The following is a 54928-nucleotide window of genomic DNA, read 5'->3' as shown; positions in this document are numbered from 1 at the left end:
GCTGAAATCGGCCCGCTGGCTGGCCCAGGGCACGATCTACCCGGATGTCATCGAATCGGCCGCGTCCAAGACCGGCAAGGCCGTGGCCATCAAGTCCCACCACAACGTGGGCGGACTGCCCGAGACCCTGAACCTGAAGCTGCTGGAACCCCTGCGCGAACTGTTCAAGGACGAAGTCCGCCACCTGGGCCTAGCCCTGGGTCTGCCGCCCGAGATGGTCTTCCGCCATCCTTTCCCCGGCCCCGGCCTGGGCGTGCGCATCCTGGGCGAAGTCAAGCAGGAATACGCCGATCTGCTGCGCCGCGCCGACGACATCTTCATCACCGAACTGCGCAACACCATCGACCCGGAGTCCGGCAAGTCCTGGTACGACCTGACCTCCCAGGCCTTCACCGTCTTCCTGCCGGTGAAATCCGTGGGTGTCATGGGCGACGGCCGCACCTACGACTACGTCGTGGCCCTGCGCGCCGTGCAGACCACCGATTTCATGACGGCGGACTGGGCGGAACTGCCGTATGCGTTGTTGAAGAAGGTGTCGTCGCGGATCATCAACGAGGTGCGCGGGATCAATCGCGTCACGTATGACGTGTCGAGCAAGCCGCCGGCTACGATCGAGTGGGAATGATCCTGCTGTTGGATTGATGATGTAGAAAACTTAAAAGCCCGCGTATGCGGGCTTTTAAGTTAATGATATGGAAGAGGGTCTCGCCTATGCTATTTCATCACCACTCAACAACAAGCTTCCCGAAGTGTTCGCCGCGTTCCTGCTGTCGAAAAGCGTCCGCCAATTGTTCTAGAGGCAAGCTGCCGTGGATAACGGGGCGAATGCTGGTTTGATCGAGCGCTGCGACATACTCTTGTTGCTGGCGACGATTGCCAACAATCAGCCCTTGTAGACGAACCTGCTTGCTCATCAGCTCCGTTGTTGGGATATCGCCATTAAATCCGGTCAGCACCCCGATCAAGGCAATATGACCACCGACTTTTACGGCCCTGATCGACTGTGCAAGCGTGCCAGCTCCCCCAACTTCCACGACGTGATCCACGCCGCGCCCAGCGGTCAGCGCCAACACGTGATCGCCCCAGTCTGGAGTGTTCCGGTAGTTGATGATGTGATCAGCCCCAAGTTCACGTAGCCGCTCGAACTTGTCATCCGAGCCGGTTGTGGCAATAACACTCGCACCCATGGATTTGGCGATCTGCAGCGCTGCAATGGAAACGCCTCCGGTACCCAGAACCAGTACGCTGTCACCGGCTTTGATCTGCCCATTGACCACTAGTGCGCGCCAGGCGGTTAAACCCGCCGTGGTAATAGTCGCCGCTTCTGCGTGGCTCCAGCCTCGCGGAGCGTGAGTGAATGCTGTCGTCGCACGCACGGCGTACTCGGCTGCGTAACCATCGATACCATCGCCCGGAGTGTCATGGAAGTTGGCAACTGCATCGAAAGGCAAACCGTCGGACCACTGGGGGAAGAAGCACGAAACTACATGGTCGCCGACCTTGAACTCGGTCACCCCCTCCCCAATGGCTTCGATCACCCCAGCGCCGTCGCTCATTAGGACACGACCGTCCTCTGTGGGCATCGCACCATTGGCGACCAGAAAGTCATGGTAGTTAAGGGAGGTAGCGTGTAACGCGACACGGATCTGGCCAGCTTTGGGTTGGCCGGGATCAGGTAGTTCTTTCATTGCGAGATTGTCTAACCCTGCGGGGGTACGTACAACGATAGCTTTCATAAATAATTACTCCTGTGTTCTGAAGTCAGCATGGCTTTATCTGACTTTTTGATTAGACCGGTCGTATAGTAAATAGGTAAAAAAACTCAGTTAACGTCAGTGTGACTGTTGGAGGGGCAATCCCAAGAGTTCCTCTGTTGCTACCAGTGCTGACTCCAAGGGGGCTGCTGTATGGCTGATTTTTGCGCATATGCTGGCACCCAGCCACAACTGATACAGCGTGGTGGCCACAATCTGGGGATTCAGGTGCATCGGAAGAGACTTGTCATGGATGCCTTCTTGGATGATGTCTTTTAAGCGGCTGATGGCTTGGCTAGTCCCTTGCCCTAAAACTACACGCATTGCCTCTGAAAGATCACTGACCTCGGCAGCCAGCTTGACGACCAGACACTTACCTTTAGGGTCGCAATTCGTTTGGGTTTCGAGCCAGTAGGTGAAGTAGTGCATGAGTCGCTCGGCGGCAGAGAGCCCGGGCTTGCTGAATAAGGCATCCACCGTCGATAAGTAGTTGGTGAAATAGCTTTCTATCAACGCTTCGCCAAAGGCTTCTTTGGAGCTGAAATAATGATAAAAAGATCCCTTTGGCACGCCTGAGGCTTTGAGAATTTCATTTAGGCCGACCGCACTGAATCCTTTGCCGCTGATGATGGCTTGGCCGGTATCAAGAATGTGCTGGCGTGTGTCGTTAGTCATAAAGCGCATTCTAACCCATATTAGACCAGTCGTCTACATCGAATTTTCACATGCTGGCGGATCAGCAGGCATATCAATAGCAAGTCCTGACGACGCCAAGTGCAGCCCGGCAGATTTCGCTTGATCAATCCATAACCGTGTGGTTATTATATGGCCAAATGGTTATGGATTTGGATAGTGCACACACACGACGCCTTGTTTAGAACGCTGGCCGACCCGACGCGACGGGCGATCTTCGAGCGGCTGTGTCGCGAGGGCGAACAGACGGTCGGGGCGCTGACGGCTCAGGCAGGAATCTCGCAGCCGGCGGTGTCGAAGCATCTCGGCATCCTGAAGCAAACCGGGTTGGTGCGAGACCGGCATGAAGGGCGACAGACGCACTACAGCGCGCAACTCGACGAGCTTGCCCCGCTGACGGACTGGACAAATCAGATGACACGCTTCTGGCAAGACAGGCTCGACGACCTTGAAGACTTGCTCAATCGGATGGACCAATGAACGACATATCCACTGAAACACGCACCGTTGTTGTCGAGCGCGATATCGCTCATCCACCAGAAAAAATCTGGAGGGCGCTCACGCAGCCTCATCTGATCCAGGAATGGCTCATGAAGAATGACTTCAGGCCGGTGGTGGGCCACCGCTTCAATCTTCGCGGCGATTGGGGCGGTGTGCTGGATTGCGAAGTCCTGGTGGTCGATCCGCACACGACTTTGTCCTATACGTGGAACTTCACGCATGACGATCCCGCTTTCGACCTGAAAAGCGTTGTGACCTTCACGCTCGAACCCACCAGCTCAGGAACCCGCCTGCGTGTGGAGCAATCAGGTTTCCGGCCCGACCAGAAGCGGGCATTCGGCGGCGCGAAGGCCGGGTGGCGGGACTTTTTCGAGAAGTTGGAGCAGGTCTTGCTCCAGGCCGACTGAAGCGCCATCCACACGATTCCAACCGATACGTCTGTCGTTCAGGGCGCGATTTCACCCACGCATATAGCGAAGGAAACACTCATGAAGATCAAATTAACCAAGGTGTATGTCGACGACCAGGAGAAGGCTTTGCACTTCTACACGCAGGTTCTGGGCTTCACCAAGAAGGCCGACTTCAGCAACGGATCGTTTCGTTGGCTGACGGTGGTTGCGCCCGACGAGCCGGATGGGACTGAGCTGCAACTCGCGCTCAATGACGACCCGGCGGGCAATGCTTATCAGCAAGCCATCTTCCAGCAGGGTCAGCCCGCGATCAATTTCTACACCGATGACGTCAAGGGCGACTATGAACGCATCAAGGCGCGTGGCGGCAGCTTCACCATGGTGCCGACTGAAGTACCCGGCTCGACAATCGCCCAGTTGCATGACACCTGCGGCAACATCATCCAGATAACCCAGTTGGCGCGTTGGTAACTACGCGGAATGGCGTAGATCGTCTCGCGGCGGTCTGCGCGACCGAATGATCGCCGGAAAATTCAGCATCCATATTTCGATGGCAGCCGAAGTGAGAACACTTTGCAGCATGGACAAATAGCCGACGTGGTGTGCACGCCCATCCACCCATCAAATTAAAGGAAGAACGCATGCAGGACGTTTCTATTCGCCTGGACGACACGCCGGGCACGTTGGCGAAAATGGGGGAATGCCTGGGCCGGGCCGGCATCAGCGTCGAGGGCGGCGGCGCCTGGGTCGTGGGCGAAAGCGGGTTCGCCCATTTTTTGTTTCAGGACGGCGAGGCGGCGCGCGCAGCACTTGAAGCCGTCGGAATCGAAGTGCTTGAAGTCCGGGATGTTGTCGTTCAGCGCCTCAAACAAGCGGTGCCGGGGCAGCTCGGCCAGTTGACTCGCCGAATGGCCGATGCGGGGATCAACATTGAAGCACTCTACAGCGACCACGATCATCAGCTCGTGCTGGTCGTCGACAAGCCTGAAGAAGCGCGTATTGTGTCTGCCAAATGGGCGGTTGAAACATGATCCGGTGATAACAGCCCGGCTGCGCAGGCAGCGATTCGACTCGTCACAGGGTACCCGTTGGCCGTCCTGCGCCAAAAAGCGGCTCCAACGGCCCCAGTCGGCTCGAAGCCGATCAGGCCACGCTGAAGAGCGGCTGGCGAACGCCGCAGGCGTGGATGCTTAAGACAGAGAATGGCCCGCTTTCGCCAGCAGACCGCGCGCTTTCTCCAGGTCGCTCGATTTCACAAGCATGTGGTCTCCATCGAAGGTGGAAACCACAAAAATCCCGATGCCGTTGGTCGATAGCGGCTCGATCACGGACAGCACGATGCCCGTTTCATCAAAGGCGAATGGACCTTGAAACTTGAGGCAGGACCAACCGCCATCCAACTGCACGTCTTGCGGGATGCGATCTTGCGGGCAGACGATGGAAAGCTCGTCGTCGGTACGGCTGATGCTGACGAATCCGCCGCCATCGGCCCACGCTGGGACAGGATCGGAAGAGCGTAGCCGAGCCACCCCATATGCGCCGTTCAAAAGCTGCAATTTAACGTGAGACGTCATTTGAGTTCACTTCCCTGACAAAATTCACACTGTCGCATTTTGGGCGGCCCCCGCCAGCACCACGCAATTGCCGCCTTGTTCCTTGGCCGCATACAGAGCGTGGTCGACCCGCTGCAGCGCGGTATCGAAGTCGTCCGCGCTGTCGAGCATCGTGGCGCCGAACGAGGCGGTGACCTGGGGCACCGGCGCCACCGACAACTGCGCGATCGCCAGTTGCAGGCGCTCAGCCACCATATGCAGGCCAGCCGCGTCGATGCCCGGCACGAGCACCAGGAATTCCTCGCCACCCCAGCGCGAGATGCATTCGTCCGTGCGCAGCAATGCCTTGCAGCGTCCGGCAACCGCCTGCAGCACCAGGTCGCCGACCGGATGGCCATAGGTGTCGTTGACTGCCTTGAAGTGATCCAGGTCCAGCATGATCAAGCCGGCTGGGCGGGCGTCGTTGAGCAGGTCCCTGAGCACGCGCTCGCCCAGGCGGCGGTTGTGGATGCCGGTAACCGGGTCGCGGTGCAGCATGATTTCCATGCGCGCGCTCTCGGCTGCCATTCGTTTGATCGTATCGGTCAGCCCACGTTGCATCGGCAGCAGCACCACTACCAGGATGCTGACCGGCCCATACGCCATCAGCAGGTCCATGCCGCGCGGCGTCCACATCTCGTCGGGATGAACTGCCAGGTACGTCAGTATCGGCAGCGCGACCAGCAGCCAGCAAATCAGCGCCGCCATGAAGGCCCGGCGACCAGGGACGAAGAGCATCACCATCGTCAGCAGTATCACGAACAGCGACGCTACCGGCGGCAGCACGTCGATCAGCCGTACGCCGGGTGTCGAGGCCGCGTGCAAGGTGTAGAACCATGCCGGCGCGATCATCATCAACGCCCCGATGAGCAGCGATATGCGCACGACGGTCTGCAACCACCAAGGGCGCAGCGTCAGGGCGATGATCAAGCCGGCGAAAACCACGGCGCCGGAGGGCGGCACGATCAGGTCCATCAGTTGATGGACCGGACTAAGCCAGTGGATCAATGTGGCGCTGACACTCGCGAACAGCGTCAGCCACAGCATGATCAGGACGGCGACTCGGACGTAACTGTCTTCGGACTCTCGCATGGGTATCGTCAGGCGCCTGCGAAGCAGGGTGCCCAGTGTAGCATCCGGCCCCGGGGCCGCCATTTCTCTGCATGTCGGCGAAATTTTGCCGGGCGGCCGTCCTGCATCGGGGGCAACGGTCTTTCGTGGTGCATCCACTCCGGCAGCAACCTGCGACTTTACGGTTTCAGCCGGGGAGTCCACGCCTGCCCGGAGCAGGAGCTGGCTGGCAGCGGTTCGGGGATAGCCCGGCGCTGCCCGGATGCCGGGGCGAGCACTATCATCTTGGGCGTCTCGGCGTCCTTTGCGCGAAATGCAATGATAGACTGCGACTGGCCGCCGATGCGCCGCCGGGCCGCTTTCTGCGCTATTCGGGAACAGAAGGCGATCTCAAACGGGCTTGCGAGTCTCTTCCATGAATGCAACCGTCATCCTAGGCATGCTCTGCGTGCACCTGATCTGCTTTTGCGTGATGTTCCTGTTGATCAGCATCCGGCTGAACGACAGGAAAATGGGCACTGACGTCTTTGCCGCCGGCCACCTCCTGCTGGGGCTGGCTTATTTTCTGCAGCTTCTGGGCGGCGCCCCCGGGTGGGGAGCGATGAGCGTCGTCAACCACACGCTGACGTTCTGCGCTCCGGTCGTGTACTTGCTGGGGGCGGTCCGGTTCTTTGATCGCCCCATCCCGGTGTGGGGGCCATTGCTTACTGTGGCCGGCGTTTACACCTTGGCGCAGGTGCTGGTGCAAGCGGCGCTCGGGACCGAAGCCCGCCACGCCTTGCTGGCCGCCTCCTGTGCGGTGTTGTTCCTTGGCATGACGGTGGCCTTGCTCTATGGCATACGCACGTTTGCCAGGGATCTGCGCGTCGAGATGATCCTGTTCGCCGTCCTGATCGGCGGCATCTGCGTGTTGAATGCCGCAAAGTTCGTGATGATTCTCTCCGGGGGGTTGCAGGCCCTGGACATGAATAGCCGCTTCCAGATGGCGTTCTACATCTACATGTCGTTCCTGGGCACGGTGCTGCCGCCGGCCGCGGTCTGGCTGGTGCTGAACCGCCTCGTCGACCAGTTGCGGGTGCTGGCCGTCAAGGATCCGCTGACCGGTCTGTTGAACAGGCGCGGCCTGACGGAAGGGCTGGCCACGCATTTCCGCTCCCGGAAGGCGGGGCCCGCGCATCTGCTGATCGTGGACATCGATCACTTCAAGCACATCAACGATACCCATGGCCACCAAGTGGGCGATGTCGTCTTGTGCCGCGTGGCGGACGCTCTCAAACGCACGGCCCGGCAGGGGGATCTCGCCTGCAGGCTGGGCGGTGAGGAATTCGTCGTGGTTGCGCTGAATACCGACCATGGCGGCGCCGTGCGCCTGGCCGAACGCATGCGCGAGACGGTGGCCTCCAGTCAGGCGCCCGGTGGCAATCCGCACGAACAGGTTCAATGCACGGTCACCATTGGCGTGTCGGCGGGCTTCGCCAGCGCCGGGGCGCTGGACGAAGTCTTGCGGCAGGCGGATGCCGCGCTCTATCGCGGCAAGACCTCGGGGCGCAATCGCGTGGAATGGGCGTTGGCTGTGTGAGCGACTGGTGATCCGCGCCTGTGAAGCGCCTGACAGCCGGCCGGCTTGATTGATGGCTTGAGCCCGGCCGGTTAGGGCGGTTCATGCGGTGGCGCTGAATGCATCGCTGTATTGAACGGCGCCTGTTGGCGCTGTCCCCTGCAGGGCCAATGCCATGAAATATTCAGGTGGAACGCCCGGCAGTTGAAGGCCGGCGCAGGTCCGAAAGCCGAAGCGTTTGTAATACGCGGGATCGCCCAGCAGCACGCAGCCTGCGGCCTGCATGGCACGCAGTTCGCTCAAGGCCTGTTCCATCAGGCGAGAGCCGATGCCTTGCCCCTGTCTTTGCGGCAGGACGGAGATCGGCCCCAGGCCGTACCAGTCGCCGGCTGTTTCGCCATGGTCCCCTGTGATCGTGACAGGGGACAGCGCGACGTGGCCGATGACCTGCCCGTGCTCCTCGGCAATGATGGAGCGCGTCAATTCGTTGGCTGCGCGCAATGCGCGCACGATGAATTGCTCCGTGTGGCTGGTGTGAGGCGCCTGGGCGAACGCAGCTACCGTGACGGCTTCGATGGCGATAATGTCGTCCGGGGTTTCGTGTCGAAGCTGGATGGTCATGCGTGTCCTGGGTTCCTTGCTGAGATCACCGGCAGGCCGCAAGCCTTCGCCTATTGCCGTCCGAGCGCATGTCGCTTTGCCTGGCGTCATCGGTGAATCCAGCCCTGTGCGATCAGCGGTGCACAGAGTTTGCGGTAGATCCTGAGCGCAAGCAAATACACCGGAGTGAGATACCACGTTGCCGCATGGAGCGAGAGCCATGCGCTTGCAATCGCTACGATTGCGGCGCCCGCCATGTCGAGCGGGAAGTGCACGCCCAGGTAAATGCGCGCCCATGCGATGGGCAAGCCGGCCAGTGATAGCACTGCGCCCAGGCGAAAGTATTTTTGGGACCACAAGCTCAAGGCGACCGCCCACCACAGGGTCAGGTGATCGCTTGGGAACGATGAATCCGGCGCATGCGAAATGAGCGTGTGCCCGATAGGGACCATGAAGGGTCGGGGATGCCAGTAAACGAGGCCGATGCATTGGTTGAGCAGAAGTCCAAGCAGGCCTGCCGTTGCGGCCACGACCATCGCCTTGCGGGTATGGTTGCCGCCCCGCAGCCAGGCGGCGACCATCAGGAGCGGCACCGCCCAGATCAGGTCGCTGGCCAGAAAAGCGGCAAGCGATACGGTCCACGCGCCTGGGTGTGCGGGCGCGTTGAGCCAAATGAATAAGGCATCGTTGACGGAGTTCATACGGTCCTCTGTAGTAAGGCGGGCTTGCGAGGCGGCTATGTTGGGCTCGGAAGACGCGCAGCCGAAAGACTACGCGCGCCGACTTAGGAGACACTGAGGGCACCCACGGAGCTCGAGCGTGGCGCTGCTTTACTTCAGATACGTCCGGATGACGTCGATGAGTTCTGTGGCGCCGAGTTCCCGCTCTGCCTGGCTCGACAGATCGGAGCCTGCGATATGTCCGCGGATGTGGCTTTCCATGACTTCTCCCATGAGGCCTTGAACGGCGCCGCGCACGGCCGCGATCTGGTGCAGGATGCCGGCACACTCTTTTTCCGCGTCCAGAGAGCGTTCGATGGCGTCCACTTGGCCTCGAATGCGGCGTACGCGCGCCAGAAGCCTGGTTTTATCTTGGGTGGTGTGACTCATGAGCTGTATTTTAAAATAGGGTGGTAGGGTATAGTATAAGCATCATGAAAACCCTTGTCTCCCGGTCGCCAGCCGTGTGCGCGGCGCTGGCGGCGGCCGTGCTCTTTGGCTTGAGTACTCCGATCGCCAAGGCGCTCCTGCGCGGCAACTCCCCGGTGTTGCTCGCGGGGCTGTTGTATCTGGGCAGCGGCGTCGGTCTGGGACTGCTGAGACTCCTGCGGGACCGGGGCTGGAGGATGCCCGCCATGCCGGGCGCTCAGTGGCTGTGGCTGCTGCTTGCCGTCGGCTTTGGCGGTGTGCTGGGGCCCGTCGCCCTGATGCTGGGCCTTGCCCATACATCGGCCTCGGCAGCCTCCTTGCTGCTGAACCTGGAGGCCGTCCTGACGGCTGTGCTTGCCTGGGTCGTTTTCCACGAGAATGCGGATCGGCGAATTGTCGCCGGCATGTTGCTCATCGTCCTGGGTGCTGTCGTTCTCGCGTTACCTGGGGCGTCCGGCGATACGGCTTTCGGCACGGGCGGCGCCTTGGTGGCCGCCGCCTGCCTGTGCTGGGCGTTGGACAATAACTTCACGCGCAAGGTGTCGGCTGCCGATGCGCTTTTTGTGGCCGGGTTCAAGGGTCTGGCGGCAGGCATCGTGAACGCCGGAATCGCGTTGTGGCTGGGCGTCGGCTGGCCGCAAGCGTCATTCGTCGGGTTTGCGATGGTCGTGGGTTTCCTGGGTTATGGATTGAGCCTGGTGTTGTTCGTCCTTGCGCTGCGCGGCCTGGGTGCGGCCCGGACCGGCGCGTATTTTTCCACTGCGCCGTTTATCGGCGCCGCCGTGGCGGCGCTTGGATTTGGCGAGGCCGTGACCTGGGTGTTCTGGGTGGCCGCGCTGCTGATGGCGGCCGGCGTGTGGCTGCACCTGACTGAGCGCCATGAGCATCTGCACGCACACGAGCCCATGGTGCACACGCATCGTCATGTGCATGATGCGCATCATCAGCATGTTCACGATTTTCCGTGGGGCGGGGACGAGCCCCACACCCACGAGCACACGCACGCGCCGCTTGTGCACACCCATCCACATTATCCGGATATTCACCATCGGCACCGGCATACGTGACGCGCGTGTCGTTGAGCGCAGGCTGCGTCAGACGGCCTCCCTGCTTACAACTGCAGGCCCGTCGCGGCCCCCCAGAGTGTCACCACCCCGAGGATCGCGAAGACTGCGGCGGCGATCGTGTGGACCAGCTTCATCGGGATCCTGGAGCCCAGCCGATCACCGACGAACACCGCCGGCACGTCCGCCAGCAGCATGCCGACGGTGGTGCCGATCACGACCAGTAGCGGCGTTCCATAATGCGCCGCCAGGGCGACGGTGGCGATCTGTGTTTTGTCGCCCATTTCCGCCAGAAAGAAGGTCACCAATGTCGCGCCGAAGACGCCGAGCCGTTTGGCCGCGGCCGTTTCGCTATCGTCTATTTTGTCGGGGATGAGGGTCCAGACGGCCATTCCGATGAAGGAGAACCCCAGGATCCAGCTGAGCGCGGTTGGATTGACGAGCGCGGTGATCCAGGCCCCCAATGCGCCGGCCAGACCGTGATTGACGAGGGTCGCGGCGAGAATGCCGAGGATGATGGGTACCGGCTTTTTGAAGCGTGCAGCCAGGATGAAGGCAAGGAGCTGGGTCTTGTCGCCGATTTCGGCAAGGGCGACGACACCCGTCGAGATGAGGAAGGCTTCCATCAGAGTTTCCGGGCCGGATGACAGACGAATGACTACGACGCATCTCCGGCCAGGATGGATGCACAGTAGTCAAAGGTCTTGCCAAGTTCAGGAACCGCTTGCACCATGGCGTAAGCCAAGCATGTTGATGCAAGCCGCTTCGGAAAGAAGCGCGGCTACTCCCCCGTGACGGTAGGGCGAGATTGTACCGGTTTTCCGGAGCCGGTGTTGGTCGGGAGCCACCGCCGATCGAAAGCGCCTGTATTTTCAAGCAATAAGCGTGAATATTTGTACCGCTGACTGCGGGGATGTCGGGCTGGGTAATATCTTGATGTACATTGCCCGCCCACCCATCCGTGCTTGCATGACAATGGCGCTACCCAATTTGTTGGCAGACGATCGATGAGAAAAATAGTATCCGTGGCTGCGCTGACGCTGGGATTATTCGTGGGGACCCCGGCTGTACAGGCGGGTGGGGTGGACCTGAGTATCGGGATCAGCATTCCGGGTGTCGTGTTCGGAGGACCTCCCGTGTACTACGTGCCGCCACCGCCTCCTCCGCGTGTCGTCGTGGTGCCCGGTCCGACCTATTATGTGCCGGGGGCGCCGTATTATTACGACGAGCACGCCTACAAGCACGCTGAAAAGCGTTGGCGCAAGCATCAGGAGCGCGCGTGGAAAGAATACCATCGCGCCTACTATGGCGATGAGGGCGACGATGATGACGATTGACGGCGGATCGGATTGATCCCCTTTGCCGACTGAGTCATTGCATGAGCACGAGCGCGCGGCAGGCCGGCTCTGTTTTGGAGCCCCTGAAAGTCGTTTTCCCTTGAAAAGCGCAAGGACTGATTTGCGCCTGCGGCTCGCGGCTCAGAACTCTTCCAGAAAACGCATGCGGAATCGGCGTCCCTTGATATTGCTGTTGGAAAGCCGCGCAAACGCTTGCTTGGCGATCCGGCGATCCAGCGCCACGTAAGCGTTGAACTCGGTGATGTTGATCTTGCCGACCTGTTCGAAAGCCAGGCCGCCGTCACCGGTCAGGGCGCCCAGCAGGTCGCCGGGACGCAGCTTGTCCTTTTTGCCGCCTTGTACGCATAGGGTGATCATGGGGGCGGGCATGGGGTGCCCGGGCTTGGAACGCACCGATTTGAGATCGGCCCATTTCAACGCGGCGCCCTGGTATTGCTCGATCAGGTTCGCCCAGCGCATTTCCTCGGGCGAACACAAGCTCAGCGCCAGCCCCTTCTGGTCGCCGCGGCCGCTGCGACCGATGCGGTGCACGTGGACTTCGGTGTCTTTGGTCACGTCCACATTGATCACGGCGCTCAGGCTCTGGATGTCCAGGCCTCGGGCGGCCACGTCGGTCGCGACCAGAACGGTGCAGCTCTGGTTGGCGAACTGGATCAGGATTTCGTCGCGTTCGCGTTGTTCCAGATCGCCGTTGAGCGCCTGGGCCCTGATGCCTTCGGACCGCAGGCGTTCGACCAGGTCGTGGCTGCGGATCTTGGTGTTGCAGAATGCCAGCGTGGACGCGGGGCGGAAGCGGGTCAGCAGCGTGACCACGGCGTCCAGCCTTTCGCCTTCCTGGATTTCGTAGAAAATTTGTTCGATGCGATCGGCGTCGTGCCGGACTTCGACTTTGACCTCGGCCGGCTTGCGCAGGAAGCGGGCGCTGAGTGCGCGGATGTTGTCGGGATAGGTGGCCGAGAACAGCACTGTCTGGCGCTTGGCGGGGCAGTGCGAGACGATCGCGGCGATGTCGTCGTAGAAGCCCATGTCCACCATGCGGTCGGCCTCGTCGAGCACCAGTGTGTTCAGGCTGGACAGATCCAGGCTGCCGCGCTCCAGGTGGTCCTGGATGCGGCCGGGGGTGCCCACGACCAGATGGGCGCCGCGCGCGAGCGATTCGGTCTGGCGGCGCGCGGCGGCGCCGCCGCAAAGCGTGAGCACCTTGACGTTGGGGATCAGTCGGGCCAGCCGACGCAGCTCCTGGGCGACCTGGCCCGCCAGTTCGCGGGTGGGACAGAGCACCAGCGCCTGCGGAGTCAGGCGGTTGACGTCCAGGTTCTGCAGCACGCCCAGACCGAACGCCGCTGTCTTGCCGCTGCCGGTCTTGGCCTGTGCGATCAGGTCTCGGCCTTCCAGGATGAGAGGCAGGCTTTGCGCCTGGATAGGCGTCATCCGTTCGAAGCCCAGGCCTTTCATGTTGTCCAGCAAGGCGGGCAGGAGGGGCAGGGAGGAAAAGTCCGTTGTGATCACGATAGGGCGGTGCGAGAAACCGCGAAAGCTTGAATGACCGTCAGTGTATGCGTTTGCCACGGTCCGCGTGCTTCAAATGCTTGTTTGCCGGTATCGGCCCCCGGCCGATGGCACCCGTAGCGGGGCCTCGGCGGGCGCCTCTCGCCTCGGCGGGCGCCTCTCTTGTGGTTGCCTTAGAACGCTGGATGGATGCTCAGCGCCAGCATGGAAGACAACTGGCACAGCGGCCTGCCGGAGGCTTGTTGCAGGGCATTGAACGCATCCTGCACGGCCTGCAGGTCGCGTTGACTGGCCGGCGCCCGGGCGATGATGTCCGCTGACGCCAGGCGGGCGATCACATCGCTGGTCAACAGGAACGTATCCTTCCCGGCCAGGCGCAGGAAACCGGCCCCTGAACGTCCCCCCAGGCGGGCGCCGCGCCGGGCAAGCACACGCCAGAGTCCGATGATGTCGGTGGCCGGCCAGTCGGCGATGAAAGCACCGAAACCGCGGCCTTGTTCCCGGCGGATATCCAGGATGAAGCGGGCGTTTTGGGCAATGGTCTGCAGCTTGGCGAGGTGGCGGATGATGCGCTTGTTTCGCAGCGACTCCTCGAGGTCCGCCTCGCTGAGCAAGGCCATGGCCTCCGGCGCGAAGCCCGAAAAAGCCTCCTCGAAGGCCGGCCATTTGGCGTCCACCACTGAATGCTGCATGCCCGCCTGGAATATCCGCTGCGTCATCGCCGACAGGTACCGGTCGTCGCCCTTGCGCCTCAACTCATCGGGCGCAAGCGTTTGGGGCAGAAAGGCCTCCATGGCCGTGTCGGAGTCGAAACGCGCGCGCACCGTGTCGTGGAGCCACCGATAGGTCAGATTCACTGTGATCCTTCTGGATTGCGGAAGCCGGCGCCAAGACATGTGGCGCCGGATGCCTCGAAAGCCGGATCGTAGCAGGCAGGCGTTTCCGGCGTCGCGCCGGGGGAGATGGCAGGGCGGTATGCACGTATCCGATGCGCGCAATGGACACCCCGGACGCAGGCACCGACCCAGCGCCATCGCGCTCATTCCTTGCTTTCGCGCCGCAGCAGTTCCCGCTTGCGATCCACCCCCCAGCGGTAGCCCGAGAGATTGCCGTCGCGCCGCACGACGCGATGGCAGGGGATGGCGACGGCGATGTGGTTGGCGGCGCAGGCCTGGGCGACCGCGCGCACGGCCTTGGGGGCGCCGATCCGTTCGGCGATTTCTGTATAGCTGACCGTCTGGCCGGGCGGAATTTCGCGCAACGCCTGCCACACCCGTTGCTGGAACACGGTGCCGCGCACGTCCAACGGCAGGTTCAGGCCAATGCCGGGCGCCTCGATGAATCCCACGATCCTGGCCACCAATTGCTCGAAATCACCATCGCCGCCGATCAGCATGGCCTTGGGGAACTGATCCTGCAGGTCGCGCACCAACCGGTCGGGGTCGTCTCCCAGCAGGATGGCGCAGATGCCGCGCCGGCTTTGCGCGACCAGGATCGCGCCCAGCGAGGATTGACCCACGGCGAACCGGATTTCGGCTCCGACGCCCCCGGCCCGGTATTCTTTGGCGCGCATGCCCAGAACCTGTTCGGATGTTTCGTAGAAGCGGCTGCTGGAATTGAAACCCGCTTCATAGATCGCATCGGTGACGGTGCCGTCGGCTGCGTTCAATTCCTCGCGCAGTTTGCGGGCGCGGTAGGCCGTGGCATAGGCCTTGGGCGTCAGGCCGGTTTCGGCTTTGAAGACGCGGTGGAAATGGAAGGGGCTCATGCCGGCCTGCGCGGCCAGCTCGTCCAGGGTCGGCGCCGCCTCGGACGTTTCGATCAGGCGGCAGGCCTGCGCAACCAGGGCTGTGCGCCTGTCCGTGGCTGCGGTGTGTATGGTGACTGTGTTCATGACGTCATTCCATCCGTTCATCTTGGTGTCAAGCTTAGACTGGAATTCAATGGCAAGAACTCCGTTTCTTGCGCTGGGTGCGCAAAAGACCCTCTATACTCTTGCGCATGCCTACCGCTCATAACCTGCACCTCGGTCACGCCGACGAACCCTATCCCGACGCGTTCTATGTGCGCCGCGGGGACACCGAATTCCTGTCCACCTTGCATGCCCAGGGCGCCTGGCAGCCTGGTGAGCAGCATCTGGCGGCGGCCGCCGGGCTCGTGCTGGCCGAAGCAGAACGCCGCCTGCCCAGCGACAAGCTGGTGTCCCGCGTGTCGTTCGACGTGCTGGGGGTGATCCATTCCGGCCCATTCACCATCGATGTCAGGGTGGTGCGACCGGGCCGCTCGATCGAATTGATCGAAGCCACCATGCGTCACGGGGACCAGATCAGCATTCATGCGCGCATCTGGCGCCTGTTGGCCAGCGATACTGCGCGGGTGCAGGGCACAGAATGGGCGCCGCTGCCGCCGCCCGACGCCATGCCGCCCCTGACGTTTTCATCGGTCTGGGACGGCGGTTTCATCGCGTCCCTGGAAGCTCGCCGGGGGGCCGACGTGCGCCCGGGCCGGGGACAGAGCTGGATCCGCACTGCGTATCCTCTGGTGGACGGGGAAATCGATCCGCCCGTGGCCGGTTTCGTGAAACTGATCGATACCGCCAACGGCCTGGCGGTTCGTGAAAATCCGAACGCGGTGTTTTTCGCCAATGTGGACCTGACCATCCACTTCACGCGCCAGCCGCAGGCCGGGTGGGTCGGCTTCGACACGCGCGTCAGTTTCGGCCCGACCGGGCTGGGCGAAACGTTTTCGGTCCTGAGCGACATCCATGGGCCCGTGGGCACGGCGGCGCAAAGCCTGACTGTGCGGATCCGGGAATAGGGCGCCGGGCGACCTTGGCCGCGCCGTGGCTCGTCCGCGCTCGAAGCCGCCGCAGCGGCGTCAGCGCGGCTGTCGCGCCGACAGCGCCTTCACACCCGGATGGTGGCGGTCCTTGTCCGACAGGATGGGATCGGCGATCGGCCAGGGGATCGCCAGATCCGGGCAATCCCACGCAAGACCGCCCTCGTCGGCCGGATCGTAATACTCCGTGCATTTGTACTGAAAGATCGCCGAATCGCTGGTGACGCAGAAGCCGTGCGCATAGCCGGGTGGAATCCAGATCTGGCGATGATTGTCGGCCGAAAGTTCCACCGCGACATGCTGCCCGAACGTCGCGGAACGCGGGTCGATGTCCACCGCCACATCGAACACGGCGCCCTCGATCACCTGGATCAGCTTGCCCTGCGGGCGCCGGCGCTGGAAGTGCAGGCCGCGCAGGACCCCATGCGCGGAGCGCGACACATTGTCCTGCACGAAATCCAGATCGATGCCCGCTTCCTCGCGGTAACGGCGCGCGCTGAAGGATTCCAGGAAAAAGCCGCGCGCGTCGCCGAACACCCGGGGTTCGATCAGGCGCACGCCGGGCAGGGCCGTGTCGATCACTTTCATGTCTGGCGGCCTTCGCCGGCCAGCGCCAGCAGGTATTGACCGTAGTCCGTCTTGGCCAGGCGCTGGCCGCGTTCCAGGAGCCCGTCGCGATCCAGCCAGCCGTTGTTGAAGGCGATTTCCTCCAGGCAGGCGACTTTCTGGCCCTGGCGGCGTTCGATCGTCTGCACGTAGGTGCCGGCATCCAGCAGGCTTTCGTGCGTGCCGGTGTCCAGCCAGGCAAAGCCGCGCCCCAGCACCTGGACGTGCAGGTCGCCCCGCCGCAGATAGGCGTTGTTCACGTCGGTGATTTCGAGTTCCCCGCGCGCCGATGGGCGGACCTGGCGGGCAATGTCCACGACGTCGTTGTCGTAGAAATACAGGCCCGTGACCGCATAGGGCGATTTGGGGCGTTGCGGCTTTTCCTCGATCGAGACGGCGCGGCCGTCGGCGTCGAATGCCACCACGCCGAATCGTGCCGGATCGGCCACCCGGTAGCCGAACACCGTGGCTCCGGAGGGCCGCTGAGCCGCCTCGCGCAGCATCTGGCTGAAGCCGTAGCCGTAGAAAATGTTGTCCCCCAGCACCAGGCACACGCGTTCCTGGCCGATGAACCCGGCCCCGATCAGGAAGGCCTGGGCCAGACCGTCGGGCGAGGGCTGTTCCGCATAAGACAGCGTGATGCCGAAATCCGATCCGTCGCCCAGCAGCCGCTGGAAGCCGGGCAGGTCGTCGGGGGTGGAGATCACCAGCACGTCATGGATGCCCGCCAGCATCAGGACCGAGAGCGGGTAGTAGACCATGGGCTTGTCGTAGATCGGCAGCAGCTGCTTGGAGACGCCGCGTGTGATGGGATGCAGCCGGGTGCCGGAACCGCCGGCCAGGATGATGCCTTTCATGGAGTCTGCGCAAGGTGGAAGACGAGACCCGTAGTGTAATGGCTGTGGCCGGCGATTTTCTGGGAAAGTCGGCTGCCATGGCCCGCGCGGGTTCCGCCGGGCCATGGCATGTCGTCAGATGGCGGCGATGGCCTGGATCTCCACCAGAAGCCCGGGTTCGCTCAGGTGGCTGATCTCGACCATGGTGCTGGTCGGAAGGCAGCCCGCCTGGCTGAATTCTTCGCGCGCCGCCACGATCTGCTTGAATTCACGCATGTCCACGGTATAGACCGTTGTCCATACGACGTCGGCCATGGTGGCGCCGGCCGCCTTCAGGCTGAGCTCCAGGTTGTGCAGGCATTGCCGGGTCTGCTCCAGCATGCTGTTGCCGCCGACCTGGCGGCCGTCGCCATCGCGTGCGAGCTGGCCGGATACGAAGATCAGACTTTTGGGGCTGTCGACGCGCACATAATGGTTGTAGACGCTCGCGCGCACGTTCTTGAAGCCAGGCGGATTGCCTCGGGTGATCGACATATTGTTTCCTCGGGGAAGAAGATAGGCTGGACGGGGATGCCGTCAGGCGGGTTCGAAGCCGCCCCGACGCCGCTGTTGCTCGGCATCGGGGCCGGTGAGCAGCGCGATGAGGCTCGATGCGGTGGCGGGATTGCCGGCCCTCGTCGGGATGGCTGCGGCATAGACCGTCGCCAGTTCGAAGCGGGCGGGCAGCGGGCCGGCCAGGGATACGCCGGGGGTGTACAGAATCTCCGTGACCTGCGTGCAGCCGATGGCGCCTTGCGCGCCATGGGCGGCGAGTTCCCGCATGGCGGTGGCTCCGTTGGGAAAGGGGCGCAGGCGCTGCGCAAGAGATTCAGCGAGCCCCAGCTCAGACAGGACTTTGATGAAGTGGATGCCCGCCGTGGCCTTTTCCGGATCGGGAAAGTAGATTTCGGGAGCGGCCTGCAGAGCCTGGGCCAGGGTGTGCGGGTCGGTGACCCGTGGCGCCGGAGCGCCTGCCCGGTGGGCGATCCCGGTCCGGACGACGCCCAGGGGGCGGATGCTGTCGGCCTGAAGCAGACCGTCCGCAGCCAGTCCGTCGATGAGCTTCTGGCTCAGAATGATCAGGTCGCAGGCCGCGCCGCTCATGAAGTGCTCGCGCATCAGGCCGACCGCGCCGAATTCTCCCGAGATGGCATGCGCGTGCCGGCGTCCGAACGTGTCTTCCATTTGGCCGACCAGCCCTTTGGCGGCGCCGGCGCTCAGGATATGCAGGGTGGGCGTGGGCGCGGCGCTCATCTCGCGGCCTCCTGGGCGGAGACCGGATTGTGGAGTTCTCCCAGTCCGTTGGCTGCCACCCTGACGACATCGCCGTTCTGCAGGAAACGCGGCGGCGAGAAGCCGATGCCCACGCCCACGGGCGTTCCCGTGGCGATGATGTCTCCCGGAAGCAGGGTGAGTCCCTGCGAGAGCGTCGAGATCAACGTGGGCACATCGAAGATCAGGTCGGAAAACCTGGCCTCCTGGCGCAGTTCCCCATTGACCCAGGTGCGCAGCAGGCAGTCCTGCGGCTGGATTTCGTCGCGCGTCGCGATCCAGGGGCCGAGCGGGCAGAACGTGTCTAGCGATTTGCCCAGGTGCCACTGCACGTGCTGCTTTTGCAGGTCGCGCGCGGTGACGTCGTTGAGCAGCACGTAGCCGAAGACATGATCCATGGCCTCGTCGGGGGCGACCCGGCGGCAGGTCTTGCCGATGATCACGCCGATTTCGCCTTCATAGTCGACCGACCGGGTGAAGCCGTGGTCGAAACGGATCGGGTCGTTGGGGCCGGAGAGGGTGGTTGTGGCCTTGGAAAAGAACTGCGGATATTCCGGGATGGCGGCGGCGCCGGTAGTGGCGTTGAAGCCGCTGCGGTCGAATTCGGCGGCATGTTCCCGATAGTTTTTGCCGACGGCGAATACATTGCGCCGCAGTTCGGAGAACGGGGCCAGGAACCGGACGTCCCGCAGGGCCGCCGTGCCTGCCGGGGGCAGTTCCGTGGCGGAGCCCGCAAGAATCAGATCCAGCAAGGGGTTGGCCCCGTGAGTCAGGCTGGGCGCCAGGAATGTGGCGGTGTCATTCGCCTCGTCGATCGTGGCCAGCCGGATCTGGCCTTCCCATGAACAGCGTCCGATTTTCATCAATGGCTCCTCGTTTTATAGCGCGGTACAGTGTGGATAAGATGTAAAGTTATTATGACATGTTGACATCATGATGTCTAACGCCATAAGATAAGCCCAATCTCACCCGCGAGAGTGGGTGGCCAGTAAGTGCCAATAGCAAATAGGAGACTGCGAAATGGACAAGATCACATTGGTGAAACCGGACCAGGCCCAGGGGGAAGTTGCCGAGATTTTTGCGGACATCCAGCGGATCAAGGGGGATCGCTACCTGACGCCCACCTGGGGTTTTTTTGCATTGGACGTGGATCTCCTGCGTCACTGGTGGGGGCTGACCAAGCGCCTGCAGATGATGGATGGCGATTTGCCCCAGACCTTGCGCAATGCCATTTCCCTGATCTGCGCCAGCGAAGTCGATTGCCCGCGCTGCATCAATAATCATCAGACCCACCTGATCGAGCATTTCGGCATGGATGCGGATGACGTCGCGGAAATCCTGGATTTCGAGAACTCGGACAAAGTCGATGTCCGAACCAAGGCGGTGCTGCGCTTTGCGCGCAAGATGGCTTTCACCGAAGGCCTGGCCGACGAGGATTTCCAGGCGCTGCGTGACAACGGCGTGACGGATCGCGGGGTTGCCGAGATCGTTTCGATGGCCATGATGGAATCCGGCATGGCGCGCCACGCAGTGGGTGTGGCGCAGTTCGAGGACGGGGATGCCTGGCCGCGCACCAATCTGCCGTCCGCCTTCTACGGCGATAACGTCAACCGCTAGGCGCGCCATCATGGACAGCGTGATCAAAGGGCAGGTCGCGATATTGGGCGACTTCGTGTCCGCCGATGTCATCCTGCCGGCGCGCCACTCTTTCCTGCCGCCCGAGGAGATGGCTGCCAATGTGCTGGGCGAACTCGGCCCGGACGTCAATGAACGGGTTCGTTCGCATCCGATCCTGGTGGTCGGCAAGGCCTTCGGTTATGGGACGGGGCGGGAATCCCCGGCGCGTGCGCTCAGGGCTGCCGGGGTGCGGGCGATCATCGGGGGGCCCTTCGCGCGCATGTTTTTCCGCAACTGCCTGAACAACGGCATCCTGACCATCGAATGTCCGGAGCTCGTCGCCCAAGGCGTGCAGGAGGCCGATTCGGTGACGGTTTCGCTGGATGACTCCACGATCCGGCATCGCGACGCGGTATTTTCCTTTCCGCCCATCGCGCCGGCCGTATTGGCGATCATCGCGGCCGGCGGCCTGATTCCGTATGGCAGGACGCTGCTGGGAGTGTCGACATGATGCAAGAGACCATGACGTTCGTCGAGAAAGTGCTTTCGCGCTGCGGCGGCGCGGCGGCCAGGGCGGGGCAGATTGTCGAGGTCCGCCCCGACTTTTCCTATTCGCACGACTATGCGAGCTTCTCCATCGATGCCTTCCATGAGATGGGCGCGCGAGCCGTCGTCAATCCGGAGCGGGTGTGCATCTGCCTGGATCATGGTGTGCCGGCGAATAGCGCGAAGGATGCCAATCATCACAAGAAGGTGCGGAATTTCGCGGTCGATATGGGGTTGGCGCGGTTTTACGAGGCCGGCACGGGCATTGCGCACCAGGTCATGCTCGAACAGGGCTGGATACTGCCCGGCGCCTTGTGCGTGGCCAATGATTCGCACACCTGTTCGGGGGGCGGCGTCGGTGCTCTGGCGTTGGCGACCGGCGAAACGGAGATGGGGTTTCTGTGGGCGACCGGCCGCATCTGGTTCAAGGTGCCCACGACGATCCGGGTCGAGCTCTCGGGCGAATTTGGCGCGGGGGTCTATGCCAAGGATCTGATGCTGTACCTGATCCGCGAGCTGGGCGTGCTGGGGGCCTTGTACGAGTTCATGGAGTTCCATGGACCCGCTGCCGCGCGCCTGTCGGTTTCCGAGCGGTTCACTTTGTGCAATATGTCGGCGGAGGTGGGCGCCAAGGGCGCGGTGTTCCCGGCCGATGAGATCACGCGGGCCTATGTCGGCAACCGTGGCCGTTATGGTTGGGAAGCCGTGCAGCCCGGGCCGCGGGCGGAATATTCCCGGGTCCTGGCGGTTGACCTGGGGGCCGTGCCTCCGATGGTGACGCTGCCGGGCATGGAAGACCGCGGCGCGCCCGTCGACACCGTGGCCGGACAGCCGATCGATCAGGTCTTCATCGGATCCTGCACCAATGCGCGAGCCGATGATCTGGCGATCGTCGCGCGGATACTCCAGGGACGGCGGATCGATCCGAAGATCCGCTTGCTGGTGGTCCCCGCATCGCGCGACGTGCTGCTGCAGGCCACCCAGGCCGGCGACATGAGCGCCATCATCGCGGCGGGCGCGACCTTGATGCCCAGCGGCTGCGCCGTATGCGCCGGCGGTCACCAGGGCGTGCTGGCCGATGGCGAGCGATGCCTGTCCACCTCGAACCGCAATATGCCGGGGCGGATGGGCAACAAGAATGCCGAGATCCTGCTGTGCAGTCCCGCCACTGCTGCGGCGAGCGCGCTGGAGGGCTGCATCGCCGATCCGAGGAAGTACTTGTGATGCCGGCGCGCCAGCGGATCCGCGCGGGGTTCTCCTACAGCGACCGGATCGCGCCGCTGCTCGATGGGTCGGTATCCGACGCGGGCCTGGATCTGGAGATCCGGCTGGACGCGGCAGCGTCGATTTTCCGTCAGGCCCGGGAAGAGGGCGGCTTCGATGTCGCGGAAATGTCGCTGGCGACGCATTGCATGGCCGTGGCGCGGCGGGAACGGGATTTTGTCGGCCTGCCGATTTTTACTTCGCGCATGTTCCGGCACCATGCGATCTACGTCCATGGCGACAGGATCCGGTCGCCGCGGCAATTGGCCGGGAAACGGATCGGCCTGGTGAACTATGCCTCCACGACCGCAGTCTGGTTGCGCGGCATCCTGGCGGAACACCATGGTCTCGATCCCCGGGAGGTCACCTGGTGCGTGGGAGGCGCCGATGGGGGGCCCGCGGCCGGGCCGGCCAGTGCCGGGACGCGGGAGGCGGCGGTCGTGCCCGCCGATGTGAAGCATATTCCCGTTGCCTCGGAAGTCGGCCTGCTCGACCTGTTGCAACGCGGAGACGTCGATGCCGTGATCAGCCCCGGGCTTGCGCCGCAGGCCCATCGCGCCGTCCGGGAACTGCGATCCTTGTTCGACCCGGCGCAGGCGGCGGAGCGCGCCTATTTCAGGGCCACGGGCATCTTTCCGATCATGCATCTGTGCGTCTTGCGCTCGGCGGTCCATGCCCGCCTCCCGGATCTCGCGCCGCGCTTGTTCCGCCTGTTCGAGGACGCTCGGCGCGTGGCCCAGGCGCGGCTGGATCATACCGACCTGGCCCCCGTCATGCTGCCGTGGTGCCAGTACGCCCGCGACCCTGATTTCAACGCCTTGCCCGGCCACGGCTGGGCCCATGGCGTCGAGTCCAACCGGCAGTGCCTGAGCACGTTCCTGCGCTATCTCCGCGAGCAGGGATTGCTGAGCGCGCCGCTCGATCAAGAAGAAATATTCATTAAAGACATTCCAGGAGGATGGTCACAATGAGTTCATTGGGAGACAACCCCCACGCTGGCCGGCAAGGGGCGAATGGTTCGGCGGATCCACCGTGCGAGGGTCCGATCATCGCGCTCGATCGTGTCTTTTTTTCCAGCAAGGATCGGAAAGGGAAGACCATCGGGATCCTTCAGGACTTCAGCCTGCGCGTGGCTCCGGGGGAGTTTGTCGCGGTCGTCGGGCCCAGCGGATGCGGCAAGAGCACCGCCTTGAACTTCATGGCGGGCCTGGTCAAGGGGCATCAGTCGGGGACCGTGCGTGTGCGCGGCGTGGATGTGTCCGGCATTGCGCAGGGCATCGGCTACATGTTCCAGACCCACGGCTTGTTTCCGTGGCGCAACATCATCGACAACGTGTGCCTGAGCCTCGAAGTGCAAGGCGCCCCGCTGGAGCAGCGTCGCAGCAAGGCAAGCGGCCTGCTGGCGGAATTGGGACTGGCGGGGTTCGAGAACCACTACCCGGCGGAGATCTCCGGCGGCATGCGCCAGCGGGTCTCGTTGGCCCGGACGCTGGCGACGGATCCGGCCATCCTGCTGATGGACGAGCCTTTCGGAGCCCTGGATGCGCAGACCAAGCTGCTCGTTCAGGATGGGTTCGTGGCGTATTGGGAGAAGAACCAGAAGACGGTGGTGTTCGTCACCCATGACCTGAGCGAGGCCATCTTCCTGGCGGATCGCGTGGTCGTTATGTCCGCGCGCCCCGGCCGCGTCAAGGCGGAATATACCGTCCCGTTCCCGCGGCCGAGGAATTTGGCCGAGATCCGGGTCAGCGCGGAATACGGGGAATTATGGGAGCGCATCTGGCTCGATCTCAAGGACGAGGCGCGGCATTCCATGCAGGGAGGACTCCATGATCAGTAAATTCTTCACTGCCGTCACGTTCTGGCGTTTAGGCGTGCTGGCATTCCTGGTTGCGGGCTGGGAAATCGTCGCCGTGACGGGCGTCATCCGTACCTTCTGGATCAGCAGCCCTTCGCTCATCCTGGAACGCTTCGTGGACATGGCGATCGATGGCGAGATCTGGTTCCACCTGTACATCACCCTCGAGGAAGCGGTCGCCGGTCTGATCATCGGCAGTCTCGTCGGCGTGGCCCTGGGCCTGCTCACGGGAGTGAGCCGACGGCTGGGGCCGGTGATCGAGCCGTTCATCATCGCGCTCAACAGTCTGCCCCGGGTGGCGTTGGGCCCCTTGCTGGTGATGTACGTCGGCATCGGGTTCGCCTCGAAATTCTTCCTGGCCTTTTCGCTCGTCGTGGTGCCGGTCATGCTCAATACCTATGAAGGCATCCGTTCGGTCGATCAGACACTCATCAACGTGATGCGCGTCCTGCAATCGTCGCGCTGGCAGCTGTTCGTCAAGCTGCTGCTGCCCAATTCGCTGTCCTGGATCATATCGAGCATGCGCAGCGCGGTCTCGTTTTCCATCATCGGCGCGATCGTGGGCGAATTCATTTCCGCTCAGGCGGGAATCGGGTTCCTGATCGACCGGGCCAGCGGCGCATTCGATACGACCGGCATCATGGTGCCCCTGTTCGTGCTGATGATCCTGGCGTTCAGCCTGGATCGCCTGATCGTTTCGTGGGGCAATTATCTGTTGCGCTGGAGAAAACAAGAACTGGAATGAGTCGTTCCGGTGTGCCACGGCCCGGGCTGGGTCCCGGGCCACATCAAAACCGAGGAGACGTGTCATGAGAAATTTTCTGAAAAAAGCGTTGTACGCCGTCAGCTGCCTGTGCCTGGCGGCGGGGGCATCCGCGGCATCCGCCCAGACCCAGGTCAGGATCGGCAGTTCGGTGCATTCCATCTTCGCCTTGCCGATCTATTACGCCGATCAGAAGGGCCTGTTCAAGGAAGAGGGCCTGGATGTGAAGGTCAGTTTCTTTGCCGGCGGCCCGCCGGCGGTGGCGGCCTTGCTGGGCGGCTCGGTCGATTTCATCGCGGCCTCGCTCGAAAACCAGATGAAGGTCAACAAGCGCGGCGAGGACATCCGCAGCGTCATGACCGTCCAGGCGGATTTCAGCGGCGCCCTGGCCGTGCGCGAGGAGGTGGTCCGGAAGTTGGGCCGCAAGCCCACGATCGCCGACATGAAGGGTCTGCGCATCGGCACCTTGTCGCGAGGCGGCTATGCCGACATGGCGGCGCGCTATCTGTTGCAGACCGCCGGCGTGGAACCGGACAAAGACGCCACCTTGATTCCCATCCGTGGGTTCGACAAGGTCCTGGCGGCCGGAGAGGCGGGTTCCATCGATGCCGCGCTGCTCGTCGAGCCCTGGCCCACGCTGGCGGTCGAAGGCAGCAAGACGTGGGCCTATGTGGTCGACATGGCCAGCGGCGAAGGCCCCGACGTTTTCCAGGACATGGGGTACCTGACCTTCCAGACCACCGGGGCGACGCTTCAGGAACGTCCGGATGTGGTGAGCAAAGTGGTGCGGGCGATGGCCCGGGCAATGGCCGTGGCTCGAGATCCCGCGCGCCTGGATGAGCTGGTGGAGGTGGCCCTGGTCGAGTTCCCGAACTTCAAGGTCGAGGAGCTGCGTCGCAGCATTGAAAAGCAGCAGCACTCGTTCCGGCCCGCGCTCACGCCGCAGATGATCACGAAGAACATGGAGCTGCTGTTGGCCAACGATGCCATCACGCAACCCGCGCCCACCCAGGCCGAGGCCTTCGCCGAGGGGATGGCGCCGCTCTGAATGTCCCGATGCCGGCGGTAATTTTTTAAGGAATCACTATGATTTTCGACGTTGATGATATGGCCTTCGAGGCCCGTGTCCTGAAGAATCCCCTGCCGGTGCTGGTGGATTGCTGGGCGCCATCCTGCAAGCCTTGCCTGGGGATGCACCCGGTCCTTGAGGGTCTGGCCGCAGAGTACAATGGCCGCCTCGCGGTCGCCAAGATCAACATTGATGAGAATAATGCGACGATGCGGGCCTATGGTGTGCGTAGCCTGCCGACCTTGTTGCTGATCCATCAGGGGGCGGTCCTCGATAAGAAGCTGGGTGTCATGTCCGGTCCGCAGATCATGGATTGGATAGACAGCCGGCTCAGCGTATGACGCGGACGGTTCAGGACTCACTGGAGATGCCGACGTTGAACGGTCAGGATACGGAGATGCAAGAGGCTGGCGGCCTGCGTGCAGGTGAAGAGCAGCGCTTGGCGGGCGTCGAGAGAATCATTGAATCGGACCCGCTGAATCCCTCCAGCCCGGTGCCGTTGTATGCGCAACTGGCGACGCGCCTGTCGGCTTATATCACCAGCCTGGGAGAGCAGGGGGTCGGGCGCCTGTTCCCTTCCGAAAACGAGTGCATCCGGATGTTCGGAGTGAGCCGGCCGACCGTGCGCCAGGCGATCACCGAACTCATGGCCCAGGGCCTGGTGCGCAAAGAACGCGGTCGCGGGACGTTCATCTGCGAGCCCCGGATGGTCCACGACATCGCGCATATCTTCGAAGACGACATGCGCGCGGTTCACCGGACGGTGGAATTCAACCTGCTGGAGCACGGCGAGGTGCCGGTGCCGCCGGCCTTGCTGCCCATCTTCGGCAGCGGCACCGAGCGCTTGTACCGGTTCTTGCGTCTTCGGTCGGTGGCGGGCCGGGTGATGGGGCTCGAGGAACGCTTTCTGCTCACGCAGTTCAAGCATTCCCTCACGCCGAAGGTGCTCATGGAAAGCCATGTCTTTTCGATTCTCAAGCTGTGCACGCAGGCCGACGCGATTACGTCCATGAACGCGGTTCGCGCCGCCGCGCTCAATGCGCACGATGCGTCGCTGACGGGGGTGCAGGAGGGCTCCACGGCGCTGATTCGTGAAACCACGTATTTCATCGATAAGAAGGCGCCCGTGATGTACGGGGTCGTGACGTTCCTGGCCGATTTGTACCAACTTCGCTTCCAGTCAACCATCGAGTTGCGGACGAAACAGACGGAGGAAGGGCATCGTGAGTGATTTTGATGACGGCGGCCACGCGCGGCTGCTGATTCTGGGTTCGGGGCCGGCCGGCTACAGCGCCGCCGTTTATGCCGCGCGCGCCAACCTGCAGCCGGTGCTGCTGAGCGGAATGGCGCTCGGAGGACAGTTGATGACCACGACGGACGTGGACAACTGGCCGGGAGACGGCCAGGGCGTTCTCGGGCCGGATCTGATGACGCGCATGCGCGAACATGCCGAACGCTTCGGTACCCGGATCGTGCAGGACCACATCGAGTCGATCGATCTTGGGCAGCATCCCTACCGCCTTCAGGGCGAGCGAGGGGAGTACACGTGCGATGCCCTCATCGTCGCGACCGGGGCCACGGCGAAGTATCTGGACCTGCCCTCGGAACAGGCTTTTCTCGGGCGGGGGGTGTCGGCCTGCGCCACGTGCGACGGTTTCTTCTATCGGGATCAGGTCGTGGCGGTCATCGGCGGCGGAAACACGGCTGTCGAGGAAGCGCTGTATCTGTCCTCGATCGCCGCCAAGGTATGGGTCGTGCACCGGCGCGACCAATTCCGCGCCGAGCCCGTGCTGGTCGACCGATTGCAGGAGAAGGTCGCCGAAGGGCGCGTGGGCATCCTGTGGCACCACGAATTGGCCGAGGTTCTGGGCGATGACGACGGTGTGACGGGGGTGCGGCTGCGTGACAATCGCGATGGCGCGCTGGTCGAACTGGATCTGTCCGGCGTTTTCATCGCGATCGGACATGCGCCGAACACGAGTCTGTTCGAGGGAAAGCTCGAAATGCGCGGTGGCTATCTGGTGACGCGCGGCGGCCTCGATGGGCAGGCGACGGCCACCAGCGCATCCGGCATCTTCGCGGCCGGCGACGTCCAGGATCACGTGTATCGGCAGGCCATCACCAGCGCCGGCAGCGGCTGCATGGCCGCGCTGGATGCCCAACGCTGGCTGGAAGCGTCCCGGGCGGCGGCCAAAAAAACCTGACGCGGGGCCGTCGGTAGCGCGGGCCTGCCGACGGTTATCCCAGCGCCGCCACTGTCGTCACGGTGGCGCCGCAGGCCCGCACCAGTTCGGCGTCGTGGCTGGCGAAGAGCACGACGCGGTCCCGGGACCAGAGCCTGAATTGTTCGGCCAACGCGGCGCGGGCCTGCCTGTCCAGCCCGTTGCTGGGGCCGTCCGCGATGATGACGGCCGGCTCGCCCAATGCGGCGGCCGTCAGGAAGACCTTGCGACGCGTGCCTGTCGACATCTGTTCGAAGCGCTTGTCCAGATGCGGTTCCAGCCCCAATCGGCAGGCCAGGTCGAGCGCGGCGGCGTCCACGATGGCGTGTTTTTCCAGGGCGACGTGTTCCAGCAGCTCGCGCCCCGTCTGCGAAGGGAACGCCAGGCAATCGTCCGGCACGAAGGCCAGGCGCGCCCTGGCTTGCCGCGGCGCATGGGTCAGGGAATGCCCATCGACCCAGACGTCTCCCGTATCCGGTGCGATCAGGCCCGCGATGATGTTCAGCAGGCTGGATTTTCCCGTGCTGTCTTCCTCGCAGAGCGCTACGCACCCGGGCGCAAACGCATGAGTCAGCCCCTGGAATACGAGATGGTCGCCGTAGCGCTTGCCGAGATTGTCGATGCGTAGCATGCCGGCAGTGTACGCATGAACGTGGCGTGAGGCCAAGTTGATTCGGAGTATCTTGCCATGGACAGGCGGATTAACGATACTTTGAAAAGCAGCCTTTCCGTAGCACGGTGACATTCAAAGACAGGGGCGCCTGGCCGTGATCGGTCCGTGCGGCTTTCCCTGGTGAACGATGGGGAAATCCATGCCGCAAGTCCCTCGTGTGAAGCATGCGTGGCCTGTCCGGTTCGTCATTGCGGGCCTCGCGGTGGCGGCCATGGCGCTCGTCGCCGGGGCGCTGATCACGCTCAGCTGGTACGGCTCGCGGGCCATCCTGCTGGATATGGCGGCCATCACGGCGCGCGATACGGGCCAGATCGTGGCCGAGCGGGCGCGCAGCTTCGTCGAGCCTGCTTCGTTGTCGCTGCGCCTGTTGGCATTCGACCCTGTGGTCGATGCCCGGCGGCTCGATGAACGGTTGGAGCGGCGCAGTGTCCTCGCGACCGAGCTCACCGAAAATCCCCTGGTGTCGGCCATTTCCATCGGCTATGAAAACGGCGATTTTCTGTTGATGCGGGCACTGGACCGGCGCGACATCCGCGAGCGCTTCCAGGCGCCGCCCCAGGCCAATTATCTCGTGCAAGTGGTGGCGCGCGGCGATGACGGCAACAGGCACGGGCTGTTCCTGTTCTACGATGCCAAGAACGATCTGGTGATGCGCCGGCCCGAGCCCGACTATCAGTTCGACCCGCGCGCGCGGCCCTGGTATATCGGTGCGATGGATACGGTGTCCACCGTCACCTCCAGACCCTATGTCTTCTTTTCGACCCGTCAGGTGGGCATCACGCTCTCCCGCTTGTCGCACTCGGGACGGGCTATCGTGGCGGTGGATCTGGCGCTGGAAGACCTGGGCGAGGCCCTGGGCGGCTTGCGCATGACGCCCAGCGCCGAACTGGCGCTGGTGGACGAGGATGGCGCGGTGATCGGCTATCGCGACATGGGGGCGCTGCTGGTGCGCAAGGACGATTCGGATGACTTCCAGCTGCGTACTCTGGATGCCTTGGGCGTCGACGCGCTGGCGCGCCTGTGGCAGGTCGCCGACGGCGGCGGTCAGGTCGTCTCCTACGAATCCGGCGGACGTGAATGGTTCGGGGCGGCATTGCCGTTCGATGGTATCGATGGGGTGGACATGCGGCTGCTGACCGCTGCGCCCGTCGATGAGCTGCTGGGCGCGCTGACGCTCACCCGCACGCGCATGGTGCTGATGTCGGTCGTGTTGATCGTGCTGTTCCTGCCGCTCGGCTGGTGGGTCGGCAGTGCCGTAGGGCGCGCCCTGGAAGGGGTTTCGGCGCAGTCGCTGCGCATGTCCCGATTCGATTTCCGCCGCCGCAAGCATCGGTCCGTCTCCGCATTGCGCGAAGTCGAGGCCCTCAACGGCGTCATGGACAAGGTCGCGGGCTCGATGGAGGCGCTGCTTGAAATCAGCCGTGTGCTGGGCTCCGAGCCGCGGATCGAAACCATGCTTGCGCGGGTGCTGGAAAAATTCGTCCAGGCGACGCGCTGCGAAGGCGGCGCCGTCTATCTCTTTGATGGCGAGCGCCATCGCTTGACGCGCGTGGCCGCGTTCGGGGCGCAAGGCGCATTGCGGGATTCGATGAGCGCGGACGAAGGCGAAGCGATGCTGGCCGACGCCCGGGTGCGGGGCCGGGATCATCGCCGGATCGCCTTCGCATTGATCGGCCGCGACCAGCAGTCGCAGGGACTGCTGGTGCTGGTCCATGACGCGGACTGGGACCACGCTGCGCCAGAGTTCGTGGCTTTTGCCGATCGCCTGACCGGCATGTTGGCCGTGGCCATCGAGACGCGCCAGTTGATCGAGGCGCAGCGCAAGCTGTTCGAGTCCGTGACCCATATCCTGGCCGACGCCATCGATGCCAAGAGCCCGTACACGGGCGGACACTGCGAACGGGTGCCGAAGCTGGCCATCCTGCTGGCCGATCGCATGGAAACCGAGGCCAGCGGCCCCTATGCGGATTTTCACCTGAACGAAGACGAGCGCGAGGCCTTTCGCCTGGCGGCATGGCTGCACGATTGCGGCAAGGTGACGAGCCCAGAACACATCATGGACAAGGCCACCAAGCTGGAGGTCGTCTATAACCGTATCCATGAAATCCGCATGCGCTTTGAAGCGCTCTGGCGCGATGCCGAGATCGACTGCCTGCAGGCCCGGTTGCGTGGCGAGGACGCCGGCGCCGCCGAGGCCCGGCGCGACACTGTCCAGGCGCGGCTGCGCGAAGATTTCCGGTTTGTCGCGGAATGCAATATCGGCGGCGAAACCCTGTCCGACGGCGTCATCGAACGCTTGCACGCCATCGGCGCGCAGACCTGGCAGCGTTATTTTGACGATGCGCTGGGCCTGGATGCCCAGGAAAGCGCGCGGCTGACCGGCGGCCGCCTCGCGCCGCCGTCATTGCCCGCTACCGAGCCGCTGCTGGCCGACCAGCCGCGCCACATCGTCCCCTGGGACGATGCGCGGCGGCCCGCCGTGGAGCGCGACGATCCTCGCAATACGTGGGGTTTCGACATGGTCTTGCCTGAACACCGGCGCAACCTGGGCGAGCTGCACAACCTGGCCATCCGGCGCGGCACGTTGACCGATGAGGACCGCTTCACCATCAACGACCATATCGTGCAGACGCTCATCATGCTTCAGCGCCTGCCGTGGCCGCCACACCTGCGGCGGGTGCCCGACATCGCGGCCAATCACCACGAGCGCATGGACGGCGCCGGCTATCCGCGCCGCCTGCGCGGCGAACAACTTGGCACCACCGAGCGGATCATCGCGCTGGTGGACGTGTTCGAGGCCCTCACGGCGGCCGATCGTCCCTACAAGGCGCCCAAGACCCTGTCCGAGTCGCTGGGCATCATGGCGGCCATGTGCAAAGGCGGGCACCTGGACCCCGAGCTGTTCCAGTACTTCGTGCGCAGCCAAGTGTGGCTGGATTATGCGCGGGCCTTCATGCGCCCGGAGCAGATCGACGCGGTGGATGCCGAGGCGCTCGCGCGCGCCGCGAGACAGGAGGGATCTGCATGACGCCCTTCCTGCGCCGCGCGCCCAAAGCCCCGCAAGGGCGCCGTCAGCGCCGCTCGGATGGCCGGCGCCTGATGCTGCTGGGCGGACTGTATCTCGCGCTGCTCGTGGTCGTGACGGCCCTCGTCGCGGTTTTCGTCAGTCCCCGGCACGCCGTGGTTTCCGTGCAATCCGAGCCCCCCGGCAAGATCGTGCTGACGGTGGAGAGCCACGGCCGACAGACCCGGTTCGACATGCGCGCGCTAGAGGCGCTGCCGCAGCAAACCTACACAGTGACCACGCCCTGGTATCTGCGGCCCGTGTCGTTCCAGGGGCCGCTGCTGCGCGACGTGCTGGCCGCCGCCGGGGCCAGCGGCACCCGGATCGAAGCTGTCGCGGTGAACGACTATGTCGCAGCCATCCCTTTTGAAGACGCCAGAACGCTGGACGTGATCATCGCGCTGCGCATGGACGGCAAGCCCATGTCGTCGCGCGACAAGGGGCCGTTGTTCGTGGTGTACCCCTATGACCGCTTGTCGAAGGAGATGCGCGAGCGGTCTTTTGCGCGGTCGGTCTGGCAGCTGGATGGGCTCAGGGTGCGGTGAGCAACGCGTTGATGAAGCATACCCCGCCTGAACTGGCTGAGCTGGGGCTGTCCCAGTACCGACAAACGCTTTCAGGCATGAATCGCGTCATCTACGAAGTGCAAGGCGATGTACTTTACGTGCACATCGTCTGTGATACGCGCAAGGATTTGCGGTCGTTGCTGGCGACGCGATTGTTGAGCCGCTGAATCTGGCGGCATGTCACATCCGCTGGCCACTGCCAACCAATCTGGGACTATGCTGCTGGCGCGTAAGCGGGGGCATTGATGGGGCTTGCTGTTAGCACTATAGTGTTGTGAGTTAACTGGCAGAAATAGCCTATTGGACACGGTATGTTGGACTTAATTCTTAGCAAGCCAGGCGAGATCGTCAAGCGGCTCTGCGAGCGCCTACGAACGGAACGGTTGGCGCTGGAGATGACCCAGGCGGACTTGGCCGGACGGGCCGGCGTTGGCGTCAATACCGTGTCCAATCTGGAAGCTGGCCGCAATGTCGGGTTCGAGACCTTGGTTCGAGTGGCCATGGTGCTGGGCCGAACCAAAGAACTCGAAGACCTGTTCCTGCCGAAACTGGGCAGCATCGAGGACATCCGGCGTTACGAAAACAGCGCCAAGCGTCTCCGTATCAAGAGGAAGCTCAACGATGCTTGAGCAAGTGGACGTCTTCTACGAGGGCTGGGGTGAACGGTGGAGGTGGGGCGCCTTGGTCTCCACGACTGCCCTGACCGGTCGCCCGCTGATCGCGTTCGAATACAGCGATGAAGCCAAGCGCAGGGGGCTGGAGCTGTCCTCCTATACCTTGCCGCTGGAAGGCCCCCGCTTGCGTCGGGATTTTCCATTCCACCAATTGGGCTTGCCTGGGCCTGTCTATGACGCGCTGCCGGACGGGTGGGGCATGTTGTTGATGGATCGCCTGTTCAGGCGCCGTGGGCTTACGACGGCGCGCATTGGCCCGCTGGAGCGGCTGTCCTATATCGGCAGTAAGGCGATGGGCGCCCTGACGTTTGAGCCCGTGGCGCCGGAAGGGCAAGAACCGGAAGCCCACATCCCGCTGGCGCGGCTGGCCGCCGAAGTGGATGAAGTGCTTCATGGAGACGGCGGCGAATTTCTGCAGACCTTGTTGTTGGTGGGCGGTTCACCCCAGGGGGCGAGGCCCAAGGCCCTGGTGTATCGCGATCCCGAAACAGACAGCTTCACCACTGCCGCCACGCCAGGTTTTGAAGCCTGGCTGGTCAAGTTTCCAGCCAAAGACGAGCACGCCGAAGTGTGCGCGATCGAAATGGTCTACGCCCAGTGCCTGCGCTTGTGTGGCATCAAGACCCCGGATACCCAGTATTTCAGCCTGCCCAACGGGTCGGCGGCATTTGCCAGCAAGCGCTTTGATCGTCAGGGTGATTTGCGTGTGCCCATGCAAAGCCTCGCGGCCTTTACGGGCGCCGATTACCGGTCTCCCGGGGTATTGGACTACGTCAATTTCCTGCGAGCGACGCAGATTTGCACCAACGACGTGCGGGAAATGGCGGTGGCCTTCGAACGCGCCGTCTTCAATGTCGTGTTCAACAACAGAGACGATCATCCCAAGAACTTCGCCTACATCATGTCGCAAGACGGCCATTGGCGGTTGGCGCCGGCTTACGACGTGACCTTCTGCGAGGGCCCGGGCGGATATCACCAGATGGACGTGATGGGGGAAGCCCAGACGATTTCCCGCGCGAGCCTGCTTCGGCTTGCCCAGGAGGCAGAAGTGCCCCAGGATGCCGCCGGCCGGATGATTGACGTCATCTGTGGCGTGGCACGCCGGTTTACGGTCATGGCCGATGAGATGTATCCGCAGCTGATTGCTCGCGATACGCTGCGCGGGATTCAGAGCTGCATAGACCAGAACGTAGCTGGGTTAGGTTAGGGCTGGTAATCGCCAAAACGACTGGTGAGGCGGCGCCGTGACTTCAACGCCCGTTTTTCAGCTTTAGGTGTGAACAGGCGGTTGGATCAGGTTCTCCGCAGGAATGCCGAGCCCTTTGTGTAGCTTCCAGATCATCGGCAGCGTCAAGGACCGTTTGCGGTTAAGGATTTTGTATACGCGGTTTCTCTGACCGATCATGGGTTCCAGGTCTTTCGCGGTCAGCTCTGCCTATTCCATCCTGAATTTGATCGCTTCAACTGGATCCGGCAGGCCGATCGGGAAGGTCTTGGCTTCGTAGGCTTGAACGAGTGTGGTCAGGACGTCCAGGCGGTCGCCTTCGGGGGTGCCGATGTCCAGATCAATCTCTACGAGATGAGAGATTGTCTCAAGCGCGGATTCGTAGTCCGCTGCGGTGCGGATAGGGCGGATGTCCATTGTTCACTCCATTTCTACGGTTTCGGCGCTGGTCACTAGTGCGTCGCGGAGACGCAGATTCGGGGCTGTGCTCAATTTGTCCAGTTGCGCACCCGAGGCATCGGCGGAGGTGAGATTATGCTGGTTGATGATACGGCACGCCTAGATTAATTGGCCTGTAAACGCTTGATTTTCTGATCAAAAGAAAGCGTGTTTTGGTCGAATTATTTCAATCTTGAAAAACCTAACCTGTTAAGTTATGGTATGTAGGCTTTGATATGAGTAGAGTCGCTCGGTACAGGGGCATAGAGATCATTGTTCGAACAATGAGATGGGCATTGTGAGCCGCATGTGCATGCCTATCATCTTGAGCAAGGTTGGGAGTTGCGGGTTTTCTTCTCGTACGTTAGCGACCAAATCATTGAGGTTGAGCTACTGTACGGGCAGGTTCCCAAGCGAAGCGTAGTGCAAACGGTCATGAACAAAGTGATCGATCATCTGGACAAAGCTCAGGAACTCTTTTGGCAGGCCGTACAGACTGTGTGCTTAGATAATCGGCATATTATTGTAGTGAACGGCATGGCTTGGGCCGCTCAACAGAGAACGTCAGGGGCCTTGAAGGTAAAAACGGCTTATTACATGCCCGCTGTCAAATCTATTAAGGTTGATATCCACGGCGCAGTGGAAATGCTGATCGCACAGTGTCCCTAGAGGTTGATCATGAAAGTACAGCGTAAGCATACGGAGTTAAACCTTCAGGCGTATCAAGCTCTTGCGTGTTCGGAGCCTGATCTCTTACCTAACCCGTGGGCATTGGACCGGATCCGATACCTCGCCAGTGGCGGTATTCGGCGGCTTGAGCTTTCTTTCCCGGATCCTTCCGCGCCGTCACTTGTCATTCCAATTGGCAACATTCGGGAGCTGGCTTCTGCGGCGGTCAGTGACTTGCTCGATCTGCACCCTTAGCCCGGCCCGTGACACCATTGTCTCCGACACATTGGATGTCCACATCAGCGTTGAAGGGCTGATCCGGGATTTGCAACGATCCGTCGTGTTTAAGCGAATCGTTGCAACGCTATGGGGGGCTCAGGGCGGAAAAAGTGCGAGCGAGAAGAAACGAGCGGCCTCTGCTGAGAACGGTAAGAAAGGTGGGCGCCCTCGTAAAGATGTCATAGAGGATGTGCCCGCCCATCATAGGCTCCGACAGGAGGCCGCGCATATTTAGCGCCCCTTGTACTTCATGCTTTGCGGTTGAGTTGCAATGAATTTTGGAGTGCTACTAAGCGGGTTCTTATCAATGATGCGTGACTCCACGCAAATTCTTTGGGTTGTTGTCGCGGTGTGTGGCATGTGGTGAGCCCTACTGTCGCTGTGCGGTAAGTCATGGGCATGCATTTCTTGCAGGCTACGGAACCTAGGCTGGCTTAACGCGGATCGCGCCTTTTTCTTTCATCGTCGAGGCCAAAAAGCGGCATTGACCCGATGCGCTGGTCAGGGGTCATGCTTCGCTTTCTTCGCTCTTCAATACCGATTGCGAAAGATACGTAAAACAATGCGGAGCGTGCTATCTGCATGACTCGGATTGCTTTGGCTTCGAGCGCATCACTGCCAATCGCAGTGCCAAAGTCGTTATTATTAGTCTCTTTAATCATGAACGGCTTGGCCCAGCCTTCGCTGACACGTAGATATGTGTGTTCTAGCGCATTACGGATGTTATGCAGTTCTCGGGCGTCGGCTGCCGTGGTCTGTTTAAGCTGCTCGTCGAACAGCTCCTTCGATAGCCAGAAGAGACCGCGAAGTGGTAGATTGTCGCGTTTTTCAAGTTGTGGGAGTAGGCGAGCTTTGCTCTCAACCATCCAGACGTTCTTGAAGCTCACTCTGCCTGGAACTTTGCCTAGGTTCCAGTAGCGGTCAACAAGAAAGGCGACCTTATCCAGTAACGAATAAGCGACACGGAATGCCGTACGGACCCGCTCGCTCGCTAATGAGTAGAGCGGATAATCGAGAGTGTCCATAAGGGCAACGTCACGATCGGAGAAATGTACTTGTTCGCTACTCATTCCCTCGAACAGCGTGAATCGAGCGGATACATACTCCTGCTTCATCTGGTTGAAGAGACCGATAATGGGTGGGGGGAGATGTTCGTTAGGGCGATCACCAAATCTTTCGATGAGGGGCGGCAACATCAGGCTGTCCGTGGCTGCTGCAAGATGAGGGCCAAGATCGTTTAGGGGAGATAGGAAGAGGCGATGGGCAAGACACCAGCGACGATAAGCGCGCTCCGCTTTTGATTGACCCTCGTTGCCGCGATCAAGGTTCTGTAGTTTCCGAACCTCGTCGATATTGACCGCGTAAGTAAGCTCCGTTGCTCGGTTGGTAAAGTAAGAAAGAGCGGCTTGTGAGTCGACGGAATCGTAGAGTGCGTCTTTGGCTGTTGCTGCGTGAAGGCTGTCAAAAGCATGTAGGGCTAGGATCGCGCGGGCATGGTCGTCAGCAACCATGCCCGCGTAAGTTATGAGGCCATTGCCACGGTTACCACGTGCCATCGCAAAGTTTGGGATGATATGCAGGGCTGAGTCCCAGACGGCGACTGCATCGATTGAGCGGCCAACCAAGTTGAGGAGGTTCGCATGGTTGGTGAGTATTTGGCAGCGACGGATTTTGTTAAGGCTTGTGAAACCGGGGTGGTTTGACGCTCTGGATAGTGCCAGTAGTTCAGCCTGCCGTTCTGGAGCCTCCCAGGTCCAAGATTGCCGAGTATTCACAATATGGGACCGCGCTGCCCATGCGTTAGCACGGAAATATTCAACTAGCACACTATCTTTTTCGGCGAGCTTTCGTTTCGATAATTCGTCGAGTAAATAAAGTGCGCGTTTGGCACCTCGTTCGAAGGACGCATCGTGGGAGTTGTCGATCAATTCACTGATGTGTGCTAGCGCTTCGGCATCGCTCATTTTTGTGATGCTGCGCTCACAATATTTGTTCAAGTATTCGAAGTCGAGAGGTGTGGTCATGTGCACAGCTAATCTAAAGTTGGGGCTGACGGTGTGTGTGCGTTCAACACCGTGAATGTGGCATGAGCAGTGCCAGATTCTACAGTTTTCGCGCCGAGTGCGGTAGCATACGTACCTCTGACGGGGGTGTGACCTCCTTCCAAGGCATGGACAGCCCTAAGCTGGAGAATCCGACATGTTTCGGGTCGTGATGATATGCTCAGCAAACACGGCTGGCGCAGTGTCCGAAAAAACCGGGGGGGCCTGAAATAATTATAATTCTGCCTCCAGTTCTCGAGCTTCTGGCGCGCGTCGTCGAACGAAGTGAACCAGGTCACATTCAGGCATTCGTCGCGTAGGCTGCCATTGAATGACTCGATGACGGCATTATCCGTGAGCTTTCCTGGGCACGAAAAATCAAGCGTCACGGCGTTCTCATAGGCCCATTTATCGAGTACCAGAGAAACGAACTCAGGGCCGTTGTCCACTTGAATCCTCGTTGGAAAGGCCTGCCGTTGCGCGGCGACATACGCCAATACTCGAGCTACGTCGGCTCCCGTAAACGATTGCCCCACCTCGAGTGCGAGACATTCGCGCGTGAAGTTATCCACCAGCGTCAAGATCCGGAAGCAGCGTCCATCGAACAATGCGTCGGAAACGAAGTCTGTGCTCCGGCTCTGATTGGCTGCAGTCAACACGGGGTGTTCCAAGCGGTGTGCTGCCACCTTGCGCCGGCGAGGCCGCTTGGTGCGCAGATTCAGGCCTTCTTCCTTGTACAGGCGGTAGACGCGTTTGTGGTTGACCTGCCAGCCTTCACGGCGAGTCAACACGAAGATGCGCCAAAAGCCATAACGCACCCGGGTACTGGCGATCTCGTGCACACGCGCCTTCAGCGGTGCGTCAAGCACGCGAGGCTTAGGCTTCTGGTACCACCCCGACCGACACTACTGGCACACGGCACACGCCCGAACGATGCTCTGACCTTGTGACAGCTCTCCTCGACCGAGACACCCATCTGTACCCGATGCAACGCGAAGGCGATCTGCTCTGCGGTGAACTTCGTTTCCTCCCTCCTGAGGGCTTAGTGTCGCCGGATTTTGCTACTTCTGAGCAGTCCGCTTTTATGGGGGGAGGTCAGAGGCCAAAGCGGCTCGGAATCTTTCCCAGCGAATGCCTACTTGACAGGGAGGCTTACGTTCCTACTTCTGGCAATCGCTAAAAATGGGAGATTACCGAGCAGCTTCAGGTCTGTATCCGCCAGTAAATCTACTGCTACAATCGCGACCGCATCAGAACCAAACTAAAAGGCCTGAGTTCGGTGTAATACCGAACTCAGGCCTTGGCCGCCCAATCTTCAATCGGCCGACTTCTGAGGGCCAGTTTACGTTGAGGCCGTAATCTATGTTATATATTTTTAAGCAACTGAACTAGGCCTTTATCGACAGCACTTTCAACTTCCGGATGTACATCCCCTGCGTATACAAGTGTTAACCACCGCGCAGCGCGGCTGGAAGCAACATATAGCGCCGTCAGCTCCCGTATGCGGGAAAATGCGTTTTTTGCCTGCACCCCGTGCGAGGATACAACAATTACATGTGAAAACTGTGTACCACCGAGGAACTGCCACTCGCTCACAACGATTGAACGTCGAGAATATGAAAGCTTGTCAATATCGTCCAAACTGAGTACTTCTGAAATATTAGGTATTCCTGCATTTTTTAGGCCGCGAGCTAAATCGGGGGCTGCTCCATCCAAAGATATTATTGCAATCCGCGAATCACGATCAATTTTTGATAGATTATTTTGGATAATTAATTTAATTCTACTTGCAATGGAATCATGAGGCGACAGCTTTATCAAATTCGGTCGGTCTTTGTCATCCTCAACCTTCTCTATAACGAGCCCTTGAGCGTTAAGTGGAAACGCCAAATATAGGCGATACACAAAGGCAAGAATGGCTGGAGTAAATCGAACTGGGGAATTTAGCTCAATAGATTTGCGATTTACTCTTGTCGGAACATCTTTTTGCCAACTCGGTAAAATAGAGGAAAAAACGCCTTGACTCGGATCCTCCGCAGTTACAAATGCGGTGGATTCGAAGGACGACGCTAATAGAGCGACTGCAAACCTTTCTTGTGCATCAAATAGCTGAAGTTCGTCAATGAAAATAATATCAAAACCATCGCTTTCTCGTTTTACTCCCCATGCGAAGGTCTCAAGAACCTTTGTCGCATCACTCACTAATTGATCTGTGGTAATAAACTCTCGTTCGCGGAGTTGCAGAAGAAAATCCCTATAAGCAAGGAGGACTAAACCTCTGTCCCCGCGACTTGGAAAAGGAGGTAAATCATCGCTGCGTGTGCGAGAAAGGTATTCCTCCTCTTTCTTTCGATCACCGGGGATTAGTCCATCAGCGAGCAGAACGCCGTTAATTTCCTCGTATAGGTACTCCAAAAGCTCAGTCTTCGCCGTTTCGTCTCCATCCAATGCAGATCTGTGTAATGGAGAGAGATATTGAGCATCTAGCACTGCGCGATCTATTGGTGTTATTTTTTGTAGAGAATCCGAAAGGTATCCTAGCTGAAGCCTGCGTCCTGCAGTTGAATCATCTCCGAGCACCTTCAATCCTTTCAGCATAGACCCGCCGATTATATCGTTCAATATCTGCAGCAGGGGGTAGACAGTAATTCCGGTTACAGGGTTTCCAGAGTTTAAATAAGATAGCGTATCATCAATATGTTCTGCCATGGTCCAGCTGTGGGTAGCAAATAATACGCGGACAGAGCGCCCTGCATCAGCTGCCGAATGAATTTCGTGAATAGCTCTGAGGCAAAGGGCAAGCGTCTTTCCGCTTCCTGCTGGTCCTACAATACGAACGCTAGTCATTGGGGGTTGCTGAATAATCTCTTTCTGCCTGTCGTTCAAAAGAGGCAACCATTCCTCAAACGTCTTTCTGTTTCCAATAGCGGCCGAGCCAATCGCCTCAAAATCTACCCTATCAACCAATCTATTTTCTTTGTCTTTTTTTATGGCGTCTTTTCTATATTCCACGCACTCATCAACTGCGCTCCTCAGCAGAGGGACTGCTGGAGTTGAGAAATCTTCCAGGTTTTGTGTTTTCCCGGACGAGGTTAATTTGACAAAGTTAACTGCCTTCTCCGACTCTTGTAAATCGACGATCCAGCGAATCGCGTCGGGGGTATTTCTCGGGAGGGCAAAAAATGATATTAATGATTTGAAATGATATTCCGACCATGAAATTGGTAGGCGAATTGGAAATTTTCCAGTAGCCTTTAATACACGAAACACACGAGCAAAGATCTCTTGGGCGCTTGTGTCCGGCGGAAATTGCGTCAACTCGTTGACAAAGATGTTCGCATACCTGACTCCAGAAGTGTCCTTTTTGGACCAAATAACACCATAATTTCCGTATGACTTAAATACCAAGCCTTGAGGAAGGGGGGAAATAAAAGGAGGGGTTGCTATATTATTCGAGAAAGAGGCGAGAAGTTCTGCAGCCCCTTCGGTGATTGCTACATTAATTATGGTCATGCAGTTCTCTCTTCTAATTAAGAAATTTCACTTAAAAAGATATTTTTCTCTTTTTTTAACTCAGATTCATACGAATCTGGAAGTCCAATATCGGAAAATACTTGAGCTAACGTTTGTGTTAATCTATATCTCAAAACAGGGATTAATCGCCCGATTCTTCTTCCTTTTTTCTCATCTTCTTGGCTTGTTTTTAGTGAAACACTGGTGCCCTGTAGCTCACGAAGCAGTCTAAGAAAAGCAATGTTAATGTCTTTGCCAAGTCCGTTTATTCTGGGAAGCACGATACAATCTCCAGGCGGATTGTTTATAAAATTCGTTATTCTGTCTTTTGTCAGATTATTGGTTTTTGCGTTTATCGTTAGCAGTGCTTCGTCTAAAGTTTTAAATGGGTCTTTGGCAGCCACATGTCCTCGCGCTTTTCGTATTAATGAGTGCAAAGCTACGGCATCTGGTGAAGAAACTCCACTTGGCAATGAGTTAACCCCCAGCAAGGTTTCGAACGTATGCGAGGTTGGATCCGCAGCCTGCTGAGGAAGGAGGCTTTTTTGAATGGCATCTGCGAAAAGCGGAACTAGAGCGGATTCTAGTTTCTCAAGCTGCTTTGGAATATAAAATTTTTTGAAATAATCCGTCGCAGGAATGAGTGGAACCACAGTGACTCTTCCCCAGTTTTTCCCTTTTGCTAGATCGCAATCAGCGGTGACGACTATTGCTGCTTTCTTAAGGTAGTCACGATTCCCTTTCCATGCAATCACATCGCCTTGCGAAAATCGATTTTCATTGCTAGAGAAATCCAAGCAATCTATTGGGGTATTTTCAATTTTATCTTTCATGATTTATTATCTATTAACCTCAAAAATCCCATTGAATTAGCCATTTATTTCTATATATTTCGTATAACAGAATGGCTTAATAATAGAATCTATTATGCTAAAAATGCGGGAAAAAATGATTCGACTATGGAGGCTGAAATCCCTCTTATTGTATGATATTTTTAATTTAATCATTGCAAAATATGTGCCGCATGCATAGCACATCTTTCGTCGAATAGGCATTCGTCGTAACTTGCCAAGCATATCACCACAAACCGAAACGTGCCGGTTCCCCCGGATTAGCCTCGCCAATGTCTTGAGAGGGGAGGAAGCCTCCGAGTTTTTCAAACCTCACGGCGTCCGTTCGGGGATCCATCTTGCGTTACATGAAGGCTAGCTAGAGCGTTTGTGTCAGCATTAATTCATGTCCATGAACACGTATGTAGTTAACTCTCGTCAGCAGGCCGCGTCGCCGATGGCCTACCGATACCGCGCAGTTCAAGAGCGAGCTGATCACCCAGTGCCTGGAGCCGGCAGCCTCCTTGGCGGCAGTCGCCATCGGACACGACCTAACCCCCAATGCCTTACGTCACTAAATTACCCAGCATGAATGCCTTGGTCTGCGTGATGTAGACGCCCAAGCTGAAGGAGTACCCACCGTGACGGTCGCAGTGCCTCGGACTACTTCCCCTTGTCCAGTCTAGTCAATCACTGGACCAGCCTTCTGAAACACCGGACATAGTCGCCCATTTAAAATAGCAGGTAGGCATACAACTGTGTTTATGACCAGCGGCAAGCAGGAAGTGATGGAATTACTGGCTCAGTCGGAACGTCGGTGTCGCTGGTCGATGGTGCAGAAGCTGGTCATTGTGCGCGAGAGAAACGAGCATGGCCAGACGGTTTCGATGTTGACGCGCCACCATGGGGTGGATCCGAACCAGCTGTTTCACTGGCGCAAACTGTACCAGGGCGGTGGGTGCTGGCGAGCAGGTGGTCGCTGCCTCGGAGCTGGCCGACGCACTCAGGCAGATTCGGGATCTGCCGCGGATGCTGGGCAAGAAAATCATGGAGAACGAGATTTTGCGAGAAGCGGTGGAGTACGGCCGCTCAAAAAATGGATTGCGCGCTCGCCCTCGTTGCCGGGGGAGGACCAGTGAAGCGGTGTATTGACCCAATGAAACCCCGCTCATTTCAAACAGGCCATTACCTCACCCATAAGCCTCCAAATCCGTCTCGCTATCTACTTCTCCCCAAACCCCGCGGTAAGGTACTGCTTCGACAGGCACTCTTCTGGCCTGAACAATAGCCTGCAGCGTCCCCGTCATATGCATCTTGTCCCGTTTTGAAGCAGGCAGGCTCTCCCGGATCCGTGCAATCTCTGCCCACCCCGTCGGGCTAATCCGCAGCAACCCCATGTATTGTCCCTGGATAGCTTGCACAGAGTCAGGCGTCAGGCCGATTTCAGCTAGTGTCCCATCGGGATTCAATCGGAACGTTTCGGCGTCCGACAGGGGATCGGCAAATCGACGCTGCCAGATCTCCAACCAGTTCGGGTCGTAAGTGATAGCCAGATCTGCCCGCGAAGCCATCAACAGAGACACCGCTTCGAGCTCGTAGAAAATATCCGAATAGCTGATGATGCAAGGCTCGCATGACAGCCAGTCTTCGGCACAGGCAAGCGACGAAACCATATTGGTTTCCATCCAGCGCGGATTGTGAAATTCTCGAGAGGCGCGGTCGGCCAGCATCTCGCGGCGGTAACCGGTGACGATGCCGATGTCTTCGATGCCGGCGGCTCGCAGGGCGTCGATCTGACGGTCCAACAGTGCGCGACCCTGGAATTCGACCAGGCACTTGGGGCGATTGTCTGTCATGTGCAGCATGCGACTGCCACGCCCGGCGGCCAGGATGATGGCTTTCATAGGAACAGGTTCCGGATTCGTTGTTTGTCGATCGGGTCGAAGGGCGCGGATTCGCGTTCCGGGTGCCACATCCAGGCTTCCCAAGGCTTGTGGATGCCTCGTATGGCTTCGATCGCGCCGTCCGGCGCTTGCGCCAGCACGTCGAAGCCTTCGGGACAGGCTTGCGGCGCATAGGTGTGAAAGCTGTTCACGTCCTTGGCGATTGTTCCGGCGACGGGATGCCGGATACCGACGTGGCTTTGGATGGGAATAAGAGGGCAGCCTGCCCACAGAGCCATCAGCTGCATGCCGCGACACACGCCCAGTACGGGCAGCTCCATGTCGCTGGCCCATGCCAGCAGTTCCTGTTCGGTCTCGTCGCGTAGAGGTGTGGCGCCAATGTCATCTCCGCCCGTCAGGATCAGGCGGTTCACGCCCCAGGATTCACAGTACGCGCGGATGTGCCCCTGGCCCAGATTGGGTAACGGCATCCAGGCTGCTTCTGGCAGTGCGGACGCGAGAAACGCGGCCCAGTCCTGAGCGATGGCATCCCTGGGTTCCGCGTAGTTGGCCGCCGAGGTGACGCGCATGGTCAAGCCGATACGGATCGAATCAGGCTGCTTCAATGGGGCGGAGGATTTTTTCCACACAATTCAACTCCACGTGATGCGCATTGGAAATACGGCGGTAGATCTGTTCTCCGACGCCGATGGCGGCGGGCAAGCCCAGTTCCGCGCAGCGCACGGCCATGTGGGAGTTTGCGCCGCCATATTGTGTGATCAAAGCACCGGGTGATTTGGTGAAAATCCAGTCGAATCCTGGATCTGCATTTTCGATGCAGACGATCCTGTTTTGGATCTGGATCGTGGAGGGAGTGTTGGCGCTGAGGCGCACCACGGTGCCAGTGGCATGCCCCAGCCCGATGAAGTTTGGCACACTGCGATTCAGTGTGGCGACGTGAATGTCGCGGCCGCTGAACAGGATGTGGCTCAGGCGCAAGGCATGGGCGGCGTCGAGCGAGCGTCGGGCCCGGTCCGCCAAGTCGAGATAGTGGCGGTCCATGTCGTCCATGATGGCTTGATGGAGCGATGCGCGAATCGTATTCCAGTCCAGGAAGGAAAGGTCGTCCCGGGACAGGCCGTGGGAAGCGCCCCAGCGGATGATCGCGGAAAGGGCGTCGGACAGGCAGCGGGTGAAGATGAACTTGACCTGCTCACGGGCGGCGATCGCCTTGGCTGCATGCTCGAACAGCATCCGGGCATCGATCTTGGCAAATCCCGCCTCGGACAATAGGGCATCGATGTCCTGTGTTTCCTGTTCCGTGGGGGTGAATGCATCGGCTATCGGGGCGGGCGCGCCGGGTTCCATGTCCGTGAACAAGTCGTCGCGTTCGTCATAGCGCAGTGACGTGATTTCATACGTGCCTGGTCGCAGGTGGCCATAGCGACGGAAGAAATCGGTTCGTGCCAGGGTGTCCGCGCCGGCTGCCTGGTAATCGGTCAACAGATCGCGGGTCACTGTGTGGATGCCGCGTTTGAACTGAGCCAGCCGGTCCTGCGTCAGGGCTTTGCGCCAGACGGCGGATCGCAGCAGGGCTTCGGCAATGAACGCGTGGCGAGCCGCAATCGCGAAGGGCAGCGTGCCGGCGTCTTTGCAACGATCCAGCAGTTGCGCCGCCCAGTCCAGGTCTAGTCCTGGGGGGCGTGCTCGAGAGAGCTCTTCGTCCAGGCAGCCCGCGTCCTGCAGCGCCTGGTCCAGCGTGTTGTCCGGCCCGGGGCGCAGACTGTCGAGCGTCAAGCTGAGCAGGGATTGCCTGTATTTTCCCAGCTCGTCGGGTGCCAGCAGACCTGGGTAGCGGTCCGGAAATGTCGTATCGAAGCAGAAGTCCAAGCAGGTCGGGACGATCTCGAATTCGACCTTGTCATGAAATTCCGGATGATCTTCCAGACGTTGCAACCAAGCGTCCACCAACCGGCTGCCGATGCCGCCCTGCAGGGCGGCTGGCAGAAATGAATTGAAGCTGTTGCGGACATCAATGTATGGATGGTGGTTGATAGTGACCATCAGTTCAGCAGAGCCGGTGTCCCGGTAGCCCATCCGGGCGCGTGCCAGGTTCCAGACGCGTTCTGTGATCAGGTCCCGGTACAGCGATGCCGCCAGCGGACGTGGAGTGGTGCCGATGATCTCGGCTGGATTCCAGTCCGGCATGACGGCCAGGATGGTGCGTGCGCCCAGGATTCCTGGCCGGGGCTGGGATGTCTGTTCGATGAACCGTTCGGCCTGGCTGAGTTGTCGGTGGACGCGACGTTCCGTGACGGGGTGCCAGTTGCGGGCCAGAGCGATGCGGCGGACCTGGAACAGGTGCATTTTCCCTTGGCTGTCCAGGCCGAATTCGATGTCCAACGCGGCGCAATGGCAGATCTGCTCCAGTTCGCGCGCCAGTCGCAGGATGGCTGCGATGCGGTCCGAACGAATCAGGGATTCCGGGCATTCCCGATGGACGTAGAGGCTCTTGTGGATGCCGTTCCCGCTGGTCACGGCGTCGGTGCGCCCGGTTTCATCGTCGTAGTCGATGCAGAAATACGGCGCGCCGTGCACCATGTCGTAGGTCATGATCACGCCGCTGACGACGATGTCATGGGCCATGGCCTGGATCAGGACTTGATCCTTGGGGTTGCCCGTCATGGATTGCACGACTTGTCGGATGGCCGTGTCCAGGGCGTCCTGGTCGGAGGTAGTCACATCCAGGATGCTGAGAAACGCGCCGGCCATGGATGCGGTCGCTGCGTCCTCCGACAGGGCGCTTGATCGCACCGCGATGGGTCGGTTGCCGAACTTCACCTGGATGGCTGCCAGCACTTGTTCCGAACCGGCGTGCCACTGGTCGCAGGAGAAATGCGTGGATTCACCGATGGCACCCGACTGGACGCGGTCCGCCAAGTTGCGCAGGGTTTCGGCCTTGGTGCCGAATGTGAATCCGGAATTCATCGGTGTGTCGTCAGGCAGTTTCATGTTTCGGCAGGCCCAGGATGGCCAGGTGCTTCAGGACGGGGTGGATGACGAAATAGGTCGCGCCTTCGTCCTGTTTCTGGGGACTTGGCGGTGCGAATGATCCGGTGGTGGCATAGTCGCGCAACAACCGGATCAGCGTATCGGCCCGGATCGAGGCATCGTAGATTCGGTCAATGTCGATGTTCCTGTCGGGGGCGGGATAGCTTCGACGAGCCAGAATGCCGCCGGTGTCGATCCGGGCATCAAGAAAGATTGCGGTTACGGCGGGCGGTGCGCCGTTCAATAGGGCATAGTAGATCGTAGTACTGCCCCGGTAGTCGGGGATATGGCCCGCGTGCATGTGCAGAAACCGGGCGCCCAGGCCTAGCGCTTCGGAAGAGACGATCTGGCCGCCCGCACCGGAATAGATCAGCGTGTGAGGTTGCAACTGCCGGAGGGCCTCCAACGCGGGCGCATCGTTGACGCTGGATGCCGCGACTGTCAGGGTGCGGATGCCGGCCCGGTGGCAGGTGGCGATGACCGGTTCGTTCAGATCCACGAGTGGAATGCCTCGCCAGCGCTGCGGGGACGGAGGCGCCGCCGGAGCCCCAGGACCGTGATCGCCCAGCAGCAGGACGAATTCCGGATGCAGGCCGCTGGCCGCCAGTGCTTGGATGTAGGCTTGCGATCTGGCAGTAGGGGCGGCGACCAGGCCCATGCCGGGCAGTGTGGCCGGGGCTGGGCGCGTTTCCAGGGGAAGGAGAGAAGTGGCCTGCGCGTGCGGAGTCGGTGAATGGGCGGCAAGCCGATCCACCAGGTTCCGCTCCCGTTCCAGGATGGTCCGCAGGCGTGTGCCGTCAGACCGCGCTGTCATGGGCATCATGCTGTCCGACGTCAGCGTGTCCACACATTTCAGCAAGCCGTTGAGATAGCGTAGATCGGTGGTCGAAGCTGCCGCTTGCCCCAGAACCTCGGCCCACAGGAGATAGCGCTCCAGGCCGCGGTAACGAGCCGGATCCTTGGGTTTCCAGGCTGCCGTATAGTCGTCGTGCAGCCGCTTGGACACCTCGAAGCGCTGCAGGATGCGATCCAGCATGGCGCGGTCGGCGGCTGAAAGCGGGGAGGCTTCTATCGTCGCCTTCAGGCGCCGAAGGGTCTGGGCAACGGGTGCCGAGTCATTGATGGCTTCAGGGGCGTCATGGCTCGTGTCGCACGCAGCCAGAACAGCAGCCCTTTGATCATGCCAAGCACGCAGGAAATCCCGGCCGCCGAACGGGGTATAAAAGTAGGTATTCCTGTTTTCCAGCAGATCACCCGAGGCGTAGGGGTATGAAGAGGTGGTCATGACGCAGCATCCAGCCCAGCCTGCGCCAGCGCCCGTGCGGCCAGGGAGGGGATGTCTGGTGTGTCTCCGGAGGAGTCGACCACTAGGTCCGATTCTGAGGGCGGTTCGAACGGAATGTGTATGCCGACGACGTTGGGGACTTTACCGGCATCGGCGGCGGCATACAGGCCTTTGACGTCGCGTCGGCGCAGGGTCTCCATCGGAGCGTCCATGAAGATTTCGAAGTAACGGCTGAACCGGGTCCGGTTGTTTCGCTGCATGTCGGCGAAGATCGACAGGATACAGCAGACTACATGGATGCCTTGACGATCCAGCATTTCGCATAGTGCGGCGATGCGCTCGGCGTTGATGCGCCGACCTGCCACTGTATAGGGGGCAGTGCCCTGGTCGAAGGAAAAGACTTGTCGCAGGGTGTCGCCATCAAGCAATACTGTGTTGGGGTGCCGTGCCCGGAGTTGGCGGGCCATTTCAGTACCCAGTGTCGTTTTGCCGGAGCCGGACAGACCGATGAGCCAGATTATCATGATCAAGAGGCCGAGTTTGAGGAGATGGCTCGATGTTATTGCAGGATTATAGCTTTTGGGCGATTAGAACGTAAATATTGCAAAACTGATCGGGCATCGCTCGCATGAGCGTGTCTTGTAGTAGATGTCCGAGCCGGGATAGCTTATATCCTTCGGCTCGAGCCCTGTTTTCATCGAATTGCTTATGGGAAGCTGACCTGAAGGTGGGGAACTTATAAAGGAAGGGCATGTTCTCTACGGGGGAAATTGTGCTTATTTTGAATCCAGAATCAGAAAAAAGCTTTGAAAACTCTCTTTTTGTGAGATTCATTTTGTGAAATTTCCGAGGAAGCACTCGTTGTTCTTCGGTTTTCTGCTTTCTACTGGCCAGCCAATCGGTTATTCTGGTTTGTATGTTGTCTGCCCGGAACGATGCGCAAACGATTCCTCCCTTTTCCAGAACTCGATACGTCTCATCAATGGACTGCTTCAGGCTGCTTTCCAGATTATGGTAAAGGCCGAACGCAAGGACGTACTTGAACGATTGATCTCGATAGGTCAAATTGGTGATGTCGCCGGTTTCCACCTTCAGCGTGGGGTCGGCCGATTTCAGTTTTTTGATGGCTTCTTCTATGTAGTCCATTCCAACAATGTCATAGCCATGGTCGTGGTAATAGCGGAGTATGCGTCCGGCGCCGCAACCAGCTTCCAGTATTCTGCCGGACTTGTCCGTTACTGCCATCATCGCATATTTCAGCGGGTAGGCTTCGGGGTTGTTCATGGGCGCATCTGCGGGGATGCCTCCCCAGCGGGATTTCCAGTATTCCTTTGTGTCTTGCGAGCGGTATGTGATTCGCATATGAAATTTGACGATGGATATTTCTGGTTGATCGGGTTTTCGCCCCGAGGCAGAGTGGCAGGCATAACTGGTCGTTAGGGCTGGGGGGCAGCTCCTTGAAGTAATGTCAGGAAGTCCAGAATCTGTCTGTCTTTGCAGAGAGCGTATAACTTTCTCTTGGTCCCAAGCCTTTTTCTCAAGTCGAGAAAACTTTCCAACAGATAAGTGAATGAACAGATCAAGATCGGGGTGTCGTATGTCTGGAGTGCGTCGGGGTGCTGAACCGTCATCCCCTTCACAGTGGTTCCGATGAGCCTGGGGTCCGGGTCCGCAATTATTTTGACGGTGGATGTCGCCGCTGGGTGTTCAAGGAATTGACAAGCCAATTTTCGTGCGCCGTAGAGCGCCAATTCCCCATCATGCACGATTGGCCGAAATGTGTTCAGATCGATCAGCGTCGGATGTTCGAGAGGTTCGGACTTGTTTCCGGGGGGGATGCCTTTAACGACGGACAGCAGATTGGGAAGGAAATTTTCTTCCAGAAAATCTCCTGAGCTGATGGAAATGTTCGGATCGATGTTTTGGTTTTGGTATACATGATCCAGCAGGGATTTTCCAGTAAGAGCCCACCAGCGTTCGGCTGCGGCTCTCAGAGAAGGGGCTAGATCTTGCGTTGTTATCAGCTTGTAGAAATATTTCAGGCTCAGCTTGGAATAATAATCTAGAATTACGGTTTTCCTAGAATAACTATCGGCGAGAAATAGCAGGATTTCGTATTTTGATGGCTGTTTCGATGCTATGGCGTTGAGCGCCATGTTTGCCGGTTTTGCCGAAATAACCTGCAGTGCAGTGTAGGACAGTGGGTCGAGTGGTCGATTTTCCGAGTCCAGGTTGTAGTAGACCCATTCTTCCTGTGGCTTGTGCTCGAGGATGTAGTCGATATTTTTGATGAAATAGTCGATGGAGCTTCCTGGGTTATGGAAGCCGAGCCTTGCGCAGTTCTCGATGCGCTGGGAGGGTGTGATGATCTCCTTCTTGCCGATATAGGATTTTATCTTGCCCACCAGCTCGCTTTCTGGGCAAGTCTCCACCGAGGGATCCTGCGATGCTGTGGGGTTTCCGTCCGGGTGGCAGAGAAAGATAGGGCGGCCCGTCGCTAGACTGAATAAGTGCGCTTTATAGGCGCGATGGCACACCATGACCACTGATGTGGAGTAATCCTGTACGTAAGATTCTGCCGTGCTCAGATAGAAGTTCTCGAATTTTTTACCGAGATCCACACAGCGCTCGATGACTTCGTGTTGATAGTCGTATTTGTAGGGCCTGAAAATGATCTTGTGGTCCGGAAAATTTTCCAGTAATTTCTTGAGCGTGGGTTCTATGATATGAATTGATTTCTCTTCCTCCACGGACAGTAGCGCCACGTGATAGGCGATGGAATTGAGCCCGGACGGAGGGACTCGGGTCACTGCGTTGATGAACTGGTCCAGCTTTGGAAAGCCAAATGGGATTTGGCATACATGGCTGCTGGCATGGTTGCGGAAATTCCTGTGGTGCAGGCCTTCGAATGCAGTAGTTTCGATTTTCGATGATTCCCTTGTGGGGCTCAAAATATAATCAAAGGCCATCCCGCCGCCATAATCCATAACGGTTTTCAGAAAGGGGATGTCAACGCCGTGCGGTAGACCGATTTTGATCAACCCCTTGGGGTACTCGCTGTATGTGTCGCAATTCGATTCCGGCAGAAAAACCATATCAAAATTTTCCAGCAAGTCGATTTCACGGTCTTCGTATGTAACCAGCGTTTCTCCGATGGATTCCTTCAGATACCATGATGCGTCGTTATCGAATTCTCTGCGCTTCGCGAGGGCAAATCCGCTGATGCTTTCAAAATGATTTAATTTTTCCAAAAGTATCAGCAAATGGTGACTGATCGGGCTGCGTTCGATTCGGATGCCGATTTTTATCTCTCTGCGTGCCGCCTTTTTGTTTTTTTTCCATCTTTCCGCTAGCTCCGTCAGAGTCATTGTTTTCATCGGGGGGATATCCTTTTGGGGCGATGCCTCGAATTTCCTGAGGAAGGTGTCGAAAGTCCTTGTTTCCTCAGGTTTGGTGCGGGTTTTCTTCAGTAAAATCTAAAGCTGACCGGCTCCTTGGGTCCTGGTTTCCTTGGGGAGAGGCCTACTTGTGTATAAAAATTTCGTGTCCTTTGTTGATAGGATCTTACCGTGAAAGCAGTCATCCTGGCCGGGGGGCTGGGCACCCGGATTTCCGAGGAAACGCATCTCAGGCCCAAGCCGATGGTCGAGATCGGCGGCAAGCCCATTTTGTGGCATATCCTGAAGATGTACTCGCATCATGGCATCCGGGACTTCGTGATCTGCTGCGGCTACAAGGGCTATGTGATCAAGGAGTACTTTGCCAACTATTTCCTGCACATGTCGGATGTGACCTTTGACATGACCACCAACGGCATGGAGGTGCACCAGCGGCATGCCGAGCCCTGGCGGGTGACGCTGGTCGACACGGGCGAGAGCACGTTGACGGCGGGGCGCCTGAGGCGGGTGCGCGACTATGTGAAGGATGAAGACGCCTTTTGTTTTACCTATGGCGATGGGGTCAGCGATGTGGACATTGGCGCGTCGATTCGTTTTCACCGGGGGCATGGCCGTCTGGCGACGGTGACGGCGGTGCAGCCGCCGGGGCGCTATGGGGCGCTCAAGCGCGAGGGTGAGCGGGTGGCGGGCTTTACCGAGAAGCCTCGGGGTGACGGCGGGTTGATCAATGGGGGGTTTTTCGTGCTCTCGCCCGCGTGTCTGGAGCGGATCGAGGGGGATCAGAGCAGTTGGGAAGGCGAGCCGCTGATGTCGCTGGCGCGCGATGGCCAGTTGATGGCGTTTGAGCATAAGGGCTTTTGGCAGCCGATGGATACGTTGCGCGAAAAGAACCTGCTTGAGGACTTGTGGGTGTCGGGCCAGGCGCCGTGGAAGACCTGGGCGTGACGCAGGAGCGGAACACGGCTTTTATCAAGCCCGATCCCGCTTTCTGGCGAGGCCGGCGGGTGGTGTTGACGGGTCACACCGGCTTTAAGGGAAGCTGGCTGGCCCTTTGGCTGCATCGGCTGGGCGCCCGGGTGACGGGCGTTGCGCTGCCGCCGACCAGCGAACCAAATCTATACACGCAGGCGCGAGTTGGCGAACTGTGCGACAGCCATTTCATCGATATCCGCGACGCGCAGGCTTTGGCGGACCGGGTCCGCCGGGCCGAGCCCGAGGTGGTCTTTCATCTGGCCGCGCAGGCGCTGGTGCGCGCCGGCTATGAGGATCCGCTGGCGACCTATGCCACCAACGTCATGGGCACGGCGCACGTGCTCGAGGCCTTGCGGGGTGTGGAAGGCTTGCGGGTCGCTGTGATGGTGACCACCGACAAGGTCTACCGCAATCTTGAGCAGGCCTATCCCTATCGCGAGGACGATGCACTGGGCGGGCATGACCCCTACAGCGCCAGCAAGGCGGCCAGCGAACTGGTGATCGCCAGTTACCGCGATGCCTTTTTGTCTGCCCGGGGCGTGGCGCTGGCTTCGGCGCGGGCGGGCAATGTGATCGGCGGGGGCGATTGGGCGGCTGACCGTCTGGTTCCCGATGCGGTGCGTTGCTGGCAGGCCGGGCAGGCCTTGCCCGTTCGTCGCCCGCAGGCGATCCGGCCCTGGCAGCATGTGCTGGAGCCTGTCTGCGCCTATCTTCGGCTGGCCGAAAGCCTGTATGCCACGCCGACTTTGGCAGGCGCCTACAACTTCGGCCCGCACACGCACGAGGCAGCCACGGTGCGCCAGGTGGTCGGGCAGGCGCGCCAGGCCTACGGCGGGGGCGGCGTGCAGTGGGGGGATGGCGGCGAAGGGCCGCATGAGGCGGGCTGGCTGGCTCTGGAGGTCGCTCGCGCTCGCGCGGTGCTGGGTATTGAGCCGCGCTGGGCCTTGTCGGAGTCCATCGCCCGGACGATGGCGTGGTACCGCCACCGGCATGAAGGCGAGGACGCTCGAGCCTTGTGCGAGGCGGATATCCGGGCTTTCGAGGCGGCGGGGACATGACTCGCTTTGCCGTCAGCGAGACCGGGATCGAGGGGCTGCGTGTCGTCCAACGCCAGCGCCTGGGCGATGGGCGCGGCTTCCTGTCGCGGCTATTTTGCGCCGAGGAACTGGCGTCGGCCGGCTGGTGCAAGCCCGTGGTGCAGATCAACCATACCTGGACCCAGGTGCAAGGCACGGTGCGGGGCATGCACTTTCAGCATCCGCCGCATGCCGAGATGAAGCTTGTCACTTGCCTGCGCGGCGCGGTGTGGGATGTGGGCCTGGACCTGCGGGCCGGGTCGCCTACCTTTTTGCAGTGGCGCGCCGCGGAGCTCTCTGCCGACAATGGTCGTGCCCTGCTGCTCCCGGAGGGCTTCGCGCACGGCTTTCAGGCGCTGACCGATGATTGCGAGCTGCTGTACCTGCACACGGCGCCTTATGCCGCGCAGGCCGAGGACGGCCTGTCGGCCACCGATGCGGCGCTGAGCATCGCCTGGCCCTTGCCCGTCGCGCTGCAATCGGACCGGGACCTGCGCCATCCGGCGCTGACGTCGATGTTTACGGGACTGAAACTGACATCATGAATTGTCGTCATTGCGGCGCGATGCTGCGTCACACCTTTCTGGATCTGGGTTTTGCGCCGCCTTCGAACGCCTATCTGCGGGCCGAGGATCTGGCGCAGCCCGAGACCTATTTTCCGCTGAAGATCCGCGTCTGCGACCGGTGCTGGCTGGTGCAGACCGAGGACTATGCGCGCGCCGACGAGTTGTTCAGCGCGGACTATGCCTATTTTTCCAGCACCTCTAGCGGGTGGCTGGCGCACGCGCAGCGCTACGCGCAGGCGATGACGCGGCGCTTGGGGCTGGACGGCGAGAGCTTTGTGATCGAGGTGGCCTCCAACGATGGCTATCTGCTGAAGAATTTCGTCGCTGACGGCATTGCCTGCCTGGGCATCGAGCCCACGGCGGGCACGGCGGCGGCGGCCGAGGCGATTGGCGTGCCGGTGCTGCGCGCATTCTTTGGCGAGGCGCTGGGCCGCCGGTTGGCCGGCGAGGGCCGGCAGGCCGATCTGATCGCGGGCAACAACGTCTATGCGCACGTGCCCGACATCAATGACTTCACGCGCGGCCTGGCGGCGGCCT

The 54928-nt window shown here is 60.2% G+C and carries 56 protein-coding genes, 4 pseudogenes and 1 riboswitch (1 of these 61 cut by a window edge); of the genes and pseudogenes, 31 read left to right on the top strand and 29 right to left on the bottom strand.

Features of this window, described 5'->3' with window-relative positions; genetic code table 11:
- Positions 1–625, top strand: the end of a protein-coding gene (gene guaA / locus WBG56_RS15700; RefSeq protein ID WP_424270114.1) for a glutamine-hydrolyzing GMP synthase. Its footprint begins 968 nt before the window's first position; only the last 625 of its 1593 coding nucleotides appear in the window; the start codon falls outside the window, past its left edge; its stop codon occupies positions 623–625.
- Positions 626–722: 97 nt separating this feature from the next.
- Here guaA and WBG56_RS15695 read toward each other — a convergent pair whose 3' ends face one another.
- Positions 723–1736: a zinc-dependent alcohol dehydrogenase family protein gene (locus WBG56_RS15695; protein WP_424270008.1), complete on the bottom strand. Its 1014-nt coding sequence runs from the start codon at positions 1734–1736 to the stop codon at positions 723–725.
- 96 nt (positions 1737–1832) lie between these two features.
- The gene (locus WBG56_RS15690; RefSeq protein WP_424270006.1) at positions 1833–2429 is read right to left on the bottom strand and encodes a TetR/AcrR family transcriptional regulator; all 597 of its coding nucleotides are present in this window, start codon (positions 2427–2429) and stop codon (positions 1833–1835) included.
- A 150-nt stretch (positions 2430–2579) separates the two neighbouring features.
- On the opposite strand from WBG56_RS15690, the gene WBG56_RS15685 reads away from it, so the two are divergent.
- From WBG56_RS15685 to WBG56_RS15670, 4 genes are all read left to right on the top strand, one after another.
- Positions 2580–2927, top strand: coding sequence for an ArsR/SmtB family transcription factor (locus tag WBG56_RS15685; protein ID WP_424270004.1), 348 nt, complete (start codon positions 2580–2582; stop codon positions 2925–2927).
- Positions 2924–3355: an SRPBCC family protein gene (locus WBG56_RS15680; protein ID WP_424270002.1), complete on the top strand. Its 432-nt coding sequence runs from the start codon at positions 2924–2926 to the stop codon at positions 3353–3355. The genes WBG56_RS15685 and WBG56_RS15680 overlap by 4 nt, the downstream gene beginning before the upstream one ends.
- 81 nt (positions 3356–3436) lie before the next feature.
- Positions 3437–3829 (top strand): VOC family protein, encoded by a 393-nt coding sequence (locus WBG56_RS15675; protein WP_424270000.1) that lies wholly within the window; start codon positions 3437–3439, stop codon positions 3827–3829.
- 170 nt (positions 3830–3999) lie between these two features.
- Positions 4000–4389, top strand: a complete 390-nt coding sequence (locus tag WBG56_RS15670; RefSeq protein ID WP_424269998.1) for an amino acid-binding protein — start codon at positions 4000–4002, stop codon at positions 4387–4389.
- Positions 4390–4548: 159 nt separating this feature from the next.
- On the opposite strand, the gene WBG56_RS15665 is transcribed toward WBG56_RS15670, so the two are convergent.
- The gene (locus WBG56_RS15665) at positions 4549–4932 is read right to left on the bottom strand and encodes an ACT domain-containing protein (protein WP_424269996.1); all 384 of its coding nucleotides are present in this window, start codon (positions 4930–4932) and stop codon (positions 4549–4551) included.
- Positions 4933–4956: 24 nt separating this feature from the next.
- Entirely contained in the window at positions 4957–6042 is a 1086-nt protein-coding gene (locus tag WBG56_RS15660; protein WP_424269994.1) for a diguanylate cyclase domain-containing protein, read from the bottom strand.
- A 394-nt stretch (positions 6043–6436) separates the two neighbouring features.
- Here WBG56_RS15660 and WBG56_RS15655 point away from each other — a divergent pair, with 394 nt between their 5' ends.
- Positions 6437–7600: a diguanylate cyclase gene (locus WBG56_RS15655; protein WP_424269992.1), complete on the top strand. Its 1164-nt coding sequence runs from the start codon at positions 6437–6439 to the stop codon at positions 7598–7600.
- 81 nt (positions 7601–7681) lie between these two features.
- On the opposite strand, the gene WBG56_RS15650 is transcribed toward WBG56_RS15655, so the two are convergent.
- From WBG56_RS15650 to WBG56_RS15640, 3 genes are all read right to left on the bottom strand, one after another.
- Positions 7682–8200: a GNAT family N-acetyltransferase gene (locus tag WBG56_RS15650; protein WP_424269990.1), complete on the bottom strand. Its 519-nt coding sequence runs from the start codon at positions 8198–8200 to the stop codon at positions 7682–7684.
- An 86-nt stretch (positions 8201–8286) separates the two neighbouring features.
- Positions 8287–8880, bottom strand: a complete 594-nt coding sequence (locus WBG56_RS15645) for an undecaprenyl-diphosphatase (RefSeq protein ID WP_424269988.1) — start codon at positions 8878–8880, stop codon at positions 8287–8289.
- A gap of 129 nt (positions 8881–9009) precedes the next feature.
- Positions 9010–9288 carry a metal/formaldehyde-sensitive transcriptional repressor gene (locus tag WBG56_RS15640; protein WP_424269986.1) on the bottom strand — a complete coding sequence of 93 codons (279 nt, stop codon included), beginning with the start codon at positions 9286–9288 and terminating at the stop codon, positions 9010–9012.
- Between the two features lie 44 nt (positions 9289–9332).
- Here WBG56_RS15640 and WBG56_RS15635 point away from each other — a divergent pair, with 44 nt between their 5' ends.
- Positions 9333–10394 (top strand): EamA family transporter, encoded by a 1062-nt coding sequence (locus WBG56_RS15635; RefSeq protein ID WP_424269984.1) that lies wholly within the window; start codon positions 9333–9335, stop codon positions 10392–10394.
- 44 nt (positions 10395–10438) lie between these two features.
- On the opposite strand, the gene WBG56_RS15630 is transcribed toward WBG56_RS15635, so the two are convergent.
- Positions 10439–11017, bottom strand: a complete 579-nt coding sequence (locus WBG56_RS15630) for a TMEM165/GDT1 family protein (protein WP_424269982.1) — start codon at positions 11015–11017, stop codon at positions 10439–10441.
- A gap of 2 nt (positions 11018–11019) precedes the next feature.
- Positions 11020–11193, bottom strand: a riboswitch (yybP-ykoY riboswitch).
- A 205-nt stretch (positions 11194–11398) separates the two neighbouring features.
- Here WBG56_RS15630 and WBG56_RS15625 point away from each other — a divergent pair.
- Positions 11399–11728: a hypothetical protein gene (locus WBG56_RS15625; protein ID WP_424269980.1), complete on the top strand. Its 330-nt coding sequence runs from the start codon at positions 11399–11401 to the stop codon at positions 11726–11728.
- 141 nt (positions 11729–11869) lie between these two features.
- On the opposite strand, the gene dbpA is transcribed toward WBG56_RS15625, so the two are convergent.
- The 3 genes from dbpA to ada form a co-directional block, all read right to left on the bottom strand.
- Positions 11870–13258 carry an ATP-dependent RNA helicase DbpA gene (gene dbpA / locus WBG56_RS15620; RefSeq protein WP_424269978.1) on the bottom strand — a complete coding sequence of 463 codons (1389 nt, stop codon included), beginning with the start codon at positions 13256–13258 and terminating at the stop codon, positions 11870–11872.
- Between the two features lie 173 nt (positions 13259–13431).
- On the bottom strand, positions 13432–14115 hold the full coding sequence (locus tag WBG56_RS15615; RefSeq protein ID WP_424269976.1) for a DNA-3-methyladenine glycosylase I: 684 nt from the start codon (positions 14113–14115) through the stop codon (positions 13432–13434).
- A 182-nt stretch (positions 14116–14297) separates the two neighbouring features.
- Positions 14298–15173: a bifunctional DNA-binding transcriptional regulator/O6-methylguanine-DNA methyltransferase Ada gene (gene ada / locus WBG56_RS15610; protein WP_424269974.1), complete on the bottom strand. Its 876-nt coding sequence runs from the start codon at positions 15171–15173 to the stop codon at positions 14298–14300.
- An 86-nt stretch (positions 15174–15259) separates the two neighbouring features.
- Between ada and WBG56_RS15605 the strand changes: the two genes are divergently transcribed.
- On the top strand, positions 15260–16075 hold the full coding sequence (locus WBG56_RS15605) for a thioesterase family protein (RefSeq protein ID WP_424269972.1): 816 nt from the start codon (positions 15260–15262) through the stop codon (positions 16073–16075).
- A 60-nt stretch (positions 16076–16135) separates the two neighbouring features.
- Here the strand turns inward: WBG56_RS15605 and rfbC are convergent, their stop codons facing one another.
- The 5 genes from rfbC to WBG56_RS15580 form a co-directional block, all read right to left on the bottom strand.
- Positions 16136–16684, bottom strand: a complete 549-nt coding sequence (rfbC, locus tag WBG56_RS15600) for a dTDP-4-dehydrorhamnose 3,5-epimerase (RefSeq protein WP_424269970.1) — start codon at positions 16682–16684, stop codon at positions 16136–16138.
- Positions 16681–17559 (bottom strand): glucose-1-phosphate thymidylyltransferase RfbA, encoded by an 879-nt coding sequence (gene rfbA / locus WBG56_RS15595; protein WP_424269968.1) that lies wholly within the window; start codon positions 17557–17559, stop codon positions 16681–16683. Before rfbA ends, rfbC begins: the two co-directional genes overlap by 4 nt.
- Positions 17560–17673: 114 nt before the next feature.
- Entirely contained in the window at positions 17674–18072 is a 399-nt protein-coding gene (locus WBG56_RS15590) for a RidA family protein (protein ID WP_424269966.1), read from the bottom strand.
- Between the two features lie 42 nt (positions 18073–18114).
- Positions 18115–18831, bottom strand: a complete 717-nt coding sequence (locus tag WBG56_RS15585; RefSeq protein ID WP_424269964.1) for a molybdate ABC transporter substrate-binding protein — start codon at positions 18829–18831, stop codon at positions 18115–18117.
- Positions 18828–19712, bottom strand: coding sequence for a fumarylacetoacetate hydrolase family protein (locus WBG56_RS15580; RefSeq protein ID WP_424269962.1), 885 nt, complete (start codon positions 19710–19712; stop codon positions 18828–18830). Before WBG56_RS15580 ends, WBG56_RS15585 begins: the two co-directional genes overlap by 4 nt.
- A 157-nt stretch (positions 19713–19869) precedes the next feature.
- Between WBG56_RS15580 and WBG56_RS15575 the strand changes: the two genes are divergently transcribed.
- The 10 genes from WBG56_RS15575 to trxB all read left to right on the top strand — a co-directional run bounded on the left by WBG56_RS15575 (position 19870) and on the right by trxB (position 28169).
- Positions 19870–20466 (top strand): carboxymuconolactone decarboxylase family protein, encoded by a 597-nt coding sequence (locus WBG56_RS15575; RefSeq protein ID WP_424269960.1) that lies wholly within the window; start codon positions 19870–19872, stop codon positions 20464–20466.
- A gap of 10 nt (positions 20467–20476) precedes the next feature.
- Positions 20477–20977, top strand: a complete 501-nt coding sequence (locus tag WBG56_RS15570) for a hypothetical protein (protein WP_424269958.1) — start codon at positions 20477–20479, stop codon at positions 20975–20977.
- Positions 20974–22236: a 3-isopropylmalate dehydratase large subunit gene (locus WBG56_RS15565; RefSeq protein ID WP_424269956.1), complete on the top strand. Its 1263-nt coding sequence runs from the start codon at positions 20974–20976 to the stop codon at positions 22234–22236. Before WBG56_RS15570 ends, WBG56_RS15565 begins: the two co-directional genes overlap by 4 nt.
- Positions 22236–23246: a hypothetical protein gene (locus WBG56_RS15560; protein WP_424269954.1), complete on the top strand. Its 1011-nt coding sequence runs from the start codon at positions 22236–22238 to the stop codon at positions 23244–23246. Before WBG56_RS15565 ends, WBG56_RS15560 begins: the two co-directional genes overlap by 1 nt.
- A complete protein-coding gene (locus tag WBG56_RS15555) occupies positions 23243–24115 on the top strand; it encodes an ABC transporter ATP-binding protein (RefSeq protein ID WP_424269952.1) in 873 nt (290 codons plus the stop codon). Before WBG56_RS15560 ends, WBG56_RS15555 begins: the two co-directional genes overlap by 4 nt.
- A complete protein-coding gene (locus tag WBG56_RS15550; protein ID WP_424269950.1) occupies positions 24105–24878 on the top strand; it encodes an ABC transporter permease in 774 nt (257 codons plus the stop codon). The genes WBG56_RS15555 and WBG56_RS15550 overlap by 11 nt, the downstream gene beginning before the upstream one ends.
- A 64-nt stretch (positions 24879–24942) precedes the next feature.
- Positions 24943–25944 (top strand): ABC transporter substrate-binding protein, encoded by a 1002-nt coding sequence (locus WBG56_RS15545; protein ID WP_424269948.1) that lies wholly within the window; start codon positions 24943–24945, stop codon positions 25942–25944.
- Between the two features lie 38 nt (positions 25945–25982).
- Positions 25983–26306, top strand: coding sequence for a thioredoxin family protein (locus tag WBG56_RS15540; protein WP_424269946.1), 324 nt, complete (start codon positions 25983–25985; stop codon positions 26304–26306).
- Positions 26307–26332: 26 nt separating this feature from the next.
- On the top strand, positions 26333–27196 hold the full coding sequence (locus WBG56_RS15535; RefSeq protein ID WP_424269944.1) for a GntR family transcriptional regulator: 864 nt from the start codon (positions 26333–26335) through the stop codon (positions 27194–27196).
- A complete protein-coding gene (gene trxB, locus WBG56_RS15530; RefSeq protein ID WP_424269943.1) occupies positions 27189–28169 on the top strand; it encodes a thioredoxin-disulfide reductase in 981 nt (326 codons plus the stop codon). The genes WBG56_RS15535 and trxB overlap by 8 nt, the downstream gene beginning before the upstream one ends.
- Positions 28170–28203: 34 nt before the next feature.
- Here the strand turns inward: trxB and WBG56_RS15525 are convergent, their stop codons facing one another.
- Positions 28204–28818, bottom strand: a complete 615-nt coding sequence (locus WBG56_RS15525) for an ABC transporter ATP-binding protein (protein WP_424269942.1) — start codon at positions 28816–28818, stop codon at positions 28204–28206.
- Between the two features lie 181 nt (positions 28819–28999).
- Here WBG56_RS15525 and WBG56_RS15520 point away from each other — a divergent pair, with 181 nt between their 5' ends.
- The 5 genes from WBG56_RS15520 (at position 29000) to WBG56_RS15500 (ending at position 34371) form a co-directional block, all read left to right on the top strand.
- Positions 29000–31888, top strand: coding sequence for an HD domain-containing phosphohydrolase (locus WBG56_RS15520; protein ID WP_424269940.1), 2889 nt, complete (start codon positions 29000–29002; stop codon positions 31886–31888).
- A complete protein-coding gene (locus tag WBG56_RS15515; RefSeq protein WP_424269938.1) occupies positions 31885–32469 on the top strand; it encodes a molybdopterin-dependent oxidoreductase in 585 nt (194 codons plus the stop codon). Before WBG56_RS15520 ends, WBG56_RS15515 begins: the two co-directional genes overlap by 4 nt.
- An 11-nt stretch (positions 32470–32480) precedes the next feature.
- The gene (locus tag WBG56_RS15510; RefSeq protein ID WP_424269936.1) at positions 32481–32657 is read left to right on the top strand and encodes a hypothetical protein; all 177 of its coding nucleotides are present in this window, start codon (positions 32481–32483) and stop codon (positions 32655–32657) included.
- Between the two features lie 147 nt (positions 32658–32804).
- Positions 32805–33119, top strand: coding sequence for a helix-turn-helix transcriptional regulator (locus tag WBG56_RS15505; protein ID WP_424270112.1), 315 nt, complete (start codon positions 32805–32807; stop codon positions 33117–33119).
- Complete coding sequence (locus WBG56_RS15500) at positions 33112–34371, top strand: type II toxin-antitoxin system HipA family toxin (protein WP_424269934.1); 1260 nt, start codon at positions 33112–33114, stop codon at positions 34369–34371. Before WBG56_RS15505 ends, WBG56_RS15500 begins: the two co-directional genes overlap by 8 nt.
- Positions 34372–34434: 63 nt before the next feature.
- Here WBG56_RS15500 and WBG56_RS15495 read toward each other — a convergent pair.
- Positions 34435–34806 (bottom strand): annotated as a pseudogene (locus WBG56_RS15495) (helix-turn-helix domain-containing protein).
- 456 nt (positions 34807–35262) lie between these two features.
- Here WBG56_RS15495 and WBG56_RS15490 point away from each other — a divergent pair.
- The gene (locus tag WBG56_RS15490; protein WP_424269932.1) at positions 35263–35496 is read left to right on the top strand and encodes a hypothetical protein; all 234 of its coding nucleotides are present in this window, start codon (positions 35263–35265) and stop codon (positions 35494–35496) included.
- Positions 35497–36209: 713 nt separating this feature from the next.
- On the opposite strand, the gene WBG56_RS15485 is transcribed toward WBG56_RS15490, so the two are convergent.
- Together WBG56_RS15485 and WBG56_RS15480 are read right to left on the bottom strand one after the other, a co-directional pair.
- Positions 36210–37799: an LA2681 family HEPN domain-containing protein gene (locus WBG56_RS15485; protein ID WP_424269930.1), complete on the bottom strand. Its 1590-nt coding sequence runs from the start codon at positions 37797–37799 to the stop codon at positions 36210–36212.
- 156 nt (positions 37800–37955) lie between these two features.
- A pseudogene (locus WBG56_RS15480) lies at positions 37956–38755 on the bottom strand (IS3 family transposase); the annotation flags it as partial.
- A 287-nt stretch (positions 38756–39042) separates the two neighbouring features.
- Here WBG56_RS15480 and WBG56_RS15475 point away from each other — a divergent pair.
- Entirely contained in the window at positions 39043–39102 is a 60-nt protein-coding gene (locus tag WBG56_RS15475; protein WP_424270110.1) for a hypothetical protein, read from the top strand.
- Positions 39103–39182: 80 nt separating this feature from the next.
- Here the strand turns inward: WBG56_RS15475 and WBG56_RS15470 are convergent, their stop codons facing one another.
- Both WBG56_RS15470 and WBG56_RS15465 read right to left on the bottom strand, forming a co-directional pair.
- Positions 39183–41330: a UvrD-helicase domain-containing protein gene (locus tag WBG56_RS15470; RefSeq protein ID WP_424269928.1), complete on the bottom strand. Its 2148-nt coding sequence runs from the start codon at positions 41328–41330 to the stop codon at positions 39183–39185.
- Between the two features lie 17 nt (positions 41331–41347).
- Positions 41348–42163: a hypothetical protein gene (locus tag WBG56_RS15465; protein WP_424269926.1), complete on the bottom strand. Its 816-nt coding sequence runs from the start codon at positions 42161–42163 to the stop codon at positions 41348–41350.
- 785 nt (positions 42164–42948) lie between these two features.
- Here WBG56_RS15465 and WBG56_RS15460 point away from each other — a divergent pair.
- Positions 42949–43301, top strand: a pseudogene (locus WBG56_RS15460) (transposase); the annotation flags it as partial.
- A 49-nt stretch (positions 43302–43350) separates the two neighbouring features.
- Here WBG56_RS15460 and WBG56_RS15455 read toward each other — a convergent pair.
- The 7 genes from WBG56_RS15455 to WBG56_RS15425 all read right to left on the bottom strand — a co-directional run bounded on the left by WBG56_RS15455 (position 43351) and on the right by WBG56_RS15425 (position 51756).
- On the bottom strand, positions 43351–44064 hold the full coding sequence (locus WBG56_RS15455; protein WP_424269924.1) for a phosphocholine cytidylyltransferase family protein: 714 nt from the start codon (positions 44062–44064) through the stop codon (positions 43351–43353).
- Positions 44061–44633 (bottom strand): gamma-glutamyl-gamma-aminobutyrate hydrolase family protein, encoded by a 573-nt coding sequence (locus WBG56_RS15450; protein WP_424269922.1) that lies wholly within the window; start codon positions 44631–44633, stop codon positions 44061–44063. Before WBG56_RS15450 ends, WBG56_RS15455 begins: the two co-directional genes overlap by 4 nt.
- 22 nt (positions 44634–44655) lie before the next feature.
- Positions 44656–47031: a PEP/pyruvate-binding domain-containing protein gene (locus WBG56_RS15445; RefSeq protein WP_424269920.1), complete on the bottom strand. Its 2376-nt coding sequence runs from the start codon at positions 47029–47031 to the stop codon at positions 44656–44658.
- Positions 47032–47041: 10 nt separating this feature from the next.
- Positions 47042–48379, bottom strand: a complete 1338-nt coding sequence (locus WBG56_RS15440) for a formyltransferase family protein (protein WP_424269918.1) — start codon at positions 48377–48379, stop codon at positions 47042–47044.
- Positions 48376–48903, bottom strand: coding sequence for an adenylyl-sulfate kinase (locus WBG56_RS15435; RefSeq protein WP_424269916.1), 528 nt, complete (start codon positions 48901–48903; stop codon positions 48376–48378). Before WBG56_RS15435 ends, WBG56_RS15440 begins: the two co-directional genes overlap by 4 nt.
- Before the next feature lie 46 nt (positions 48904–48949).
- Complete coding sequence (locus WBG56_RS15430; protein WP_424269914.1) at positions 48950–49663, bottom strand: class I SAM-dependent methyltransferase; 714 nt, start codon at positions 49661–49663, stop codon at positions 48950–48952.
- 152 nt (positions 49664–49815) lie between these two features.
- Positions 49816–51756: a hypothetical protein gene (locus WBG56_RS15425; protein WP_424269912.1), complete on the bottom strand. Its 1941-nt coding sequence runs from the start codon at positions 51754–51756 to the stop codon at positions 49816–49818.
- A gap of 192 nt (positions 51757–51948) precedes the next feature.
- Between WBG56_RS15425 and rfbF the strand changes: the two genes are divergently transcribed.
- The 4 genes and pseudogenes from rfbF to WBG56_RS15405 form a co-directional block, all read left to right on the top strand.
- Positions 51949–52722 carry a glucose-1-phosphate cytidylyltransferase gene (gene rfbF / locus WBG56_RS15420; protein ID WP_424269910.1) on the top strand — a complete coding sequence of 258 codons (774 nt, stop codon included), beginning with the start codon at positions 51949–51951 and terminating at the stop codon, positions 52720–52722.
- Positions 52719–53807, top strand: coding sequence for a CDP-glucose 4,6-dehydratase (gene rfbG, locus WBG56_RS15415; RefSeq protein ID WP_424269908.1), 1089 nt, complete (start codon positions 52719–52721; stop codon positions 53805–53807). Before rfbF ends, rfbG begins: the two co-directional genes overlap by 4 nt.
- Complete coding sequence (locus WBG56_RS15410) at positions 53804–54370, top strand: dTDP-4-dehydrorhamnose 3,5-epimerase family protein (RefSeq protein ID WP_424269906.1); 567 nt, start codon at positions 53804–53806, stop codon at positions 54368–54370. Before rfbG ends, WBG56_RS15410 begins: the two co-directional genes overlap by 4 nt.
- Positions 54367–54928 (top strand): annotated as a pseudogene (locus WBG56_RS15405) (SAM-dependent methyltransferase); the annotation flags it as partial. The gene WBG56_RS15410 and the pseudogene WBG56_RS15405, both read left to right, overlap by 4 nt.

The organism is Castellaniella sp. (assembly GCF_049671645.1).
In the GTDB taxonomy this organism is placed as follows: Bacteria; Pseudomonadota; Gammaproteobacteria; order Burkholderiales; family Burkholderiaceae_B; genus Castellaniella.
The sequence above is the reverse complement of the archived record's forward strand: the minus strand, read 5'-3'. Positions and strand labels throughout refer to the sequence as shown.

Excerpts from the sequence above, each read along its gene's own strand:
- WBG56_RS15665 (WP_424269996.1), bottom strand. The coding sequence starts at position 4,932 with ATGACGTCTCACGTTAAATTGCAGCTTTTGAACGGCGCATATGGGGTG.
- WBG56_RS15500 (WP_424269934.1), top strand. The coding sequence starts at position 33,112 with ATGCTTGAGCAAGTGGACGTCTTCTACGAGGGCTGGGGTGAACGGTGG.
- WBG56_RS15640 (WP_424269986.1), bottom strand. The coding sequence starts at position 9,288 with ATGAGTCACACCACCCAAGATAAAACCAGGCTTCTGGCGCGCGTACGC.
- WBG56_RS15575 (WP_424269960.1), top strand. The coding sequence starts at position 19,870 with ATGGACAAGATCACATTGGTGAAACCGGACCAGGCCCAGGGGGAAGTT.
- WBG56_RS15445 (WP_424269920.1), bottom strand. The coding sequence starts at position 47,031 with ATGAATTCCGGATTCACATTCGGCACCAAGGCCGAAACCCTGCGCAAC.
- WBG56_RS15625 (WP_424269980.1), top strand. The coding sequence starts at position 11,399 with ATGAGAAAAATAGTATCCGTGGCTGCGCTGACGCTGGGATTATTCGTG.
- WBG56_RS15660 (WP_424269994.1), bottom strand. The coding sequence starts at position 6,042 with ATGCGAGAGTCCGAAGACAGTTACGTCCGAGTCGCCGTCCTGATCATG.
- WBG56_RS15425 (WP_424269912.1), bottom strand. The coding sequence starts at position 51,756 with ATGAAAACAATGACTCTGACGGAGCTAGCGGAAAGATGGAAAAAAAAC.
- WBG56_RS15540 (WP_424269946.1), top strand. The coding sequence starts at position 25,983 with ATGATTTTCGACGTTGATGATATGGCCTTCGAGGCCCGTGTCCTGAAG.
- WBG56_RS15680 (WP_424270002.1), top strand. The coding sequence starts at position 2,924 with ATGAACGACATATCCACTGAAACACGCACCGTTGTTGTCGAGCGCGAT.
- WBG56_RS15670 (WP_424269998.1), top strand. The coding sequence starts at position 4,000 with ATGCAGGACGTTTCTATTCGCCTGGACGACACGCCGGGCACGTTGGCG.
- WBG56_RS15450 (WP_424269922.1), bottom strand. The coding sequence starts at position 44,633 with ATGCGCGTCACCTCGGCGGCCAACTACGCGGAACCCAGGGATGCCATC.
- ada (WP_424269974.1), bottom strand. The coding sequence starts at position 15,173 with ATGAACGGATGGAATGACGTCATGAACACAGTCACCATACACACCGCA.
- WBG56_RS15645 (WP_424269988.1), bottom strand. The coding sequence starts at position 8,880 with ATGAACTCCGTCAACGATGCCTTATTCATTTGGCTCAACGCGCCCGCA.
- WBG56_RS15430 (WP_424269914.1), bottom strand. The coding sequence starts at position 49,663 with ATGAACAACCCCGAAGCCTACCCGCTGAAATATGCGATGATGGCAGTA.
- WBG56_RS15685 (WP_424270004.1), top strand. The coding sequence starts at position 2,580 with ATGGCCAAATGGTTATGGATTTGGATAGTGCACACACACGACGCCTTG.
- WBG56_RS15525 (WP_424269942.1), bottom strand. The coding sequence starts at position 28,818 with ATGCTACGCATCGACAATCTCGGCAAGCGCTACGGCGACCATCTCGTA.
- WBG56_RS15650 (WP_424269990.1), bottom strand. The coding sequence starts at position 8,200 with ATGACCATCCAGCTTCGACACGAAACCCCGGACGACATTATCGCCATC.
- rfbC (WP_424269970.1), bottom strand. The coding sequence starts at position 16,684 with ATGAAAGTGATCGACACGGCCCTGCCCGGCGTGCGCCTGATCGAACCC.
- WBG56_RS15550 (WP_424269950.1), top strand. The coding sequence starts at position 24,105 with ATGATCAGTAAATTCTTCACTGCCGTCACGTTCTGGCGTTTAGGCGTG.
- WBG56_RS15580 (WP_424269962.1), bottom strand. The coding sequence starts at position 19,712 with ATGAAAATCGGACGCTGTTCATGGGAAGGCCAGATCCGGCTGGCCACG.
- WBG56_RS15465 (WP_424269926.1), bottom strand. The coding sequence starts at position 42,163 with ATGAAAGATAAAATTGAAAATACCCCAATAGATTGCTTGGATTTCTCT.
- WBG56_RS15630 (WP_424269982.1), bottom strand. The coding sequence starts at position 11,017 with ATGGAAGCCTTCCTCATCTCGACGGGTGTCGTCGCCCTTGCCGAAATC.
- WBG56_RS15520 (WP_424269940.1), top strand. The coding sequence starts at position 29,000 with ATGCCGCAAGTCCCTCGTGTGAAGCATGCGTGGCCTGTCCGGTTCGTC.
- WBG56_RS15515 (WP_424269938.1), top strand. The coding sequence starts at position 31,885 with ATGACGCCCTTCCTGCGCCGCGCGCCCAAAGCCCCGCAAGGGCGCCGT.
- WBG56_RS15565 (WP_424269956.1), top strand. The coding sequence starts at position 20,974 with ATGATGCAAGAGACCATGACGTTCGTCGAGAAAGTGCTTTCGCGCTGC.
- rfbA (WP_424269968.1), bottom strand. The coding sequence starts at position 17,559 with ATGAAAGGCATCATCCTGGCCGGCGGTTCCGGCACCCGGCTGCATCCC.
- WBG56_RS15635 (WP_424269984.1), top strand. The coding sequence starts at position 9,333 with ATGAAAACCCTTGTCTCCCGGTCGCCAGCCGTGTGCGCGGCGCTGGCG.
- WBG56_RS15410 (WP_424269906.1), top strand. The coding sequence starts at position 53,804 with ATGACTCGCTTTGCCGTCAGCGAGACCGGGATCGAGGGGCTGCGTGTC.
- WBG56_RS15585 (WP_424269964.1), bottom strand. The coding sequence starts at position 18,831 with ATGAGCGCCGCGCCCACGCCCACCCTGCATATCCTGAGCGCCGGCGCC.
- WBG56_RS15455 (WP_424269924.1), bottom strand. The coding sequence starts at position 44,064 with ATGAAAGCCATCATCCTGGCCGCCGGGCGTGGCAGTCGCATGCTGCAC.
- WBG56_RS15695 (WP_424270008.1), bottom strand. The coding sequence starts at position 1,736 with ATGAAAGCTATCGTTGTACGTACCCCCGCAGGGTTAGACAATCTCGCA.
- WBG56_RS15510 (WP_424269936.1), top strand. The coding sequence starts at position 32,481 with ATGAAGCATACCCCGCCTGAACTGGCTGAGCTGGGGCTGTCCCAGTAC.
- WBG56_RS15675 (WP_424270000.1), top strand. The coding sequence starts at position 3,437 with ATGAAGATCAAATTAACCAAGGTGTATGTCGACGACCAGGAGAAGGCT.
- WBG56_RS15490 (WP_424269932.1), top strand. The coding sequence starts at position 35,263 with ATGAACAAAGTGATCGATCATCTGGACAAAGCTCAGGAACTCTTTTGG.
- WBG56_RS15605 (WP_424269972.1), top strand. The coding sequence starts at position 15,260 with ATGCCTACCGCTCATAACCTGCACCTCGGTCACGCCGACGAACCCTAT.
- WBG56_RS15485 (WP_424269930.1), bottom strand. The coding sequence starts at position 37,799 with ATGACCACACCTCTCGACTTCGAATACTTGAACAAATATTGTGAGCGC.
- WBG56_RS15570 (WP_424269958.1), top strand. The coding sequence starts at position 20,477 with ATGGACAGCGTGATCAAAGGGCAGGTCGCGATATTGGGCGACTTCGTG.
- WBG56_RS15590 (WP_424269966.1), bottom strand. The coding sequence starts at position 18,072 with ATGTCGATCACCCGAGGCAATCCGCCTGGCTTCAAGAACGTGCGCGCG.
- WBG56_RS15555 (WP_424269952.1), top strand. The coding sequence starts at position 23,243 with ATGAGTTCATTGGGAGACAACCCCCACGCTGGCCGGCAAGGGGCGAAT.
- WBG56_RS15560 (WP_424269954.1), top strand. The coding sequence starts at position 22,236 with ATGCCGGCGCGCCAGCGGATCCGCGCGGGGTTCTCCTACAGCGACCGG.
- WBG56_RS15545 (WP_424269948.1), top strand. The coding sequence starts at position 24,943 with ATGAGAAATTTTCTGAAAAAAGCGTTGTACGCCGTCAGCTGCCTGTGC.
- WBG56_RS15440 (WP_424269918.1), bottom strand. The coding sequence starts at position 48,379 with ATGACCACCTCTTCATACCCCTACGCCTCGGGTGATCTGCTGGAAAAC.
- WBG56_RS15690 (WP_424270006.1), bottom strand. The coding sequence starts at position 2,429 with ATGACTAACGACACACGCCAGCACATTCTTGATACCGGCCAAGCCATC.
- WBG56_RS15470 (WP_424269928.1), bottom strand. The coding sequence starts at position 41,330 with ATGACCATAATTAATGTAGCAATCACCGAAGGGGCTGCAGAACTTCTC.
- WBG56_RS15655 (WP_424269992.1), top strand. The coding sequence starts at position 6,437 with ATGAATGCAACCGTCATCCTAGGCATGCTCTGCGTGCACCTGATCTGC.
- WBG56_RS15535 (WP_424269944.1), top strand. The coding sequence starts at position 26,333 with ATGCCGACGTTGAACGGTCAGGATACGGAGATGCAAGAGGCTGGCGGC.
- WBG56_RS15435 (WP_424269916.1), bottom strand. The coding sequence starts at position 48,903 with ATGATAATCTGGCTCATCGGTCTGTCCGGCTCCGGCAAAACGACACTG.